Source organism: Pantoea sp. ANP04, assembly GCF_041982285.1.
Taxonomy (GTDB): domain Bacteria; phylum Pseudomonadota; class Gammaproteobacteria; order Enterobacterales; family Enterobacteriaceae; genus Pantoea; species Pantoea eucalypti.
In genome coordinates this window covers 1-56976 of sequence record NZ_JAUTYS010000002.1, presented here as the reverse complement: position 1 = coordinate 56976, position 56976 = coordinate 1, and the positions used below count along the sequence as shown (strand labels likewise).

Annotated in this window: 53 protein-coding genes and 1 riboswitch (1 of these 54 only partly in view); of the genes, 25 read left to right on the top strand and 28 right to left on the bottom strand. The window is 54.3% G+C overall.

All coding sequences use genetic code 11. The annotated features are described in order from the left end of the window. Positions 1-577 carry the 5' portion of an extracellular solute-binding protein gene (locus Q7C21_RS02630; protein WP_375150343.1) on the bottom strand. It extends 671 nt beyond the left edge of the window, so 577 of the gene's 1248 nt are visible here — the first part of the coding sequence; the start codon lies at positions 575-577; the stop codon falls past the left edge of the window. A 296-nt stretch (positions 578-873) separates the two neighbouring features. On the opposite strand from Q7C21_RS02630, the gene Q7C21_RS02625 reads away from it, so the two are divergent. Beyond that, the gene (locus Q7C21_RS02625; protein WP_033763325.1) at positions 874-2043 is read left to right on the top strand and encodes an ROK family transcriptional regulator; all 1170 of its coding nucleotides are present in this window, start codon (positions 874-876) and stop codon (positions 2041-2043) included. A 42-nt stretch (positions 2044-2085) separates the two neighbouring features. On the opposite strand, the gene Q7C21_RS02620 is transcribed toward Q7C21_RS02625, so the two are convergent. The 3 genes from Q7C21_RS02620 to Q7C21_RS02610 all read right to left on the bottom strand — a co-directional run bounded on the left by Q7C21_RS02620 (position 2086) and on the right by Q7C21_RS02610 (position 5108). Then, positions 2086-3360 carry a Glu/Leu/Phe/Val dehydrogenase gene (locus Q7C21_RS02620; protein WP_003855119.1) on the bottom strand — a complete coding sequence of 425 codons (1275 nt, stop codon included), beginning with the start codon at positions 3358-3360 and terminating at the stop codon, positions 2086-2088. Positions 3361-3826: 466 nt separating this feature from the next. Further along, positions 3827-4216, bottom strand: a complete 390-nt coding sequence (locus tag Q7C21_RS02615; protein WP_375150342.1) for a DUF1090 domain-containing protein — start codon at positions 4214-4216, stop codon at positions 3827-3829. A 121-nt stretch (positions 4217-4337) separates the two neighbouring features. After that, a complete protein-coding gene (locus Q7C21_RS02610; RefSeq protein ID WP_008924665.1) occupies positions 4338-5108 on the bottom strand; it encodes a transcriptional regulator in 771 nt (256 codons plus the stop codon). Positions 5109-5152: 44 nt separating this feature from the next. Between Q7C21_RS02610 and Q7C21_RS02605 the strand changes: the two genes are divergently transcribed. Together Q7C21_RS02605 and Q7C21_RS02600 are read left to right on the top strand one after the other, a co-directional pair. Then, entirely contained in the window at positions 5153-5380 is a 228-nt protein-coding gene (locus Q7C21_RS02605; RefSeq protein WP_146257622.1) for a hypothetical protein, read from the top strand. Positions 5381-5465: 85 nt separating this feature from the next. Further along, positions 5466-5861, top strand: a complete 396-nt coding sequence (locus tag Q7C21_RS02600; protein WP_003855127.1) for a hypothetical protein — start codon at positions 5466-5468, stop codon at positions 5859-5861. A 44-nt stretch (positions 5862-5905) separates the two neighbouring features. On the opposite strand, the gene Q7C21_RS02595 is transcribed toward Q7C21_RS02600, so the two are convergent. Both Q7C21_RS02595 and Q7C21_RS02590 read right to left on the bottom strand, forming a co-directional pair. Beyond that, a complete protein-coding gene (locus Q7C21_RS02595; protein WP_008924666.1) occupies positions 5906-6379 on the bottom strand; it encodes a nuclear transport factor 2 family protein in 474 nt (157 codons plus the stop codon). Positions 6380-6430: 51 nt separating this feature from the next. Beyond that, positions 6431-6865, bottom strand: coding sequence for a 6,7-dimethyl-8-ribityllumazine synthase (locus Q7C21_RS02590; protein WP_008924667.1), 435 nt, complete (start codon positions 6863-6865; stop codon positions 6431-6433). Positions 6866-7253: 388 nt separating this feature from the next. Between Q7C21_RS02590 and Q7C21_RS02585 the strand changes: the two genes are divergently transcribed. Further along, complete coding sequence (locus Q7C21_RS02585) at positions 7254-7961, top strand: phage antirepressor KilAC domain-containing protein (RefSeq protein WP_008924668.1); 708 nt, start codon at positions 7254-7256, stop codon at positions 7959-7961. Positions 7962-8101: 140 nt separating this feature from the next. On the opposite strand, the gene Q7C21_RS02580 is transcribed toward Q7C21_RS02585, so the two are convergent. Then, positions 8102-8899 carry a MetQ/NlpA family ABC transporter substrate-binding protein gene (locus Q7C21_RS02580; RefSeq protein WP_003855132.1) on the bottom strand — a complete coding sequence of 266 codons (798 nt, stop codon included), beginning with the start codon at positions 8897-8899 and terminating at the stop codon, positions 8102-8104. A 271-nt stretch (positions 8900-9170) separates the two neighbouring features. On the opposite strand from Q7C21_RS02580, the gene Q7C21_RS02575 reads away from it, so the two are divergent. Then, positions 9171-9554, top strand: coding sequence for a cupin domain-containing protein (locus Q7C21_RS02575; protein WP_375150341.1), 384 nt, complete (start codon positions 9171-9173; stop codon positions 9552-9554). A gap of 134 nt (positions 9555-9688) precedes the next feature. Here the strand turns inward: Q7C21_RS02575 and Q7C21_RS02570 are convergent, their stop codons facing one another. Beyond that, a complete protein-coding gene (locus tag Q7C21_RS02570) occupies positions 9689-10375 on the bottom strand; it encodes a molybdate ABC transporter substrate-binding protein (RefSeq protein ID WP_008924669.1) in 687 nt (228 codons plus the stop codon). Continuing rightward, on the bottom strand, positions 10375-11424 hold the full coding sequence (locus tag Q7C21_RS02565) for an ABC transporter substrate-binding protein (protein WP_375150340.1): 1050 nt from the start codon (positions 11422-11424) through the stop codon (positions 10375-10377). Before Q7C21_RS02565 ends, Q7C21_RS02570 begins: the two co-directional genes overlap by 1 nt. Positions 11425-11710: 286 nt before the next feature. After that, positions 11711-11809: riboswitch (guanidine-I (ykkC/yxkD leader) on the top strand. A 60-nt stretch (positions 11810-11869) separates the two neighbouring features. On the opposite strand from Q7C21_RS02565, the gene Q7C21_RS02560 reads away from it, so the two are divergent. The 6 genes from Q7C21_RS02560 to uca all read left to right on the top strand — a co-directional run bounded on the left by Q7C21_RS02560 (position 11870) and on the right by uca (position 19642). Then, positions 11870-12925 carry a putative urea ABC transporter substrate-binding protein gene (locus Q7C21_RS02560; protein ID WP_008924671.1) on the top strand — a complete coding sequence of 352 codons (1056 nt, stop codon included), beginning with the start codon at positions 11870-11872 and terminating at the stop codon, positions 12923-12925. A 24-nt stretch (positions 12926-12949) separates the two neighbouring features. After that, on the top strand, positions 12950-13765 hold the full coding sequence (locus Q7C21_RS02555) for an ABC transporter permease (RefSeq protein WP_003855145.1): 816 nt from the start codon (positions 12950-12952) through the stop codon (positions 13763-13765). Further along, positions 13762-14547 carry an ABC transporter ATP-binding protein gene (locus Q7C21_RS02550; RefSeq protein ID WP_375150339.1) on the top strand — a complete coding sequence of 262 codons (786 nt, stop codon included), beginning with the start codon at positions 13762-13764 and terminating at the stop codon, positions 14545-14547. Before Q7C21_RS02555 ends, Q7C21_RS02550 begins: the two co-directional genes overlap by 4 nt. Further along, positions 14544-15272, top strand: a complete 729-nt coding sequence (locus tag Q7C21_RS02545; RefSeq protein WP_140033881.1) for an urea amidolyase associated protein UAAP1 — start codon at positions 14544-14546, stop codon at positions 15270-15272. Before Q7C21_RS02550 ends, Q7C21_RS02545 begins: the two co-directional genes overlap by 4 nt. 10 nt (positions 15273-15282) lie before the next feature. Continuing rightward, complete coding sequence (locus Q7C21_RS02540; protein ID WP_039661427.1) at positions 15283-15918, top strand: urea amidolyase associated protein UAAP2; 636 nt, start codon at positions 15283-15285, stop codon at positions 15916-15918. 118 nt (positions 15919-16036) lie between these two features. Beyond that, complete coding sequence (gene uca, locus Q7C21_RS02535) at positions 16037-19642, top strand: urea carboxylase (protein WP_375150338.1); 3606 nt, start codon at positions 16037-16039, stop codon at positions 19640-19642. A 98-nt stretch (positions 19643-19740) separates the two neighbouring features. Here the strand turns inward: uca and Q7C21_RS02530 are convergent, their stop codons facing one another. Beyond that, on the bottom strand, positions 19741-20646 hold the full coding sequence (locus Q7C21_RS02530) for a LysR substrate-binding domain-containing protein (protein ID WP_110411965.1): 906 nt from the start codon (positions 20644-20646) through the stop codon (positions 19741-19743). A gap of 99 nt (positions 20647-20745) precedes the next feature. Here Q7C21_RS02530 and Q7C21_RS02525 point away from each other — a divergent pair, with 99 nt between their 5' ends. Next, on the top strand, positions 20746-21519 hold the full coding sequence (locus Q7C21_RS02525) for a 2OG-Fe(II) oxygenase family protein (RefSeq protein WP_192377888.1): 774 nt from the start codon (positions 20746-20748) through the stop codon (positions 21517-21519). On the opposite strand, the gene Q7C21_RS02520 is transcribed toward Q7C21_RS02525, so the two are convergent. Both Q7C21_RS02520 and Q7C21_RS02515 read right to left on the bottom strand, forming a co-directional pair. After that, positions 21504-22589: a DUF2817 domain-containing protein gene (locus Q7C21_RS02520; RefSeq protein ID WP_375150337.1), complete on the bottom strand. Its 1086-nt coding sequence runs from the start codon at positions 22587-22589 to the stop codon at positions 21504-21506. The genes Q7C21_RS02525 and Q7C21_RS02520 overlap by 16 nt on opposite strands. 36 nt (positions 22590-22625) lie before the next feature. Continuing rightward, entirely contained in the window at positions 22626-23396 is a 771-nt protein-coding gene (locus Q7C21_RS02515) for an ABC transporter substrate-binding protein (RefSeq protein WP_003855153.1), read from the bottom strand. A gap of 595 nt (positions 23397-23991) precedes the next feature. On the opposite strand from Q7C21_RS02515, the gene Q7C21_RS02510 reads away from it, so the two are divergent. After that, on the top strand, positions 23992-24987 hold the full coding sequence (locus Q7C21_RS02510; RefSeq protein ID WP_375150336.1) for a helix-turn-helix domain-containing protein: 996 nt from the start codon (positions 23992-23994) through the stop codon (positions 24985-24987). Here the strand turns inward: Q7C21_RS02510 and Q7C21_RS02505 are convergent. Beyond that, entirely contained in the window at positions 24971-26065 is a 1095-nt protein-coding gene (locus Q7C21_RS02505; RefSeq protein ID WP_375150335.1) for an alpha/beta hydrolase family protein, read from the bottom strand. The two genes, Q7C21_RS02510 and Q7C21_RS02505, sit on opposite strands and share 17 nt — an antisense overlap. Before the next feature lie 251 nt (positions 26066-26316). Next, positions 26317-27525, bottom strand: coding sequence for an aldose 1-epimerase family protein (locus Q7C21_RS02500; protein WP_039661422.1), 1209 nt, complete (start codon positions 27523-27525; stop codon positions 26317-26319). A 360-nt stretch (positions 27526-27885) separates the two neighbouring features. Here Q7C21_RS02500 and Q7C21_RS02495 point away from each other — a divergent pair, with 360 nt between their 5' ends. The 5 genes from Q7C21_RS02495 to Q7C21_RS02475 all read left to right on the top strand — a co-directional run bounded on the left by Q7C21_RS02495 (position 27886) and on the right by Q7C21_RS02475 (position 31182). Then, positions 27886-28449 carry a peroxiredoxin gene (locus tag Q7C21_RS02495; protein ID WP_003855159.1) on the top strand — a complete coding sequence of 188 codons (564 nt, stop codon included), beginning with the start codon at positions 27886-27888 and terminating at the stop codon, positions 28447-28449. Positions 28450-28473: 24 nt separating this feature from the next. After that, a complete protein-coding gene (locus Q7C21_RS02490; protein WP_008924683.1) occupies positions 28474-29715 on the top strand; it encodes a protein-disulfide reductase DsbD in 1242 nt (413 codons plus the stop codon). 71 nt (positions 29716-29786) lie between these two features. Then, the gene (locus Q7C21_RS02485; protein ID WP_008924684.1) at positions 29787-30341 is read left to right on the top strand and encodes a sigma-70 family RNA polymerase sigma factor; all 555 of its coding nucleotides are present in this window, start codon (positions 29787-29789) and stop codon (positions 30339-30341) included. After that, on the top strand, positions 30328-30969 hold the full coding sequence (locus Q7C21_RS02480; protein WP_110411971.1) for a DUF1109 domain-containing protein: 642 nt from the start codon (positions 30328-30330) through the stop codon (positions 30967-30969). The genes Q7C21_RS02485 and Q7C21_RS02480 overlap by 14 nt, the downstream gene beginning before the upstream one ends. Before the next feature lie 87 nt (positions 30970-31056). After that, the gene (locus Q7C21_RS02475; RefSeq protein ID WP_223296432.1) at positions 31057-31182 is read left to right on the top strand and encodes a DeoR family transcriptional regulator; all 126 of its coding nucleotides are present in this window, start codon (positions 31057-31059) and stop codon (positions 31180-31182) included. A gap of 177 nt (positions 31183-31359) precedes the next feature. Here the strand turns inward: Q7C21_RS02475 and Q7C21_RS02470 are convergent, their stop codons facing one another. Then, the gene (locus Q7C21_RS02470) at positions 31360-32220 is read right to left on the bottom strand and encodes an alpha/beta hydrolase (RefSeq protein ID WP_375150334.1); all 861 of its coding nucleotides are present in this window, start codon (positions 32218-32220) and stop codon (positions 31360-31362) included. Positions 32221-32421: 201 nt separating this feature from the next. Here Q7C21_RS02470 and Q7C21_RS02465 point away from each other — a divergent pair, with 201 nt between their 5' ends. Next, positions 32422-32832, top strand: coding sequence for a GFA family protein (locus Q7C21_RS02465; RefSeq protein WP_003855170.1), 411 nt, complete (start codon positions 32422-32424; stop codon positions 32830-32832). 16 nt (positions 32833-32848) lie between these two features. Here the strand turns inward: Q7C21_RS02465 and Q7C21_RS02460 are convergent, their stop codons facing one another. Continuing rightward, positions 32849-33334: a DUF1641 domain-containing protein gene (locus tag Q7C21_RS02460; protein WP_008924687.1), complete on the bottom strand. Its 486-nt coding sequence runs from the start codon at positions 33332-33334 to the stop codon at positions 32849-32851. Next, positions 33334-36306: a formate dehydrogenase subunit alpha gene (gene fdhF, locus Q7C21_RS02455; RefSeq protein WP_375150333.1), complete on the bottom strand. Its 2973-nt coding sequence runs from the start codon at positions 36304-36306 to the stop codon at positions 33334-33336. Before fdhF ends, Q7C21_RS02460 begins: the two co-directional genes overlap by 1 nt. An 833-nt stretch (positions 36307-37139) precedes the next feature. Between fdhF and Q7C21_RS02450 the strand changes: the two genes are divergently transcribed. Beyond that, positions 37140-37760, top strand: coding sequence for a response regulator transcription factor (locus Q7C21_RS02450; RefSeq protein ID WP_110411975.1), 621 nt, complete (start codon positions 37140-37142; stop codon positions 37758-37760). Positions 37761-37788: 28 nt separating this feature from the next. On the opposite strand, the gene Q7C21_RS02445 is transcribed toward Q7C21_RS02450, so the two are convergent. From Q7C21_RS02445 to Q7C21_RS02425, 5 genes are read right to left on the bottom strand one after another with little or no spacing between them, the layout of a single operon-like run. Next, the gene (locus tag Q7C21_RS02445; protein ID WP_375150332.1) at positions 37789-43329 is read right to left on the bottom strand and encodes an AAA family ATPase; all 5541 of its coding nucleotides are present in this window, start codon (positions 43327-43329) and stop codon (positions 37789-37791) included. Beyond that, positions 43329-43712: a response regulator transcription factor gene (locus Q7C21_RS02440; protein ID WP_003855179.1), complete on the bottom strand. Its 384-nt coding sequence runs from the start codon at positions 43710-43712 to the stop codon at positions 43329-43331. The genes Q7C21_RS02445 and Q7C21_RS02440 overlap by 1 nt, the downstream gene beginning before the upstream one ends. A 43-nt stretch (positions 43713-43755) precedes the next feature. Further along, entirely contained in the window at positions 43756-44010 is a 255-nt protein-coding gene (locus tag Q7C21_RS02435) for a XapX domain-containing protein (protein WP_105099722.1), read from the bottom strand. 2 nt (positions 44011-44012) lie between these two features. After that, a complete protein-coding gene (locus Q7C21_RS02430; protein ID WP_105099721.1) occupies positions 44013-44237 on the bottom strand; it encodes a XapX domain-containing protein in 225 nt (74 codons plus the stop codon). Between the two features lie 60 nt (positions 44238-44297). Continuing rightward, on the bottom strand, positions 44298-44990 hold the full coding sequence (locus tag Q7C21_RS02425) for a hydrolase (protein ID WP_033742913.1): 693 nt from the start codon (positions 44988-44990) through the stop codon (positions 44298-44300). A gap of 286 nt (positions 44991-45276) precedes the next feature. On the opposite strand from Q7C21_RS02425, the gene Q7C21_RS02420 reads away from it, so the two are divergent. From Q7C21_RS02420 to Q7C21_RS02405, 4 genes are read left to right on the top strand one after another with little or no spacing between them, the layout of a single operon-like run. Then, on the top strand, positions 45277-47154 hold the full coding sequence (locus tag Q7C21_RS02420) for an amidohydrolase (protein ID WP_375150331.1): 1878 nt from the start codon (positions 45277-45279) through the stop codon (positions 47152-47154). A 2-nt stretch (positions 47155-47156) separates the two neighbouring features. Then, positions 47157-47579, top strand: a complete 423-nt coding sequence (locus Q7C21_RS02415; RefSeq protein ID WP_039661414.1) for a DoxX family protein — start codon at positions 47157-47159, stop codon at positions 47577-47579. Continuing rightward, positions 47566-49194, top strand: coding sequence for an MFS transporter (locus Q7C21_RS02410; RefSeq protein WP_003855189.1), 1629 nt, complete (start codon positions 47566-47568; stop codon positions 49192-49194). Before Q7C21_RS02415 ends, Q7C21_RS02410 begins: the two co-directional genes overlap by 14 nt. Before the next feature lie 48 nt (positions 49195-49242). Next, the gene (locus tag Q7C21_RS02405) at positions 49243-50064 is read left to right on the top strand and encodes an alpha/beta fold hydrolase (RefSeq protein WP_003855192.1); all 822 of its coding nucleotides are present in this window, start codon (positions 49243-49245) and stop codon (positions 50062-50064) included. A gap of 39 nt (positions 50065-50103) precedes the next feature. On the opposite strand, the gene Q7C21_RS02400 is transcribed toward Q7C21_RS02405, so the two are convergent. The 5 genes from Q7C21_RS02400 to Q7C21_RS02380 all read right to left on the bottom strand — a co-directional run bounded on the left by Q7C21_RS02400 (position 50104) and on the right by Q7C21_RS02380 (position 55417). Next, positions 50104-50829 (bottom strand): pirin family protein, encoded by a 726-nt coding sequence (locus tag Q7C21_RS02400; protein ID WP_003855194.1) that lies wholly within the window; start codon positions 50827-50829, stop codon positions 50104-50106. Positions 50830-50992: 163 nt separating this feature from the next. After that, entirely contained in the window at positions 50993-51973 is a 981-nt protein-coding gene (locus Q7C21_RS02395) for a LacI family DNA-binding transcriptional regulator (protein ID WP_375150330.1), read from the bottom strand. A gap of 68 nt (positions 51974-52041) precedes the next feature. Further along, a complete protein-coding gene (locus Q7C21_RS02390; protein WP_375150469.1) occupies positions 52042-53103 on the bottom strand; it encodes a sugar phosphate isomerase/epimerase family protein in 1062 nt (353 codons plus the stop codon). A gap of 26 nt (positions 53104-53129) precedes the next feature. Then, positions 53130-54359, bottom strand: coding sequence for an MFS transporter (locus Q7C21_RS02385; protein ID WP_187961285.1), 1230 nt, complete (start codon positions 54357-54359; stop codon positions 53130-53132). A gap of 146 nt (positions 54360-54505) precedes the next feature. After that, complete coding sequence (locus Q7C21_RS02380; RefSeq protein WP_008924697.1) at positions 54506-55417, bottom strand: DMT family transporter; 912 nt, start codon at positions 55415-55417, stop codon at positions 54506-54508. Between the two features lie 231 nt (positions 55418-55648). Between Q7C21_RS02380 and Q7C21_RS02375 the strand changes: the two genes are divergently transcribed. Beyond that, on the top strand, positions 55649-56665 hold the full coding sequence (locus Q7C21_RS02375; protein ID WP_375150329.1) for a lipoate--protein ligase A: 1017 nt from the start codon (positions 55649-55651) through the stop codon (positions 56663-56665). A gap of 182 nt (positions 56666-56847) precedes the next feature. Here the strand turns inward: Q7C21_RS02375 and Q7C21_RS02370 are convergent. Next, the coding region (locus tag Q7C21_RS02370; protein WP_375150468.1) for a cold shock domain-containing protein at positions 56848-56976 on the bottom strand (129 nt) is incomplete at its 5' end.

Genomic DNA, 56976 nt, shown 5'->3' with positions numbered 1-56976 from the left:
CAGCCTGAGACCAGCTCCAGACCAGCGGATAGTTGACGATCTTCTTATCTTTGATGATCTTCGCGTCATCCAGCACCTGCTGCCAGGTCTGCGGCGGGGTGGTGATGCCCGCTTTAGCCAGCATCGCTTTGTTGTAGTAAAGGTATTTGGTATCCAGAATCCACGGCATACCCAGCGTCTTACCCTTGTAAATCACCGTGTTCATCGCGCCCGGAAAGACCTTCTCTTTTTCCTCTGGCGTAATGCGTGCGCTGACATCCTGCAGCAGGTCAAATCGGGCGAACTCTGCTGGCCAGATGGCATCAAAGAGCACCACATCATAGCCATTACCGCCTGCACCGCGCGCTGCCACGATTTTATCGTGCAGCGCTTCGTAAGGAACAAACTCCAGATTGACAGTGACATCCGGGTGCTGCTTCTGAAAATTTTGCGTCATGGCGCGGATATCGTTTTCGCTGTAAGCCGCCTGAGTCATAAACAGGGCATTGATCTGGCTGGCCGCCGCCGCGCTGCCTGCGCTTAACATCAGTAAGGCAGCAAAACCGGCTTTCAGTTTGGGGGTATAACGCTGTGACATGGTCTTCTCCACTATGCAGCAACAGGCTGTCGGTTAATTAAATCAATTTGATTGATTTAATCGGGGGCGTAATTTGGTCAGCATATAAACTGACCTATCAGGAGTTAAGCAAACGGCATGCCACAGTGCTGAAGATCTGTGCAACAAAGCCGTAACAACGCTAACACTCAGACTGCGCTTTTATGGCAAAATTGCCTATTCTGATGTGCAGAAATTGCGTGCAGCATCAAAGATATTGTTTGCCCGAATGACACTGGGGACCAATACTGTCAGGCCCCGCTGTAATGGAAAACAACATGAAAACCTCGGGTACCAACCTTGAACATGCGCGGGCGCACAACCGACGTGTGGTGATTGAAGCCATTCGACTTCACGGTGAGCTGACCCGCGCAGAACTGGCTCGCATGACAGCGCTGACGCCGCAGACTGTCTCGAATATCGTAGCGGAGCTTGAGCAGGCCGAGCTGCTGACCAGCCGACAGCCGCGCCGCAGCGGCCGTGGTCAGCCTTCGATTCCGGTCACGCTCAATCCCACCAGTGCGTGGTCAATCGGGATTCATCTCGATCATCAGACACTGTTACTGGTGCTGGTCGATCTTAGCGGCGAAGTGCATTTCCGCCGCCTCCTTATGGTGCAAAAGCCTCAGCCTGCTGCCACTCTGGCGTGCATTGCCAGCGTGCTGGAAGAGATGCGTGCCTTTCTTGGTACTCAGTGGCAGAAAGTGCTGGGTATTGGCGTGGTGATGCCGGGGCCTTTTGGCGTGGAGGGGATTTCATCAACAGGCCCCACGACACTGAACGGCTGGGAGCAGGTCGATATCGAGGCGGAGCTCGCCACTATCAGCGGATTACCGGTCACGCTGGAAAATGACGCTACGGTGGCCGCTATCGGCGAGCGCTTTCACGGCACGGCGCGGCATCTTAATTCCTTTATCTATCTCTACATCGGCACCGGTCTGGGTGCAGGCATCTTCACCGATGGCCATATCTATACCGGCCACGCTCAAAATGCGGGCGAGATCGGACACATCGTGGTGGAGCCGGGCGGTCGGGACTGTTACTGCGGCAATCAGGGCTGTCTGGAGCGGTATGTCTCATTGCAGGCAGCGTATGAATTCTGCGGCCTCGATCCGATGCGAGCGTTACCAGAAGATTTGTTGCAGATTGAACCCGCGCGCTTTACTGCCTGGATTGAGAGTGTAATGACGCCGTTGCGTCAGGCGATCAATATTCTGGAGTCGGTGTTTGATGCTGAAGCGGTAATAATTGGTGGGATGATGCCTGCGCCTTTGCTGGAGCAGATGATAAAACGATTGCCACCGCTTTATCAGTCGGTGCGAGGTCGTTATCTGTTTGATATGCGGCTAAAGATTGGTATGACCGGCAGCGATACCGCTGCGCTGGGTGCTGCAGCCTTGCCGATTTTCGATGAATTTAACCCGCAGTTTCAGGTGCTGATGAAGTAGGCAAGGAAATCGGCGCTGTTGCTGGCAACCGCGCCTCAGACATTAACCTGGATAGATACCGCGATCTTTACGCGCCATCAGAATGCGCTCACACGCCACGATATAGGCTGCGGTGCGGAGCGAGCAATCTTTCTCCTTCGACTTCTCCCAGACGTGAACCATCGCTTCCGTCATGATTTTATCTGAGCGACGATTGATCTCATCTTCGCTCCAGAAGAAGCTCGCCATGTCCTGCACCCATTCAAAGTAGCTGACCGTTACGCCACCCGCGTTACAGACCACATCCGGTACCACGATAATGCCGCGCGTTGCCAGCATGTCATCGGCATCCGGATAAGTTGGTCCGTTTGCCCCTTCCAGCACGATTTTGCAACTCAGGACTTCAGCACGCTCGCGGGTAATCTGTCCTTCCAGTGCGGCCGGAATCAGGATATCCATCCCGGTGGTCCAGAACGCCTCTTTATCAATGTTCTGAGCGCCCGGGAAGCCGGCAATCTGCTTATTGGCGATCTGCCATTCAGTCAGCGCGGCCATATTGATACCATCGGCGTTAAACAGCGTGGCGGTATGATCCTGAATCACGACCACGCGTGCGCCAGCCTCTTCAAACAGGCGTGCTGCTTCGCTACCCACGTTACCAAAGCCCTGAACCGCAACGCGCGCGCCTTCAATTTCGATACCGGCACGACGCGCCACTTCGCGTCCGGTAATGAATACGCCGCGACCGGTGGCTTTTTCACGTCCCAGTGAACCGCCCAGATGAATAGGTTTACCCGTGACGACGCCGGTGATCGTTGTACCGTGGTTCATGGAGTAGGTATCCATCATCCATGCCATCACTTTGCTGTTGGTGCCAACATCCGGTGCCGGAATATCTTTCTGCGGCCCGATGATAATGCCGATCTCGCTGGTATAACGGCGGGTCAGTCGTTCAAGTTCGCCATCGGACAGTTTGAAAGGATCAACGCGAATACCCCCTTTGGCACCACCATAGGGCAGGTTAACTGCCGCACACTTGATGGTCATCCAGGCGGAAAGGGCCATGACTTCATTAAGGTCGACGTCCGGATGGTAGCGAATACCGCCTTTACCTGGCCCGCGCGACAGGTTGTGCTGAACGCGATAGCCTTCGAAGTGGCGAATTGAGCCATCATCCATCTGGAGAGGAATATCAACAATCAACGCACGTTTTGGATGACGCAAAGTATCTATCCAACGTGAAAGATCGCCCAGATAAGGCGCAACCCGGTCGATTTGTTGCAGATAGGTGGACCAGGCAGATGTGCTACTTTCAGACGCATAAGATAACTTATCCATAAAAAACCTTTCTTAATGAAGTTATTTATTGTGTGGAGCCGTGGACGTTAAACGCAGTGTATTGCGCGGACATAATCTAACACTCCTGAAACAAATAAGATGCGGTGCCAGGCATGCTGACGTGCAGCGACGCCCTGTTTTGGGGCAACCCGAGTGCATAGATTAGTTATAGTTACTGGCTTAATGCGAATAATGATGCGGCTTAAGTGCGTATTTTCTGCATAGGGCGGGAAATATCGCTATCTTTCAATTCTTTGAGGGTGCTCAAAAAGTTAAATAATTGATCGCATCTGTGTTGACTTTGTTGCACCAATTAAGTGCATGAGAATAAGTAATCAAAGGATTACATAAAGTAATGAGTCATGCGCTAATAGCGCTGGCTAATCAGTGATTTAGAAAAGAGGGAGGGAGTCGTGCAGAAAAGACAAAAATAGCGGGCCAGTAAAAGGGCTGACCCAAAAGATGGTTAACGGCTCAGGGCCTGTTCAGCTTCATTCAGTTCCTGACGCGCTTCGGCCAGTTTATCTTCACGCTTCTGGATCTTGCTGGCGCTGCGTCCTTCTGCTTTTGCTTTTGCCAGTTCCTGTTCCCGTTCCTGTACTTCGCGCTTTTTCTCTGTCACTTTTTCGTGGCGTTCCTTTAACAGGCTGCTTTCGCTACAGTGCTGATCGACTTCGCGCAGCGCCTTTTCAAGGCCAGCAACCTGATAAGTATTATTGTGCTGGCGCGCATAAGAGAGCTGAGTTTCGATCGCCTGCTTTTTGGCGGCACACCCTGTCAGGGCCGTGGCCGCATGAGCCACAGTCAAACTAAGAGGTAACAGATAGAGGCAGAAGGTCAGTAAGGTCTTTTTCATTATCGTCTCGTCAATGAGTCAGAATCGTGGCACCAGTATACGGAGCCAGCTTATGAGATTCTTAACGAAAAAAAATTTACCGGCGGTGGAAGAAAAAAAGGGAAATGGAGGGCTGCCTTCTTCAGGCAGCTGATGATGCAGAAGAGTGGAAGTAATGCAGATTACGATCCGGGCCGCTGAGCATTACCGGGTGACCATTCTGATGCTGCTGTTCAAAGTAATCCTGCATTTCCTGAGAAATCCCGGCACCACACCACATGACATGATGCTGGTAAAGCTCGGTCTTAAGTGCAGGTTCTCCACTTGCATGTGAATCCACCTCCACATTAAAGCCCATGGCAGTAAGACGAATCGCTTCGAGCCAGATTTCAGTCTTATCCAGAACACTCACCGCTTCCAGAAATAAAGGGACTGATGATTTATTTCGCGATGAGAGGCGCATCACTTTATCCGCCTGCTGCTGCACAGATTGCTCAAAACGCGCCAGGCGTCGCGATGCACCCTGACGCTGATCGGCATGAAGCCAGACGCTCAGAGGTCGCAAAAGATTGATGATAAAATCATCACCACTGTAGTTGCTGGACATGTTGTGCATCTGACGGGCAAGCGACAAGGGTGTGCCAAATTCAAGCTGCCAGAGCATGTCGCCTTTACGCGCTGCCCAGCCATAGGTCGTGACCGTTGATGCGGCCAGCTGTCCCTCTCTGATCTCTTCAGGCGTCGCGCCAGTAGCAGTTAATCCCACTAAGGCATAGATTTCGCTGAGATGATCATCGTTCCAGATGTCGGGATTCTGCTGCGCCGTCAGTAAACCCTGTTTAATCCAGCGCTTAAGATTAGCCGGATGCGTACCCGTTAATGCGCAAATAGTATCGGTAGTAAAAGAATGCATATCGTGCCCTCTGTTGAGGGAAAGGCCGCCGTATTGAACCGGGGATGAGTAGCTACTATGAACCTTATAACAGCGAATTAACAGGGAAAAGCCGTGTAAAATCGGCGAGAAAGCCGCGTGACGCTTCGCTTATTCGTAATTATTCTGACGGTAAATTCATGATGATCAGAGAGTTAAAAGTGTCCATGACCGGTAAAAAAGAACTGTGTATTTATTCAGTAAAGATTCTTTACGCAAATATACCGGGAACGGATCTCCTGTTACCTTTTTAAGAGCATGCTGACTGCTTAACCCCTTACATCCACCCGGCAAATCGTTAAAATAGCGGGTTCTGATGATCAGGAGAAAGAGTGTCCCATGCGTTATCGTTTTACTCTCGCCGTGGTAACGGTTGCGGCTGTACTGACTGGTTGTGCGAAACATGCCGCCAGCGATGCGCCAGATGAATTTGCGGCTGGTCCGACGCAGATTGATGTCTCACACATCAAGACCCGTGCAGATGATGGATCCAGTGTGTTCCTGACCGTAGATGGCAAAGACGCCGGCAGATTACCTAATGGCGAAAGCATGCTGCTGCACGTTCCTGCCGGAAAGCACCAGATTGGCGGCTATGTGCCAACCCTGTTTGGTATGGGTCGAGTGACAATCGCACCTGTAGAAGTGACCACGTCACCTGAGGATGTCAAAAAAGTGGCTTACACGGTTACAAACAGCAAAGCCACCTTTGTCGAAAATAAGGGTGTGCAGGGCTGATTTGATGACGGCGGAGAGCCGCGCTCTCCGCTGGTACGTTCACACTATAAACCGAGCTCACTCAACGAGGGGTGGTCGTCCGGACGCCGCCCCTGTGGCCAGTGAAACAATCGCTGTTTTTCATCGATTTTAAGATCGTTGATGCTGGCAAAGCGCTGCATCATTAATCCCTGCTCGTCAAAGGCCCAGTTCTCGTTGCCATAGGAGCGATACCACTGACGCTGCTCGTCATGCCATTCATAAGCAAACCGAACCGCAATCCGGTTCTGGTCAAAACTCCACAGCTCCTTAATCAGCCGATATTCCTGCTCCCGCTGCCATTTTTGCTGAAGGAAAGCGACAATTTCTGCCCGGCCGGTCAGGAAGGTATCGCGATTACGCCATTGGCTATCCGCTGAATAGGCCAGAGAGACCCGCTCAGCATCACGGCTGTTCCAGCCATCCTCGGCCAGACGGACTTTTTCAATTGCCTGTTCAGGCCGGGTAAAGGGCGGTAGAGGCGGACGTGAATTTTCCAATGTTGTTTCCTTTTATCGCGCAGGCTGCAGCCCCATCATTATTCGGGATGATCAGAGTTCGAGAGCGTGAATCTGGCAGACAGCACGTGCCGCTTCCTGACCCTTTTTCACGAAGTGCTGTGTATAGAAGTCGATAAACTCGGCTGAAGGCTGGAAATTGTGTGGCGTCAGGGAAACGGAGAAAACCGGCACATTGGTTGCCAGCTGCGCCTGCATCAGACCACTGACCACGGCCTGGGCGACAAAATCATGACGATAGATGCCACCATCTACCACCAGTGCTGCACAGACAATGGCATCAAAATTGCCGGTCTGCGCAAGGCGTTGCGCCAGTAACGGCATTTCAAAAGCCCCTGGCACATCCCAGGTTTTCATTTCGTATGAGGTCCCACGGCTCTCCAGTTCCTGTTCAAATCCTGTCAGAACCTGCGAAACGATTTCGCTGTGCCAGTTGGCTTTAATAAAGGCGACTTTCAACGGCTGCATGACTTTCTCCATTTATAGGTAACATCCAGTGGTAACGAGCCAGCTTGCGCCCCTGCACCCCGAATCAAAATAGTGAGTCTGGCAGGCAACTAACCTGCTGACAATCATCACTATACTGTAATGTAAAGATTCTGTGTCCACCATTGTGATTATATGTAAATAACCAAAGGGAAAATTACCCTCATATGCTGCAGAAAAGGCGGATAACGCGCTGACAATCTCAACGCCATCGCACTTATCCGTTCAACACCCACCTCTTATTGCCTGATCTGCGTAACCGCTTCCAGTTACGGAATTGTTTAAATAAAATACTGGATATCCGAACAGGTATTTGTATAATAAATGGACTGCCCGCCGGGTATTGGAAGCGATAGTGAGGGGTGAATCCATGATGATATCGACTGAAAGCCTCAGGTCTCTGGAACAATCGGTCACAATGAGCAGTCGTGAGCTGGCTCAGATGACCGGTATCACACATGGAGAAGTGAAGCGTTTAATCAAAAGTCTGGAGACGGCCGCGCGTCTCTCCCAGCCACTTAGCGTGAATGAATATGAGCGGGAAGGGGAAGTGCGTCAGGAGTACCGTCTCAACAAGCGAGACTCGCTGCTGGCCGTGGCACGCCTGTCGCCAGGCTTCACAGCTGAGGTGCTGGATCGCTGGCAGGATCGCGAAAAAACCTCACATCTGCCTGACTTCACTAACCCGGCTGAAGCGGCTCGCGCCTGGGCCGAGCAATTCGAACAGCGTCAGGCGGCTGAGCAGCAACTGGCTCTCTCAGCACCCAAGGCAGCGTTCTTCGATAATTTCGTTGAGGTTGATGAGAGTCTTGGCTTTCGTCAGCTCTGCAAAATGTTAAAAGTGAAAGAACCGGCGTTCCGCCAGTTCCTGCTGGAGCGAAACATCATGTATCGTGCCAGGGGAACACTTACCCCGCAGCACTACCATCTTCAGGCGGGCTATTTTACGCTGCACTCCGGCACGGGCGAAAACCAGCACGCGTTCTCTCAGGCTCGCTTTACGTCGAAAGGGGTGAAATGGGTCGCCAGCCTTTGGGCAGGTCATCTTTCTGCTCAACTTAAAGGCGCAGCCGCATAACCGCGCCTTTGGTTTAGCAGGTGGAGCAGAGGGACAAATATATAAAATGTACCGATAACTGAAGCCTGGCTTGAAATACAGAGACAAAAAAGGCCGCGACAGAGTGCGGCCTTTTTCGACGTTATGGATTGCAGGATGAATTACCAGCCTTTAATCGCATCACCTTTATAAACTTCTTCTGCTTTTGCCGCGACTTCAGGTGACTGCAGCGCAGCCTTTAACTTCTGAATTTTATCGCTGTCTTTATTATCTTCACGAGATACCAGTGCATTCACGTAAGGCGATGAGGCACTCTCCATGAATAAGCCATCGCGGTGTGCTGATAATCCAGCCTGAGCCGAGAAGTTAGTATTGATAATCGACAGGCTTACATTGGGATCATCTAACGTGCGGGTCAGCTGGGGCGTGTCCACCTCAACCAGCTTCAGATTTTTTGGGTTTTCGACGATATCCAGCGAAGTCGGTAAATATCCCACTCCGTCTTTCAGTTTAATCAGGCCCTGCGCCTGCAGAAGCAGCAGGCTGCGTCCCAGCGTAGTGGCTTCATTAGAAATGGTGATCGTGGCGCCATTCTGTAGTTCACTGATGTTTTTGATTTTGTGCGAATAAGCCGCAATCGGGAAAACGAATGTCTTGCCGACTACAGCAAATTTATAGCCGCGCTCTTTAGACTGAGACTCAAGATACGGCAGGCTCTGGAACGCATTGGCATCGACTTCTTTGTTATTCAGCGCTTCATTTGGCAGCACATAATCATTGAAGTTAAGCACTTCAACATCAAGTTTGTATTTATCTTTAGCAACCTGCTGTACCACCTGCCAGATCGCTTCGTCCGGGCCGGTATTGATCGCGACTTTAACTTTGTTATCGTCATCTTTTGAGCAGGCGGACAATAATAAAACAGAACTGGCAAGTAATGCCGTAAACAGACCTTTCATTATCAGAAATCCCTCAGGTAGTAGATGGAATCAAAGATAATACAGAAATCACAGGTTGCGTACTGACGCCGGAATATATCTTATAACCACAACGCGTAATTCGAACATAAATTAACCAGCTTCTTACCTTTCAATAATGGGTTGCCTGGATTACTGATTTTGCTGGATGAAATCTTCTGTGTGCCCGCGTATTACGCAGCCATGTGATTTTCTTCTACGCTTAGTCATGGGTCGTTACTGGCATTTTATTGATTATTAACAGGGATTAACCATGTCAAAGCAAGATAGCGAGATTAACGCAGTTGAAGTGATGCGCAGCAGTCAGGCGTGGAACGGTGAAGTTATCGAAGCCTATCCTGCTGGCGAACCAGAACTGACCGTCATGCGGCTGTCACTGCCTGCCCACACGTCATTGCCGTGGCACACCCATCCCATGCCAAATGCGGCGTTTATTCTTTCCGGCACACTGATCGTGGAAGATAAAGAGAGCGGTGAGCAACGGACTTTCCATGCAGGTGAAGCCCTCAATGAGACGGTCAACAGCGCGCATCGGGGCTATACCCTGAATGAGCCAGCTGAACTGGTGATTACCTATGCGGGTGTAAAAGGGCAGGAGTTAACCGAGCCATTGCCGGGTGAGCCAGCGGAATTTTAAATCCTGAAGCAGCACGGCAACTTAAAACACTGCCATGCTGCCACTCTGCAGACCGAATCCATTTCGCCTTCGCGATTGCTTACACGCCTGAAGTGAAAGTGACAAGGCTCCAGGTTGCGAACAATAGGGGTCTTTCAATCACAACCAAACCCCGCTTCCCGAAGTACTGCTTTTGCCGGTTCCGATCTTAAAAATGCAGCCAGTTGTCCTGCCTCAGACGTGATTACGGCACAGGCATAACGCGCAACAGGGTTAAAAGCCTCGGGGATATCAATTACCCGCAGGCCGGCAATCTGGCTCAGGGCTTTTCGATAGCTGGCGTAGCCGATAAACAGATCCGCCTGATCACTCTGGATAATCCACTCCGCCGGCAGCTTGCCTGCGGGAATGGCTGCTGAGTCACGTCCGCCCACCACCGTTTGTGCGCGCTGGCGCACGGCCTCTCCAGCCGGGCCCATCCGGGCAAAAAGAACCTGAGCATAATCGCCTGAAGGATCGGCTAATGGCGTGGAAGTTGCGATTCGCAGCGAGTCACGGGTGAGCAGCTGATACCAGTCATCCCCCGCCTGAATGCAATCACTGCGCACAGTGAGGCAGAGCTTATTGGTCGCAAACGACATCAGCGCCAGTGCTCGTCCGGCAGCCAGAAGTCTCTGTGGATGCTCCTCACTGGCTGAAGCAAAGAGGTCACAGCGCTCACCCGCCTCGATCCGTTCGCGGAGCAAGCCGGCGGGACCAAAGTGGGTTTCGACAGGATGAGGGAAATGCGCCATCATTGCAGGCCAGACCGTTTTCAGGCTACCCGCCGCCAGTACGCGCATCACTCTGGTCCCTGATAAGTGGTGCGATAGAAACGTTGATACCACCTGTTAGCCAGCTTATTCATGTTTATATCTGTAAACTTCTGCGGATAGAGTTTTTTTGCCATCCACAATTCGCCGAGCCCCATCGCTTCAGGCATTGGGTAGCCCCAGGCTTTGGCGTAAACCGGCATTAAATAAACGCGATGATGTTTGACTGCGTCAATCGCCTGCCATTGCAGTGAACTGTTGATTTCATTAACGACGGAAGGATAACGATCCTGCACAAAAATCACCTGTGGATTCCAGGCGATCACCTGCTCCATAGACACGGTTTTAAAACCTTTTACGGTCGCCGCAGCGACGTTGACCGCACCAGCATGCAGCATCATCAGCCCGGTATACTTGCCGGAGCCGTAGGTGGTGAGATCCGGATTAGCCATATAAGCGCGAATACGTTTATCCACCGGAATATCCCGGAGGCGATCGCTGACGATTTTGCGGCCCTGATCGGTAGCCTCAATCAGTGCTTTCGCTTCTTCAGGTTTATTGATGATCTCGCCGATAAGCGTAATACCTTCCCGCAGCCCTTTGTCATAGGCTATCTCCTCATCGCTGAGGGTCGGATTCATTTTGGCCTTTTCTCCCGGCTGGTCATGACGCAGCGAGATAGCAACCACCGGAATGCCCAGTGCAGTAATGCTGTCGATCATCTCATGCGGCGCATAGTTGGTGACAAAAACCACCTGCGGATGCAGCGCCACCAGTTTTTCGGGATCGACATGCGTCAGATCGCCCAGCGTGGTTTTCTGGTTTAACTCGGGTGCCAGACGGGCATAGCTATCGCCAAGCTGCTGCTTCCAGTTCGCCATTACACCCACAATTTTATCCGTGGCGTTCATCTGCACCAGCAGATTCAGCGTCTGATGCTGAAGCACCACGACGCAATCAACATGGTCTGGAATCGTGACCTGACGGCCAATCTGATCGATTATCTGGCGTGACGCATGGGAAGAGAGTGGAAGGAGTATAAGTAAACTCAGTGTGCATGCCTGCCAGAAGCGCTTCATTAACTATCCTCGAAAATCGTTATACATAGAATTATATAGCGATACGTAGCAGACGTCACCGTCTGTGTTACACCTCATCTTTTGAAGGAATAATCAAAAGGGCGTACGTCAAAATTTTATTGTGCCTTTCACCTCAGCACTGATTATGTGCAACGCCCGTTACTGGCTCACCATCCCGGTGCCTCATGGATTTTTTCTCGTCTATTTTGCTGATATTTCAGTATTTAATTTCTGGCACGCCATTTGCCTGACTCTTAGCAGTAAGCAGCGTCAGACACAATTGATTGAAATAGCTGGCTAGGGTTCCGGTTCACGCAGGTGAATGGCTGGTCCGAGAGCTGGCGACCTCTGCGAGGTTACACGGCGGGACAAAAGCCCGGGAGACAGCGGCACCATCTGGTGTCTTGCGCTGCTCCCGTTTTTTTGTGCCAACCAGAGGTCAACCATGAAGAAATCACCACTCCTGACGCTTGTTATGTCTCTGGCGCTGCTGGTCAGCGCGCCGTCTTCCGCCGCAGTCAAAAAAGAGTTCAACATCTGCTGGACCATTTACGCAGGCTGGATGCCGTGGGGCACCATCAGCAATGAGAAGATCATTGATAAATGGGCCAGCAAATATGGCATAAAAATTCATATCACCCAGCTCAACGATTATATCGAGTCAATTAACCAGTACACCGCAGGACAGTTTGATGGTTGCACCATGACGAACATGGATGCGCTGACCATTCCTGCGGCAGGTGGCGTTGACTCGACGGCGCTGATCACCGGCAGCTATTCCGATGGCAACGACGGTGTGGTGCTGAAAGGGGAAAATAAGAAACTCAGCGATCTGAAAGGAATGTCAGTCTATCTTCCTGCGCTGTCGGTGTCGCATTACCTGCTGGTTCGCGGGCTGGAAAAAGCCGGACTGCAGGAGAAAGATGTCAAAGTTGTGAACACCTCTGATGCGGATATCGTCTCAGCTTTCGGCACCAGCAACGTCAAAGCCGCCGTGGCCTGGAACCCGCAGCTCTCGGTGATTAAGAAAACCCCGCAAACCACTGAAGTGTTCAGCTCCTCGGCCGTACCAGGCGAACTGATTGACATGATGGTGGTCAATACCGACACCCTGAAAGACAACCCCGCGCTAGGCAAGGCGCTGACCGGCGCTTGGTTTGAGATGATGGCGAAAATGCAGTCTGGAGATACACAGGCGCTGAGTGCCATGGCCGCCGATTCCGGTACTGACCTCGCCGGATACAAGGCGCAGCTGAAAACCACCCATCTGTTCTGGACGCCTGCCGAAACCGAGACATTTGTCTCATCTCCCGATCTGGCGAAAACCATGCAGCGCGTCGCCGCATTCTCCTTTGATAAGGGATTACTGGGCGAGGGCGCACAAAGTGCCGACTTCATCGGCATGAGCTTCCCCGGCAACATCACCGTCGGTGATACAGCAAACATCAAACTGCGCTTCGACGACAGCTATCTGAAGATGGCCGCCGCGGGCAAGCTGTAATCACCGATATCAGGAGTTTTTGCCATGCGCCACATCAACCGCTATCCCCGGCAGGGAATGCGCCTGACGCTGATGCTGTTACCTTTTGTATTGCTGATCGCCGTCTGGTTTATCAGTTCGGCGGTGCGTCTGGAAGCGAACCCTCAGGACAAACTGCTGCCCGGCCTGTCGCAGATGATCGCGGCCATTGACCGGATGGCGTTTACCCCGGACAAGCGCAGCGGGGAGTATCTGCTGTGGGTGGATACATGGATTAGTTTAAGTCGTTTACTGACAGGCCTGGCGATCTCGTCGCTCATTGGTCTCTGCATCGGGATTGCGGCGGGCGTTTTCCCGATGACCCGCGCGGCGCTGTCACCGTTTATGACCGTGGTGTCGATGATCCCGCCGCTGGCACTGCTGCCGATGTTGTTTATCGTCTTCGGGCTGGATGAGCTGTCAAAAGTAATGCTGATCGTTATCGGCATTACCCCCATGCTGGCGCGCGATCTGGAACATCGGGCCAGGGAAATCCCCGCGGAGCTGTTTATTAAAGCACAAACCCTGGGGGCGAACAGCTGGACGGTGGTGCTGCGGGTCGTGCTGCCGCAACTCTTATCACGGCTGATCACCTCACTGCGTCTGCTGCTGGGATCCGCGTGGCTCTTTTTGATCTCCGCTGAGGCCATTTCCGCGACCGCCGGGCTGGGATACCGCATTTTCCTGGTCCGCCGCTATATGGCGATGGATGTCATTATTCCGTATGTCATCTGGATCACGCTGCTGGCGTGGTTGATGGATCTCGCGCTGCGTCAGCTGCACAAAGCCTGTTTCCCCTGGGCGGAAGGAGGCCGGGAATGAGTTTTATCGATATCAAAAATATCTGGCAGGAGTATGGCGACCACGTGGTGCTGGAACGCATCAATCTGCAGGTGAAAGAGGGTGAGTTCTGCTCGCTGGTGGGCGCTTCCGGCTGCGGTAAGTCGACATTTTTACGCCTGCTGCTTGGTCAGGAACAACCAACGCGAGGGTCGATCACGCTGGATGGCGAGCAGCTTTCCGCGGAGCCCGATCGCAGCCGTGGCGTGGTGTTTCAACGCTATTCGGTTTTCCCCCATCTCAACGTGCTGGATAACGTCGCCATTGGCCTCGAACTTCCGGCTTCACCTTTTACTGGGCGGCTTTTTGGCGCAGGGAAACGTCAGGCCCGTGAACAGGCAAAACAGATGCTGGAGAAAGTCGGTCTGGGCCATTCACTGGATAAATATCCGGCTCAGCTTTCCGGCGGAATGCAGCAGCGACTGGCGATTGCTCAGGCATTTGTGATGCAGCCGCGCGTGCTGCTGCTGGATGAGCCGTTTGGCGCACTGGATCCCGGCATTCGCAAAGATATGCATGCACTGCTGCTGCAGCTCTGGAGCGAAACCCGAATGACGGTGTTTATGGTCACGCACGATCTGGCCGAAGGCTTCAATCTGGGTACCCGGCTGCTGGTGTTCGACAAAGTGCGAATCGATCCACAGGCCCCCAATGCATGGGGCGCGCGTATCACTTATGACATCCCGCTCAATGAAACGCGCCTCTCTCAGTTGGCCACCGGCAGCAAAAACAACATTTATCCCCTTAAGGAGATCGCTCAATGACAGAACTTTTTCATTCAGCCCCGAGCCTGCGCGAAGAGCTGCTGCCAGGCGGAGCGCATACCTCGCTGATTCTGCGTAAAGGGCAGATTCTGCGCCTGACCGACATCGAGGGCGGCGCGAACGTCAGCATGATGATGCTCAATCCGCACGAGAAAAGTGAACGGCTGAATCTGCCCGATACCCTGAAAGGTCAGCACACCGCGCACCTGACCACCGGTCACTGTTTCTATTCAGACATGGGACGTGTGATGGCCGCGATCGTCGCGGATAGCTGCGGCTGGCACGACCCGTTTGGCGGCGTACTTAACGCGGCGGAAACACAGGATAAGTATGGAGCAGGCCGCTACCAGGAATTACGCAACGGCTTCTATCGCAACGGTACAGATAATCTGCTGGTGGAAATGGGCAAATGGGATCTGGGCCTGGAAGACCTGCTGATGGTCGTCAACTTTTTCAGCAAGGTCACAGTGGATGAAGAGGGCCGCTTTCGGTTCAGCGCACGCAACAGCCATGCAGGCGACTTCGTCGAACTCTATGCGCCGATGGACGTGCTGATGGTGCTGACTGCGCTGCCACATCCGCAGGATCCCGCCACTGACTATCTTCCGCGCCCGGTCCAGCTGAGCTGGTATCAGGCGGACGATATACAGATTGTCAGCAAAGCAATGGTCACTCGCGGTGAAAACCAGCGCGCATTTCAAAATACCCAATTTTTTGCCCTGTAAGGAGGCTGCGATGACACTAATCCACTCTGATCGTCGTCCTGAAGATGCTGTCTATCGCCACGAGATCCCGGCAGGCGAGCCGTGGTTGTTTGAAGTGAAAAAAGGGCAAACGCTGCGCCTGCTCGATCTCGAAGGCAATCAGGCGATTGATACTCTTTTCTATAACACTGATAACCCGCGGGAACGCTACGATCCTCAGCGCACTCTGCGTCGTCAGGGAAAAGTCTATCTGACTACCGGCAGCGTACTCTATTCAAATCTGGGTAATCCGCTGCTGACGATCGTTGCTGATACCTGTGGTCGCCACGATACCCTCGGCGGTGCCTGCTCGCAGGAGAGCAACACTGTGCGCTATGCCCAGGATAAGCGCTATATGCACAGCTGTCGGGATAATTTCCTTTGCGCCTGCCTGCACGATGGTCGTCTGCATAAGCGCGATATCGGCGCCAACATCAACTTTTTTATGAACGTTCCGGTGACACCCGAAGGCGGCCTGACGTTTGAGGATGGGTTATCTGCGCCCGGCAAATACGTTGAACTGGTGGCGGCGTGTAACGTGATGGTGCTGATCTCCAACTGTCCGCAGCTGAACAACCCCTGCAACGGCTGGAACCCGACACCCGCCGAAGTGCTGGTCTGGAACTAAGCCAGCCTGCTGAGGCTGAGCATATTGCCGGCCGCACGTTTTGAGCCAGTCAGCCCCGGGGACGGCCCCAGGGAATATCGAATGTTGCGGGACGACCCGCATCCCTGAGAGTTCGCTTATGTTTGATACCTTACTGATTGCCAATCGCGGTGCTATCGCCTGTCGTATTCTGCGCACGCTGCGTGCCATGCAGGTGAAAGGCGTTGCTGTTTACTCCGAAGCTGACCTGAGCAGTTTACATATCCGCGAAGCCGATGTGGCGCTGAGCCTGGGCGAGGGGCCTGCCGCACAAACTTATCTGTTGACGGATAAAATTATCGCCGCTGCGAAGCAAAGCGGGGCCAAAGCGATTCATCCTGGCTACGGTTTCCTGTCAGAAAACGCCGCCTTCGCCGAAGCGTGTGAAGCTGCGGGACTGATTTTTGTCGGTCCTGCGCCTCAGCAGCTGCGGACGTTTGGCCTGAAGCACACCGCCCGCGCACTGGCGAGAGCAGAAGGCGTGCCGTTGCTGGAAGGCAGTGAATTACTGGCAGATGTCAGCGAAGCGCATCATGCCGCAGAGAGTGTTGGCTATCCGGTGATGCTCAAAAGCACAGCGGGCGGCGGCGGCATTGGTATGCGCGTCTGTCGTGATGCGCTGGCGCTGTCAGATGCGTTTGAAACCGTACAGCGGCTGGGCCAGAACAACTTCAGCGATGCCGGGGTGTTTCTCGAAAAATATATCGAACGTGCCCGGCATCTTGAAGTGCAGATATTTGGTGACGGCAAGGGCGAGGTCATCGCGCTGGGCGTCCGCGACTGCTCGATTCAGCGACGTAATCAGAAAGTGATTGAAGAGACGCCAGCCCCGAATCTGCCCGCAGGCATGGCTGAGGCCTTGTGTTCGGCGGCCATCGCCCTGGGAAAAGCGGTGAATTACCGCAGCGCCGGCACAGTGGAGTTTGTTTATGACAGCGCGGCGCAGCAATTCTATTTCCTCGAAGTGAATACGCGCCTGCAGGTTGAACATGGCGTGACAGAGCAGGTCTGGGGCGTTGATCTGGTGAAGTGGATGATTGAACTGGCCGCGGGCGATCTCCCCTCACTGACTGCTTTAGCCGCCACGCTGAATCCACAGGGCCATGCCGTTCAGGCACGAATCTATGCGGAAGATCCGGGCCGCCAGTTCCAGCCATCGCCTGGACTGTTAACCGAGGTCGCCTTTCCGGCGGCAGACGGTAAAAACCTGCGCATTGACCGCTGGGTGGAGGCGGGGTGCGAAGTTCCGCCATTCTTCGACCCGATGCTGGCAAAAGCCATCGCCTGGCGACCGACACGCGATGAAGCCATCGCGACCCTGGCACAGGCACTCTCGGAAACCCGTCTCTATGGCGTTGAAACCAACCGCCTCTATCTGTTACAGATTTTAGCTTTTTCTCCCTTCACAGCGGGGGAACCCTGGACCCGCTGCCTGGAGCAACTCAGCTATCAGGCGGCAACGGTTGAAGTGCTGAGTGCCGGAACCCAGACCAGTGTTCAGGATTATCCCGGACGTCTGGGATACTGGGCGGTCGGTGTGCCGCCGTCTGGACCGATGGATGATCGTGCTCTGCGTCTCGGCAACCGACTACTGGGCAATGCAGAGGGGGACGCCGCGCTGGAGATCACCCTCAACGGACCCACACTGAAATTTAATACAGAGATTCAGGCGGTGATTTGTGGCGCATCGCTGAGTGTTACGCTGGATGGTGTTGAACAGGCGATGGACTCTGTATTTACTATCCCGGCTGGCTCAACCCTGAAGCTGGGCGCGATGAGAGCCGCGGGCGTCAGAAGCTATCTCTGCCTGCGTGGTGGCATTCAGGTGCCTGACTATCTGGGCAGCAAAAGCACCTTTACTCTGGGCCAGTTTGGCGGACACGCAGGACGTGCGCTGCGTAGCGGCGACGTGCTGCATCTGGCTCCGCAAGCCGCAATCCCAGACGGCGCAGAACTGCCCGCTGCACTGCGCACAAATCTCGCCAAAGTACGCACACTGCGTGTCATTTATGGCCCTCACGGTGCACCGGAGTTCTTTGCGCCGGATTATATCGCGACCTTCTTTGCCACAGAATGGGAAGTGCACTTTAACTCAAGCCGCACCGGCGTGCGTCTGATTGGGCCAAAGCCGATCTGGACCCGCGACAGCGGCGGCGAGGCAGGGCTGCATCCCTCGAATATTCATGACAACCCTTACGCCATCGGCGCAGTCGATTTTACCGGCGATATGCCGGTAATCCTGGGGCCGGATGGCCCGAGTCTCGGTGGGTTTGTCTGTCCGGTGACGGTCATCGAAGCGGATCTGTGGCAACTGGGGCAGCTTAAAGCCGGTGACAAAGTGCAGTTTGTAGCCGTGGATATCCCGACCGCGCGGAGACTGGCCCAGAGCCGTCGCAGCGAGCTCGCAACGCTTAAGCCACACGAGACAGCGTGGCAGCCTGCGCCGCTGACGTCGCCCATCGTAATGACCTGCGGCGAAGCGGATAAACGTCTGGTGGCGCGTCTCTCTGGCGATACGCATCTGCTGCTGGAGGCCGGCGAGCCTGAGCTGGATCTGGTGCTGCGTTTTCGCATTCATGCATTAATGCAGGCGCTGGAAGCGCAGGGCCGTAACGGCATAATTGATATCACGCCGGGAATTCGCTCGCTACAAATCCACTTTCAGCCGGAAACGCTCACGCTTAGCGTACTGCTGACGTGGGTGCGGGGTGAGTGGGAGACGGTCTGCATGAGTGATGACCTGCAGGTGCCCACACGTGTGGTGCATCTGCCGCTCTCCTGGGACGACCCGGCCTGTCAGAAAGCCATCGAAAAATATATGACTACCGTGCGCCCGGACGCGCCATGGTGCCCGAGTAATCTTGAGTTTATCCGCCGGATAAACGATCTGCCGGATGAGCAGGCCGTCTGGAACACGGTGTTTGACGCCAGCTATCTGGTAATGGGGCTGGGTGATGTCTATCTGGGTGCGCCAGTCGCCACACCACTGGATCCTCGCCATCGCCTGGTGACGACGAAATATAATCCTGCCCGCACCTGGACGGCGGAAAACTCGGTTGGCATCGGCGGCGCGTACCTGTGTGTGTATGGCATGGAGGGACCAGGCGGTTATCAGTTTGTGGGGCGCACACTGCAGATGTGGAATCGCTATCATGAAGTCGCCGATTTCGGTGGCAAACCCTGGCTATTGCGCTTCTTTGATCAGATCCGTTTTTATCCGGTCTCTGCGGAGGAACTGTTGCAGATTCGCCGCGATTTTCCACTTGGTCGCTATCCGCTGCGTATTGAGCACAGCACGCTGCGGCTGGCGGAGTATCAGGACTTCCTCATACGTGAAGCGGAGAGTATCGGCGAGTTTCGCGATCATCAGCAAAACGCATTCAATGCTGAACGGGATCGCTGGATAGCCAGCGGCCAGGCGCATTTCGACAGTCAGGAAACGGTGGCGGATGAAGGCGGCGATGCACCGCTGCAGCCGGGTGAGCAGGGGGTTGAAAGCCCGGTATCCGGCAATTTATGGCAGGTACAGGCGACGGCGGGCAGCAGGGTTCGGGAAGGGGATATTCTGGTCGTGCTGGAGTCGATGAAGATGGAGATCCCGCTTCTGGCCCCGTGCGACGGTATTGTTCAGCAGGTCAGCGTACAGCCAGGCAGCGCAGTCCGTGCAGGGCAGCGCGTGGCAGTCATCACTGAGGACAATGCGTAACAATGCTTATAGCGTAGTGACATAAAGGTGTGACAATCCTATCCTGCGCCCGCCGGCGGTTACCTCTGGCGGGCGCAGGCATTTACGTTCACCGGCTATCAGCGACCTGCAGCCTGTTCGTTTAACCAGCCGATCAGTGCTTCACTGCCAGGCTGGCTCATCGTGCGTTGTGGCCAGGCGAGGAAATAGGGTTTGCTCAGTGGCAGGCAAAGATCATCCACTACCACCAAATCGCCACGCGCCAGTTCGGGCGCGATAAGGCGTCGTTGTCCCAGCAGCAATCCCATACCCGCAACAGCCGCATCAATCGCCAGTGAAGTCAGATTAAAACTAAAGGCGGGCTGCGGCAGCGGTTCGTCCATGCCTTTGGTCTGAAACCAACCCGGCCAGTCCGGCAGAAAACGGCCTTCATTTCCCCAGTCGAGATGGATCAGCGGTGCCTGACTCAGAACCGTTTCCGGCGCAAAGCGTTGCAGCAGCGCCGGACTTGCCACCGGCAGCACCTCATCATGAAACAGTTTCAGCTTATCCAGTTGCGGGTAACGATCTTCACCGAAACAGATCACGAAATCAGCGGGCATGGCGGTGAAATCGACCTGAGAATGCGTGCCATGTAATGAGAGATCAATATTCGGGCAATGATCGCGCCAGCTCGCCAGTTGAGGCAAAAGCCATTTGGATGCCAGCGCCGGTAATGCGTAAACCGTGAGTTTTGGTGCACTGGCCGCATGGCGAATATTTTGCTGGCCAAGATGCAGGATATCAAAGGCCTCGGTGACATAGCGCAGATACTCTTTTCCGGTTTCGGTCAGCATGACACCGCTCTGCGTGCGTAAAAACAGGGCGCTGCCGAGTTGCTCCTCCAGCTGGCGAATCTGCTGACTGACCGCCGCCGGCGTTAAGGCCAGCTGGGCGGCGGCTTTTGCCAGGCTTCCCAGCTCGGCGGCCACCTTGAATGACTGTATGACGCTGATTTTTGGCAACCTTGGCATTTGGGCAGGCATTAACGCTTCCTTATCAGGGCAGTAAATTTTTATCGTTACGCAGTGTGGCAGGCGACAGGTAGAGTAACATTACACCTGCCCATCGTGAGAAATGTTGCTATGTCTGGTTCCCTTGTTCGTCTCGATCTTCATCCGCTGGCCGACCACGGCTGGCGTCAACGCTGTCGTGAGCAATTAAACCAGTCTGGTGCGCTGGTACTGCGTCAGTTTTTAAAACCACAGGCTTTAGAGGCGATCATCGAAGAGGGCAATGCGCAACGTCACCTGGCCTATCATACCCGCAGCAAACACAATGTGTATCTGATGAAACCTGATGAGGCTTTCTCGGCCGTTCACCCGCGTAATCGAGATGTGCTCAGCACCAAAGGCTGTATTACTGATGATCTGATCGCTGCCGATTCGCCGCTGCGTCAGCTTTATAATGATGACCTGTTCCAGCATTTCCTGTGCGATGTGCTGGGTGAGGATGCGCTCTATCCCTACGCGGACCCGCTTTCCTCGATCAACCTGCACTATGCGCCTCACGGACAGGAGCTGGGCTGGCACTTCGACAACTCCTCCTTTGCTATCACCTTGCTGGTCCAAAAACCGCTGGCGGGCGGCATATTTCAATATGTGAAAGATCTACGGGATGCCGATGCCGGTGAGATGAACTTTGCAGGGGTTGAAGCCGTTCTGGATGAACGCCAGCCGGTTAATGAGCTGGAGATTGATGCCGGGGATTTGGTGCTGTTTCGTGGCCGTAATTCACTGCACCGCGTGACCCCAACTGAAGGCGAGGTCACCCGGATGCTGGCGGTACTGGCCTACAATACTCAGCCTGACATTGCTTTATCCGAAACTGCGCGTATGACCTTCTACGGCAAATTATAACCTCGGGGCGTGTCTGCAAGGGCACGCCAGCCACGCTGGAAAATCTGCTGCGTGCGAAACGCCACTAACGCACGCCAGTCCTCATCGGCGGGCCAGAATCCCTCTACCAGTTGTTGCTTCACTGCCTGACCTGCCGCACTGGCGGGTTCGCCATAGAGATGCAACCAGTGATCTTCACGCACCCGCTGATGCATATCCTGGCCCTCGTAAGTTCCACACTCCACGACCAGCGGCAATATTTGCGTCTCCGCCAGCGACGTCAGCAGATATTGCGACAGATATCCGGTCGCCGTTGCCGTCACGCCCGTTACGCTGTCACGTCCGGCACCGGTGAATAACAACGTCAGCCACTCCCCGTAAATGACTTTGCCCCAGTCGTGAGCAGCATAACGCTGCTCTGCAATTGAGAGCAGCATCGGATGGCCCCATGCGCCAGCGCCGGTATGAAGGTCGAAGCTGATAATGGTTTTCGCAACTGAGAGATGCTGTTCGATGATCGCCTTCATCGTAAGATGAGACCAGCCGGGCTGATGCCCGCCGAAGAAAAATCCATCTGCAAACGTATATTGTCCCGCTTCCACCACGCGTTTAACTGACTGCCAGCCCACGTTGTCCATCGCCTCAGCCAGTTGCCGGTCTGCGCTGACACGGTCGCCATGATAAATACCGTGCCACTGCGCATATTCCGGGTTATCAGGAACCGGTTGACTGAAGTTGATAAAGTTACGGTTGAGGTCGATGTTGTCTTCGTTCACGCGCCGTAAATGCGCCGCACCCCATGGATTGAGCAGATGAACAAGCAGCAATGCGGTGTCAGCAGGTATTTTATCCAGCGAATCGAGCCACGCTATCTGACAATCCGAACCATAATAGCCTTCAACGCCATGTGTGCCAGAGACGACCAGCATCAGACGCGATGCGCTGGCGGGTCCCAGTCGTGCCACATCCGTATATAGCGCTTCGCCCTGCGGACCCGGAAGAGGATGCCGATATGAGGTTATCGCAGCACCTTTGCGCTCCACTGCGGCCAGAAAGCGTTCACGCTGAACGCGGTAGTTGGGCAATGCCATAGTCTCTACCTTCCCGAATTCGTCACACAACAGTAATCAGGGATAAACCTTGAATTTAAAGTACTTTTTAGTGAGCTGATCATAAGTTCCGTTTTTATGAAGCTCAGCCAGTGCCGTGTTGATCATCTTCAGATTCGCTTCATCGCCTTTGCGTAACGCAATACCTACGCCATCACCAAAAATGACTTTATCCACCAGTGTTCCTTTAATGGCGTACGTCTTGCCTTCCGGTGAGGTAAGGAATCCCTGTTCAGCGGAGACCGCATTCGCCAGGCTGCCATCAAGACGTCCGGCGACCAAATCGGGATAGACTTCCATCTGATTAGGATATGAGACGATTTTGACGCCTTGTGACTCCCATTTAGTTTTGGCGTACGTTTCCTGGATGGTGCCCTGAGCCACACCGATGGTCTTACCGCGCAGAGAAGCAACGTCGGTCGTCAGCTTGCTGTCAGCCGGTGCCAGCAGGGCACTTGGCGTGTTATACAACATGTCGCTAAACGCCACCTGCTGACGGCGCTTATCGGTCATCGACATAGCTGACAGGATGGCATCAAATTTCTTCGCCTGGAGAGCAGGGATGCTGCTATCAAAACCCATTTGCACCCATTGGCACTTCACCTTTGCCTGAGCACAGATGGCATTACCAATATCGATATCAAAACCCTGTAATGACCCATCAGCCGCCTTAGATTCAAACGGCGGGAATGTAGGGTCCACACCAAAGCGCAGCGTTTGCTGTGCCCATGCACCCTGGGTGAACGCGGTAAGCGAAAACAGTAATGCGAGAGATAAGCTCTTTTTCATGTTTTATTTCCCGAAGGCTGGTGAATTTAAGCACGACACCTTAATCAAATAACATGCAGGTTCATTTCCCACCAGAGATAAGCAGCATTCATCCAGAGTAAAATCTTATAATATTAAGTGAGTTAGCGAATCTTTGTACGGCGTTAAATTTTGCTTAATGCTGATGGTAATTTCAGATATAAATCGGGATGAGGGTCTGGGCCTGCTCAGGTCAGGCAACAGCAAAAATCAAAGCTCTGATTCAGAATTCTGGTTTTAGAAGAGGTTTGTTTTGTCAGGCAGTAGCGGATTTATCAAAGCAGATAGATTACGCAGAAAGTAGGATTTAAAAACGAATCTTTTTCAGAGGGCATTCAGAGCTCATGTTCGGGGGTTATCAGCAGGTTGCCCAGGATGGCCAGGTCAGCTTTGCCTCTATACCATTGATGCGCACAATCTATCTTATGTTAAATTAAAGATGCCAGCTTAACTCCTGTTACCCTTCCATACCTGAATAGCTCAATGACGTTCATAACTGTCTAAGTCCGGTTTCTTCTGCGTCGGAACCTTACCTAACATCCGAGGCCAGACAATACAACTTGTGGTCGATTATGTAATGATTCAGGAAATTTACAGCTCTGGTTCTGTACCTATGCTCTCAGTGCCTTTTCCTGTCATTACCCTGCTTGCTTTATTTTTGCTGATGGCAACAGTCTTTTCTGGCAAACCATGCAACAACGGCGCACTGCGTTTCCTTTCGGCCTGCATCATCCTGGTTTCACTGAATACCATTCGCTGGGAATACGATTCTCACTTTCTGAGGGATTTGCAGTCTGTTATGGCCATGCTATTACCTGCGATTGCATGGCACAGTTTTGTCCCACTTAACGACAACAAACGCAAACATGACTTATTTGTCATGATTGTGCCAGTCCTCGTATCGCTGGCGATGAGATTGGTTTGGGCTCATGCGACTGACTTCATTCTCAGCCTGCTTTTTTTCAGCTACGGCGTTGGACTGCTCAAACAAGCTTTTGTGAATGAGCAAAAACTAAAATTCAATCGCCTGAATGAGATCCCTCAGCAAGCTAGCCTGACGTTCTTCGCAGGAAGCTTTCTCTGCCTGTCGGCACTGACAGATCTTCTCATCGCAATTGATTTTGATATCAGTGGCGGAAAGCATGCCGCTTTAATAATTCTCATCACTCAACTTTTGCTCTTACCGATTGTTGGTGTGATTGTTTACAACTTCATAAATTCGCATCAACAATTTGAGCCAGATATCAGGCAGGAAAAAGATACCACCGATGAAAAAGCGCCAGCAGCTGATATGACTGAGTTATATATTGTGCTGGAAAAAAAGATCCATGAATCTGAGCTCTATCTTGATCCCAATCTGACCCTGGCTCTTCTGGCAAGAAAAACCGGCGTACCCGCCCGCAATTTTTCTGCAGCGGTTAACTCTGTCAAACAATGCAACGTTTCTCAGTGGATCAATGGGTTCAGGGTTGAACGGGCAAAAGAACTCCTGCTTAGCACATCATTACCCGTTACCCATATCATGCTGGAGTCCGGATTTATGACTAAATCGAATTTTAATCGTGAGTTTTAGCGGCTTTCAGGACTTTCTCCGCGTTTATTTCGCCAGCAGGCGCTTGATAATTCAGTACAGAATTCAGAAAAACTGTAATTTCAGTCGTTATCGTCTGATGCAGCGCGGTTCTGTCCGCGTCCTTATCGTCATGGCAAACAATGCCATCGCCCGGAGATTCATCATCAATAAGTTTCTCTGCCCCGGGTTTACATATCTGCATAAAACTGAAGTGTGTTGCGCCTTTAATGAGGATGTATTTCCGCAATGATTCACGCATTTGATTAGCAAGATATTCAGATTCCTCAGGCGCTGGAAGTTCGCCCACCATACCGTTGCCTGCCGCCAGAATAAGTACGGGTATGTTAATTTTGCTAAGGCTTACGGGCGTAAAACCTGGTGCTAAACCAGCATCTAGTGACACGACGGCTTTAATTCTTTTATCTTGCCAGTCAGATAAAAAAACGTTGCGGGCTGAAGCGTCATCTATTCCAAGCCTGGTTGTCAGTTTACAGTCTCCGCGAAGTACGTGTCGCTGACAGTCATGCAGGAGGCGTAAAGGATCAAAACGTGCACCAGCCAGCGACATGACTGTCCATCCGCCAAGTGAATGACCTGCTGCAGCTATGCGCGCCGGGTCTGCTGTGCCAGTTAATTCTGAAGATTGACTGACGAAATCAATTACCCGTGAAATTTCACCAGGGCGCCGCCATAGTTTTCTGGCATCTTCGGGATTGTGGTTAAAAGTCGTCGTGCCGGGATGATCAGGTGCAGCCACAATATATCCCTGCGCGGCCATTGCTGAAGCAAGCCAGGAGAGATTCCTCCAGCTGCCATTAAACCCATTTGAAATGAGTAAAAGTGGATGTTTTCCAGATGCGGGTACAGCATCTCGGATAATGTCCGTGCCGACAAAGGCGGCGTTCCCTCCAACCGTTTCACTGACTCCTTTTTGCACCGCCGCCGGATACCAAACGGCAACGTTCAGGGGCACTCCCTGATCCCCTTTTAATGTCACCTGGCGGAAGCCTGGCGTTGCATGAGCCTGCAAAGAGATGATTAAAACCGATAATGCGATAAACGCTGCTCTGAACAACATGATGAATGCCCTGCTGTGATGAATGAGCCCTATTAATAACGGGCAGCAAGGCACCGATGCGTCCTTTTACACGATCCAGGTCTTTAAAAGTGCAAAAATGGCGGTTAATTATGCAGCCATCCAAACTTGATAGCGGCGACAATACACCATGGCGGGTCAGAATCTTCCAGCAGTAGTAATTATGAAGTTACAGAAATCATTGACCCTCTCCTGAAAAAAGCCCCGACACAATATGCCGGGGCGTTCTGCTATTACTCTTTCGCTATCGGCGTCTCACTCACATCAATCTTTGTCTCACCCTGAATAGTTTTAATGCGTTTCTCAACGTCATTCACCTGCTGGCTGTTATGCAACAAGGTATAAGTCAGATCAAACGAGGTGCTGGCACCGGGCTGCAATTGCTTAACGCGTTTCTGTTCGCGCTCAATCGTGACCGGATAAGCATAACTGGTGCCCGGCTCAATACCGGTCACGTAGCCCTGTTTTAAGGTGTCGGTATTTTTCCACAGCGTAAGCATTGGAAGCTGGCGGGTATCAAACTGAATGGATGCGCCGCTGTTTCCGGCTTTATTTATCACTGCAGCTACGGTCTGATGATTACTGTCAGAAAGGGGTTTGATGTTGAATACCATCTCATCGAAGTCTTTGGTCGGCCCTTTGTAAGTCTGCCAGTCTTTTAATCCGGCTTTTGCGTAATCATTAAACGGGCTGATGCCGGACATCGGTGCCAGGAAACGTGCACCCTCTTCAAGAATAGGCTTACCGAAGTTGCTGTGATAGATGATCTGGTAATCGTGCGGATAGTCAGCGTGATTAGTTAACACATCATGCAGGCTGAAGCTGTTACTGCCCGGCACGTAACGCAGTTCGGTCATCGTCTGCAAATCGGTTTTCTTGAAGGTGCTCTCTTTAATCAGGCCACGAATACGGATTTCATGGGGCGCTGCATCTGCCACTTCAACTTCCAGTTGTGAAACCGGCGTGTTACCTGCTTTACCGTGCAGGGTGTAGATGCGGCCCTGGTCAGTCACCGGATGACCGGTCCATTCGTAGCCGCAGCGCACCATCATCTCATTGAAACCGTCCAGCCAGCCCAGGCCGTTGCGGCTTTCCAGATTGATGTAAGCAGGATTGACCACCTCTTTGACCGGTGAATCCCACCCCATACGCGTACCAAAGCCTTCGACGCGCAGCAGGTTCATGCCACGGGTGGGACTGAGCGTGATAGTCAGGCCATCCTGACTGCGAATCGTCAGCGTTTTACTGCCTTCCTGTTTGCCGCCGTGCAGAACTTTTTGCTCGATGCTGAACGGCTTGCCCTGAAACTTCAGCTCACTACTGGAAATCTGCCAGTTTCCCTGATCTGTGCCCTGTTCAGCACTCGTCAGCACCCATGTTTTTGCGGCTGCAGAACCAGAAACCAGAACCGCTACTACTGTTAACGCCAGTTTAATTTTCATTATTTACCTCATTTGCTGAATCGTTTTTTCATACGTTAAGCGGAATTTACTGGTTGAGGCTCACCAGAAACGTGACGACGCTCACCTGCCGGTAAATCGGCAGCGTCCAGAGGAATAAATGCGGGTTAAATCACATAAATAAGCAGCCAAAAAGGAATAATCGCGACCAATTTAATGTTAAATCCGGACTTAGCTGTATTCGATTCAGCTTTTTGAGCATTTCCCTGACCCTTTCAGCCAGACCACCTAAATCGAATAAATCGTAAAAAAATTTCAAAACCCCGCAACTTTTTCCATTTTTGAACGAACCTTTTATCAGAGACGTCAGGCAACCCCGTCTGTTCGTCAATGGAGAGAGAAATGCCAATGAAAAACACCCTGAAAACCCTGGCCGTCGCTACACTGCTGGCACTGAGTGTTCCGGCAACATCTGCCTTTGCGGCGTTACAGGTCGGTGAAAAAGCGCCAGACTTCAAACTTGACGCCGCACTGGCGGGTAAATCGACCACCTTCTCTTTGCAGCAGGCCCTGAAGAAAGGCCCGGTTGTACTCTACTTCTTCCCGGCGGCGTTCAGCGCTGGCTGCACGCTTGAAGCGCATGATTTTGCCGAAGCGTCCGATGAATTTAAAAAACAGGGGGCGACCGTGATTGGTGTCACTGCCGGCAATACCGATCAGATTGCTAAATTCTCTCAGCTGGAATGCCGTGACAAATTCACCGTGGCAGCCGATCCTGGCGCTAAAGTGGCGGCTGAATACAAGAGCACCATGGAGATGAAAGGTCAGAAACTGTCCGACCGCACCTCTTATGTGATCGCGCCGGATGGCAAGATTCTGCTGAGCTTCACCGACAAAAATCCTGATACGCATATTCAGAAAGCGATGGATGCTGTTAAAAAATATCGTCAGGCCAATCCGGCATAACTTCATCTTCTGAGCAGGTATATCATGCTGACTGCGATTGCAGCTGCCTTTCTGGGTGGCATTATTCTGAACCTCATGCCCTGCGTGTTTCCGGTAATCTCGCTGAAAGCACTGAGCCTGATCCGCCATCACGAATCGCCCTCTCACGCCCGCGCAGAGGGCCTGGCATTTCTGCTGGGCGTGGTCCTGACGATGGTCGCCCTGGCAGCACTATTACTGCTGGCCAGAGCGGGTGGTGCGTCCGTTGGTTGGGGATTTCAGCTGCAATCGCCGCTGGTCATCGCCGCGTTAATTCTGGTGATGCTCGGTTCAGCACTGAATCTGCTCGGTCTGTTTGAAGTCGGCTTGTCGGTTCAACGCGTGGGCGAAGTGGGCGGCAATCGTGCAGGGTTAATGGGTTCAGCCCTGACCGGTGCACTGGCCATCATCGTCGCGACGCCCTGCAGTGCGCCATTCATGGCCAGCGCGGTGGGTTATGCCCTCACCCAGCCTCCGCTGATTAGTCTCATTATCTTTATTTCGCTGGCGCTGGGCTTTGCTGCGCCTTTTACCCTGATATCGTTCTTCCCGGTGCTGGCGCGCATATTGCCAAAACCGGGTGCCTGGATGATCACGCTGAAACAGGGCCTGGCGTTTCCTATGCTGGGCGCGGTGGGCTGGCTGATTTGGGTTCTGGAACGTCAGGCAGGCTCGGCAGCGCTGGCGGCAATTCTGGTCTGTTGTTTACTGTTTAGTTTTGCCGCCTGGCTGTATGGCATGGCACAGAAACGCCGTATGATGGGACAGCGCCATGTTGTACTGCATGTTGCAACTGTGTTCTTCCTGGCTCTCGTCGTCGTGCCATTGCTGAACCTGAACCGTTTTGCCAGCGCGCCTGCTGAAACGGAAACCGCTTCACAGGCTGCAGCGACTGTCTCCTGGTCGCCGCAGAATGTCGACGCGATTAAAGGTCAGGGCAAGCCTATCCTGGTGAATTTTACGGCGTCATGGTGTATTACCTGCCAGGTAAACGATCGCACTTCACTTTCGACGCAGGCGGTCAAGGCCGCAATGGCGCGGACGAATACCATTTACATGGTTGCAGACTCCACCAAATATAACCCTGATGTTGAACAGGCGCTGAGTGATTTCGGACGCGGCGGATTGCCGCTCTACGTGGTCTACCCGGCTGACGGAGGAAAACCGGTAGTACTACCGCAGGTCCTGACGCCGGGCATTGTCATTTCAGCGCTCGATCAGGCAACGGAAAAAGGAAAGAAAACCTGAGACGATTGACTAAGCGATTTCCTGGGACGTTTCCAGGCCACTGTCACTGTGTGCTGAACTGCTGATGACGAATGTCAGAGACTGATCCACGCGCTCAGCAGTGGCCTGCCCTGATGGCACGGGCGCAGGCGGGCGACAGAGCAGCCTATAACCAGTTACTGAAAGCGATGGTTCCGGCCATCCGTGCATTAGTGTGCAAAAAAATCCGTGACGAAGTGCTAGTCGAAGATGTGATTCAGGAGACGCTGCTGGCGATCCATCGGGTTCGCCACACCTACGATCCGCAGCGCCCGATACTGCCCTGGGTTGCAGCAATTGCTTCTGCACGGACCATTGATACGTTGCGTCAGCATGGTCGACGTCAGGAAGTACAGGATGAGGAAGCGCTGCAAAAACGCCCGGCTGAAAGCAGTGAACTCCAGTCTGATAACGATATCCTCTCCGGTTATCTGGATATCCTTCCGCTACGCCAGCGGGAGATTGTCGAATCCGTACATCTGCGTGAGCAGAGTCTGGCGCAGGCAGCTGCTGAAACCCATCAGTCTCTCTCAGCGGTTAAATCCCTGTTGCATCGCGCAATGGTCAATCTTAGAAAATATGGACGGGGTGTGCATGAGAAATCATGACCAGTTAATTGATCAGCTCAGCGCCTCTGCGCAGCCGGTGCAGCGCGTCTGGCCTGTGGCCTGGCGCGTCGCGGGCTGGATCGCGCTTGCCCTCCCTTGTGGCGCGTTAACCAGTTGGGCGTTTCACAGCCGGTTTACTGACTGGTCGCAGCCCGGCGCGTTTTTCGCGCTGGTTGCCGTACTGCTGTCTCTCATCATCGCGGGAAGCACACTTGCGGCAGCTTTTACATTGAGCATTGCAGGCAGGAAACCGATCAGTTCGCGCTGGCCGCTACTGCTGGCTGTTTTGTGGCTGGGGCTAAATCTGATCAATATGTCACCTGAAGCCCCGCCAGCAGGTGCTGGTCGGTTTGGTGAAGGGATACACTGCTATCTGTTTATGCTGTCTGCCAGCGTGCCGATGATGTTGATGTCGGTGATCGCCCTGAAACGCACCCGTTCACTTTATCCCGCGCGCAGTCTCGCGCTGAGCGGCTGTGGCTGCGCGTTTACCTCATCAATGCTGCTATCGCTGTGTCATGACACTCATCTGCATATTGTTGATTTCTCAATGCATCTTGCCGCAGGCATTACTATTGTGGCGCTGACGGTGCTGGCCGGACGCCGCTGGATTCAGCTGGGAAAGTAATGACTTTGTTTATTACTCTGCAACCAACTCAATCAGGTTTCCGTCAGGATTATGCCGGGCGGGCAGAGACAGAAGATCACGGACGCCGTGGCCGGACAAACCGCGATCGACCAGATCCCGGGAATTCTGTCTGATCAGGCATTTATTAGCGGCTGTGCCATGAATCCGGAGGCCGGGCTGACCGGTTTTAACGGCGCGATTTATCGTGGCTAAATGGCATGAAATCGCAACGCGGGTCGTGGAATAAAAGCGTGATAAAGAACGGCATGAGGTGTTTGAGGCTGAAGAGAGGGGTGTGAACCTGCGCAATGTTCAGCACGGAATCAACTCGCTCCTGCCGGCGCGCGACAGAGGTCTGCGAACACCACGCAAAAGCGAGCCTGCTTCAGGTTACAAATGCGCCGCGAACCACGACGTCTGCACCTTAATCACTGACGCGAAGTGCTGACCGCTGTAAATATCGTAGTGACGGGCCTCTTCGGCTACAAAGAGCTGCTTATTGGTTGCGGCTACCGCATCAAACAGCGCACGCCCTTGTTCCGGCGGATTCACGCTATCCTGACCGGCGACCACGACCAGTGTCGGACAGGTGACCTTCGCGGCATTGATCGCGGGTTTGTAGTGCAGCGTTTCCCGTACGGTTAAAAACGGGATTTTGATGTCCATTTTCGGATGCTTATGCCGGTTCTCCTCAAAGAACGCTTTTGACTCTTCATCGTTCAGCACGCGAGTAATGGCCACAAACATCTCTTTGCCGCTGTTCTGCCGCTTTTGATCCATCTTCTCCAGCGTAGCAATAAAGCCCGCCTTCTCCGTCGCGTCCAGTTGCCCGGTGACAATCTCTTCCCCATCCGCAAAGGCGAGCTGGCTGACAACACATTTCACATCCGGGTTATTCGCTGCCGCGCCAAAGATGTGACATCCGCCAAAAGACGTGCCCCATAAACCTATTCTGCTCGGGTCCAGCGCCGGTTGCTGTTTTGCCCATGCGATGACCGAGAGAATATCAGCGATCTGCATCGCAGGCACCAGACGACCCCGCTCGCCTTCGCTGTCACCAAATCCACGGTAGTCAAATGTCAGTGTCGCGAAACCTGCCTGGGTAAACGCCTCTGCGAACGCAGGCAGTAAAATCTCACGGATTCCGCAAAAGCCGTGACACAGAATAATCACCGGAGATTTAGTGGTCGCTGTGGGCTGACGCAGCGTCAGCACAATGCCTTCCGGAAGAGTGTGGGTAGATAATTCCATCGTGAGTCATGCTCCTTGCTGAGGTTAAAGGTCAGAAAATTCAGCTAGCACGCTTTCACATCCGCACCGTTTTTACTTAGATCCAGATCAGCCTGCTGACACCTTTTGTCTGAAATGCGGACAAATCCGCCTCCGATGCTGCTAAAACCCGGGCTTTGGCGTAGGCTGAAAGCTGGGTGTTTCATTACACAGGAGATCATGATGCAGAATGAAATGACAGCGCAATGCCACTGTGGTGCCGTTGCCTATAAGGTGACGCTAAAGGATGGCTTTAACACGGTGCGCCGATGCAACTGCTCGTTTTGCCGGATGCGCGGCGCGGTAGTGGTGTTTGCAACCAACGTTGAGCTGACGCAGGGTGAAGCGCACCTCACAGAATATCGCTTCAACAGCAAAGAGGTGGGCCACTACTTCTGCTCCGTCTGCGGCATTTATACTTTTCATCAGAGCCGCTCACAGCCCGATCAGTTTGGGGTTAATGTCGCCTGTCTTGAGGGCGTTTCACCGTTTGATTTCACGGATGTGCCGGTCTCTGATGGTATCAACCACCCTAAAGATGGCGGCGCGGGCGGTGTAGCCGGTCATCTGGTCTATACCCCCACGCAATCCTGAACCACCGCTGCCTTTACTACTCCCGGCTGGGCTTGCCGCTAAAGCGTGTGATTGGCTTCTCCTCTTCACGGTCAATCTGCTGAGAGAAAACCTCGAGTGCCGCGAAGAGTGGCCGCAGTCCACGCCACAGATCCTCATCATTAAGTAAGCGGATGATGCCACGGATGCCCGGCGCGGCTTTTTCCTGCCGCGCCTCATCCCGAGCCGGCTTAACGGCCATTGCAGCATCACGCACCGCCAGCAGCAAGTGATTAAAACGCTCTGGCGGCACGCTGCCCAGCGTCATCATCAACAGTGACAGGTTTTGCAGCGCATTTTGGGTGCCGGGCTGATTGAGACCTGAGACCAGAATTTTCCCCACGTCGTTATTTGATTTAACGAGATCGTTCGCCAGCCGCAGAAAACCGTGCTGGTGGAGATTTTCAAGCAACTCGTCCATTGCCTCCCGGGCAGTTGGCTCGGTGCGTGTGGGCGGGACCTGATACTTCATCCGTTCTGCCATTAAAATTTCTCCGGTTTTTCAACGTGTTCAGGCGGTTCACGATAACCTGCCTGCTGCCATTTTTGCTCAATCGGCAGGTGATCCAGGGGTGTTCGGCTACCATGACGGAAATTGTGTAGCGGCACCGGATTAGGCTGCGGGCGTCGATCGACGCGCGTCATGTTGACAGCGATCTCTTTGTAAGCGGGCGTGTTGACGTCAGGATCGTGATGTTCACCAGTCAGTGCATTAACGCCATCAGTACCATGATGAATTGGCATGAACAGCACGTTACCCGCCACACGGTCTGTAATAACCACTGGCACATCCAGCGATCCCCGACGCGAGGTAATCCGTACCCACTCACCTTCGATGAGCGCGCGCGAGGCTGCAAGTTCCGGTGAGATCTCAACAAAGGCATTAGGCGACAATGACATCATGCGGCCACCCTGCCCGGTCTGATTCATTGACTGGAAATGCTCCAGCATTCGGCCATTGTTCAGCAGCAGATTGTATTCGGCATCCTCCTGCTCAGCGGGCGGCTGCCAGCTCAGCGGATAGAGGCGCGCTTTACCATCCGGGAAATTGAACCGTTCTGTATAGAGACGGGGTGTGCTTTCACCTTCAGCGTTGACCGGCCAGAGTTGCGACTGCCAGCCTGCCAGTTGCTCATAACTCACACCCGCGAAAATCTCTGCAATGCCCGCCACTTCGGCCATAATCGCGCCGGGATTCGGGTAATGCCATGGATGTCCAAGACGCGCCGCGAGATCGGTAAAGATTTGCCAGTCAGGACGACAATCACCCAGTGGCTTCATGGCAGGAGTAAAATGCTGAATGCGCCGCTCGGTATTCACAAAGGTGCCCTCTTTCTCCACGCTGGGCGCACCGGGCAGCACGACATCGGCAAATTCGGCGGTACGCGACATAAAGATGTCCTGAACCACCATAAATTCCAGCTTGCTGAAGGCGGCATGCACCGATGTGGCGTCGGCATCCGCAAACGCTGTCTCTTCCCCGGTGATGTACATTGCACGGATTTTACCTTCACCGGCCTGCTGCACCATTTTGAAGTTATCGGCGCCAGCCTTATCGGAAAGCGCATCAGGAGAAACGCCCCACGCGCGCGCCCATTTTTCCCGGATCGACGCGTCGGTGACTTTTTCATAGCCCGGATAGCGATTGCTGAGGCAGCCGAAATCACTGGCGCCCTGCACATTGTTGTGACCGCGCATCGGATAGCCGCCCGTGCCAGGCCGCCCATAGTTGCCGGTGACCAGCAGTAAATTCGATAGCGCGGTACTGGTGTCTGCTCCGTGGCTATGCTGAGTGATCCCCATCGCCCACAATATGCAGGCGCTGCCCGCGTGTCCGATCATCTCCGCCGACTCTTTGAGTTCGGCTTTACTCAGACCGCAAATCTCGCTGGCATAGTCGAGCGTAAAGGTATCAAGCGAGGTGCGATACTCTTCTACCTGATTAACCCGCTGTGCCAGAAACGCATCATCGGCATAACCGTGGTCGAACATATATTTCGCCATCGCCGAGGCCCAGACCAGGTCCGTGCCAGGTCGGATGCGCAGATAGCAGTCCGCCCGTTCCGCCATTTCATGACGACGCGGATCGACAACCAGCAGTTTCTGACCGCGATGTTTGTGGCTCTGTTTGATGTGGGACGCAATCACCGGATGGTTCTCGGCCAGATTACTGCCGACCAGCACAATCAGTTCGCTCTCCTGCAGATCCTTTATCGTTCCCGCATCACCGCCGTAGCCCACGGTGCGAAACAGCCCTTCTGTCGCCGGGTTCTGACAATAGCGCGAGGAGTTGTCGACATTGTTAGTGCCAAAGATTAAGCGGGCGATTTTCTGAGTAAGATAGGCTTCTTCGTTGCTGGCTTTGCTGGAGCCAATAAAGCCAATCGCATCGCCACCATAATTCTGCGCGATGCCCTGCAATCCTTCAGCTACCCGCTGCAACGCCTCATCCCAGCTGGCGGGCCGGAACCGGCCATTTTCGCGGATCAAGGGCGTCGTCAGACGCGCTGGGCTATTAACAAAATCCCAGCCGAACTTACCCTTAACACAAGTAGAGATGCCATTAGCGGGCGCGTCCGCCACCGGCTGAATTTTCAGGATGTGACGATCGCGGGTCCAGATCTCAAAGCTGCAGCCCACGCCGCAATAGGTGCAGACCGTTTTAGTGCGTTTAATCTCCGACTGCCTCAGCGCCACATCGATGCTGGAGACGCCAGTAATCGGCCCCATGCCAATACTGTTTTCCATCGTTTTGACAAAATCAATCAGCGGGCGCTTCAACCCCTCATCCATTGCAGTGAACGGACCCGCATCAGGCTGCATGGTCTTTTCCAGTAATGCATTACACGGACACACTGTGACGCAGTGTCCACAGCTGACGCAGCTGGAACCGGCGATTTCTGTGCCGCCATCCCAGAGCACGCGGGGATGTGCCTGGGTGTAGTCAATAGAGAGTGTCTCATTGACCTCCACATTCTGGCACGCCTCGACGCAGCGACCGCATAAAATGCACTGGTCAGGATCGTAGGTATAAAACGGGTTAGAGTGATCTTTGGCGTAGGGTTTGGGCTGATGAGGATAGTACTGAATCGGAATGTGCATATCAGCCACGGTATTATGCAGCGTGCAGTCACCGGTGTTGTGTTCACAGACGGTGCAGTAAAGCTCGTGACGGTTGAGCAGTCTATCCATTCCCTCCTGTTGCGCGGCCCTCAGCGCAGTACCTTCACTCTGTACCGAGAGCCCCTCTTCAGTGCGAAGCGTGCAGCCGCGAACCCGCTCGCCATTGGCATCCACCCAACAGACATCACAGCTTTGCAGCGGCGGCAACGCCGGGTGGTAACAGACATGAGGTAGTTTTTTCCCGTGAGCATCCAGAAAGTCGATTAGCGGTTGATTAGCTAACCCTTTTAACCGTTCACCATTAAAGAGAATGGTGCAGTAATTTTCACTCATATAAGCCTCATGGCGTCATTGCGAATAGCGTCCTGCTGGAAAAATATCCCTGAATTTAGAGGGTTGCTTCACAAGCTTAGTGAGGATTAGCAGCCGCGCCATGAATACCGCTACGCTTATCAGGGTTACTTACTGACTGTTAAGGGTTTTTTAAATGTAATGACTTCTTACCACGTGAACCACGTCATGTTTTCCCTTACGGCAGGACGGCAGGAATCACCGTTATCGGCATTTTTGTATTGCTAAGCGATAAGCACCCGATGGCTGATGATAAGGTTAACTATGAAATGATTTGTATGTTGTAACTATATGGTGAGCAGTTTGATATTCCTTTCTGACCCCGTACAAACATCAGCATTAACCTGGTTCTCTCTCATTAAACCTGTCGATTAATCCACTATCGAATCCCTCTGGAATTTGTACCAGTTAATATCTGAATCCATTCAGTGCCGTCCCCATTGAATTGGGTATTAAGGCATGCTGAAACGGTTTAACCCGTTTGAACAGCTTATGGATTAATTACGCACCTGACCTGCACAGTTTTCCTTGTCATTATCCGATCATGAATACATTGCAATGATATGGCGTTTCAATAAAAACGTATGCGTTCTCTAGCCAGAAAGCCCTGAGCCACGCCACGGTAATTAGTGTATATTTTAGCCATTTCAATCAGTGAGTTATCCGAATTTTAACAAGCTGTTAATTATAAGATGATAATGATTTTCGTTATGGTAATATCCTCTTAACCCCGCCCGATGCCCTTTTATCCGGGTCTCTTTGCGCGTCATGCTTAATTCCGTGACCATTAAAACGCTGGCTGAAATGAGGTCTTTATGAATTCCATCGTATATATCGTTGATGACGACGCCGCGGTGACTTCTGCACTCACTAATCTCCTCATCGCCGACGATTACACGGTTATCTCTTTCTCTTCAGCTGATGATTTCCTGTCTCACGCGTTAACGCCCCTTCCCTGTTGCCTGATTCTGGATATTAATCTGCCTGGCGCAGATGGGTTTGATGTCGCCCAGGCGTTGATCGATCGTGGCTATGCTATTCCCACGATTTTCCTGACCGGCTTCGGGACCATTCCGGTCACCGTGCGGGCGATGAAAACTGGCGCTTATGAGTTCCTGACTAAGCCCGTCGAACCTGAGCGTATTTTGCAGGCGGTCGCGGAAGCCTTAAAGATTGCAGAGCAGAATCTGGCCTCTTCTCAGGAACGGCGGGAAATTGTGCAGCGGCATCAGACCCTGACGCCGCGTGAATCCGAGGTGATGCTGCTGGCGATTAGCGGTCTGTTGAATAAACAGATTGCTGCAGAGATGGGCGTCAGTGAAATTACGGCTAAAGTCCACAAGCGACGGGTAATGGAAAAAATGAATGCGCGTTCGCTCACCGATCTGGTGCGGGCGGCAGAGCGGCTCAATATTGAACATAGCCGACGCCGCTGAAACCCGGCAGTCGACCTGTTCCTCTCGCTCAACCCAATGGCAGAGTAAACCAGAAACGGCTGCCACCTTCCGGCCGGTTTTCTGCGCCTAACTCACCAGAATGCTTTTTGATGATCCCTTTGCTGATCGTTAATCCCATGCCCATACCGCTTTTTTTGGTGGTATAGAATGACTCAAAAAGCCGTTCCCGCACGTCATCACTTAATCCGCAGCCGCTATCCAGCACCTCAAACCGCAGCGTATCTGGGGTGGGATTCTCTGACGTCAGGCGCAATAGCGCCGCGCGCGGCAGATCGTCGGACATAGCATCGATCGCATTGATCACCAGATTCAGCAGCACCTGCTGGATCTGAACGCGGTCGCAGAAAATCTCTGCTTTAGCAGCCCTGAATTTAAGTTCCAGCGAGACACCCCGCCGTTCCAGCTCTACACGGGAAAGCGCCAGAATGTCACGGGCGATCAGATGGAGGTTTTCCAAAGCAAAGCACGATTCATGATTACGGGTCAGCGCCTGCAGGCCGCGAATAATCTCCCCGGCACGTTTGCCCTCTTTAATAATCTCATCTAAACCGCTGCTGGCGTTTTCCAGCATCAGCGGCTCACGCTTCAACCAGCGCAGGCTGGCACCCGCATTGGCCACGATAGACATCAGCGGCTGGCTGATTTCGTGAGCGATGGAGGCTGTCAATTGCCCGACGGTAGTGGCGCGCGTAACACGCGCCAGGTCTGCCTGCGCCATGCGCGCACTGTCTTCCGCCATACGCTGCGAGGTGATATCTGAAATGGTGCCAAAGTACTCTTTCACCTCAGGGAAATTGTTTACCGGCTCCCCAATACCTTTGATATAGCGACATTCACCGTCTGACCTGATTACCCGAAACTCTGCCTGCATGCTGCGTCCCTGACTGACGCTGTGCGTCACCAGTTCGCTGATAGATTCATAATCATCAGGATGAACGCGGGTCAGGAAGTCTGCCATCGACAGTCCATGTTGTTCGGCTGGCAGCCCCAGTATCCGGGCATATTCTTCAGAGACTATCATCATGTCCTCGGCTACTTCCCAGCGCCAGGTGCCGGTATGACTGATTTTCTCGCCCAGCATCAGCGAAGTCTTGCTGGCACGCAGCTGTTTCTCAACCCGACGCCGATGGTTGTTCTCCTCCAGCAGTTCCGCATAGAGTCGCGCCGTCTCCAGGGAAACAGCCGCCTGCGCGCTCAGGGTTTTTACAATGTGGGAATGCTCAGCGGTGAACGCATCGGGCATCAGGCGATTTTCCAGATAGAGCACCCCGACCATGTTGGCCTGCCTGAACATCGGCACACAAAGCACCGCCGCGCCTGAAGCCACCAGATAGGGGTCCTGACTGAACGGACTGAATACCTCCGGTTTACTGGTGCGAATCTCCTGACCCGTGCGGATCACTGCTGACAGCACCGATAGCGGCAGGTCATTTGCGTCAGGCCGCTCTTTGACAATCTGAACCCGCACGCCATCAGCCGTGCTTTCTGCCCAGGCCTGTGTCTCTGGCAGGTTGCCATCCAGAATCCGGATGAGGCGACAGCGCTGGGCACCTGCCCGCTCCAGCAGCATCCGCATCAGGGTGTGAATCAACCGATCAAGATTGATCTCTTCCGTCAGGGCGCGCACGGCGGTCAGCACGCTTTCCAGATCGTAGAAAGCGGCATCCTGCGTAAACGGAATCGTCGCCAGCGCACTGTTTTGCACCGGTGCGGCCAGGTGCGGATAGTGCTGCTCCATCTGGCGCACCATCGCCTGCGCTCCCCAGTTGTCCCAGCCTGTCATTGCTACTTTGATGTAGGCATCTGCCGCGGTATCGAGTTGCAAGGCTTTGCAGTAGCGGCCCGCCAGCTGATTGGCCAGCGCATGAATGTGCAGATATCCAGACTGCCGGGAAAGACGGATTGCATTTTCATACTGCTTCAGCGCCTCACCCGTGTCGCCCTCAAGCCGGGCGCACTCTGCCCTCAGCAAGGCATATTTGTCTGCAAACAAACCGGGATTAAGCTCCGTCCAGCCAGCAAACTTGTCGAGATGAATGCGCAGCGCGCTGCTATCAGTGGTTTCAGACAGCTGACTCAGGGAGAGTGCAGTATAAAAATGCATATCCATCATATAGATATAAGCAGGCACCGCGCTGATCAATGGCTGGATTTCTTCCAGACAGCGCAGCGCATCACGATATTCACCGGCATAGTAATGGGCCATTCCCCGATACAGGCCCGCCCAGAACTGCACCATCGCCTTATGGCCGGAGATCGGACCTGGCTCACTGCCGGCCACCAGCGGCAAAGCCTGGTCGCGCTCGCCTGCTCTGAACCCACTGCTGTTACGCAGTTGCATCACCAGCTGCTTTTGCATCAGCAGCACGTTCTCAACGTCGGGATAACCCGTTTTACGCGTAAAGGCGAGTCCGCGCTCAAGTGAGGTCATCACGGACTCCAGGTGATCGCCGCGTGTCAGCGTGTTCATGATTTGATGACGCAACGAAAGACAGGCAAAAGAGCGATCGCCATACTTCACCGCGACGCGAAAACTTTCTCGGGCACATTCAATGGCGACGTCCAGCGGCTGTGTCCAGATCCCCACCTGATCCAGCGGCAGCAGAGTACGGGCTTTATAACGGGTAAAGTCATACCGCTCCACCAGCTCGCGGGCCACCCGACCGCAGGCATAACTAAAATGCCAGGTCTGATACCGTTCTCCTGTCAGCACGCTGAACCAGGCCAGACCAAACGCAGAGGCACCGGTTATGCCGTGGTCCAGCGTCATCTGCAGCATCTGACAGACCAGGATTAAATGGAGCTTTGGGCAGTCATAGGCGGAGACAAATATGGTGCTGGCCATCAGGTTTAGCACCGACTCAACATCAGGATCGCTGTTAAGCGGCAGCCGGTTCAACGTATCCTGCGGTGAATCGCCGATTCGCGCCCGAATCGCCAGGCAGGCGGCGTCGATCTCCACGTCATCCGGATCCCTTTTGAGATGCACACCAAACACTGCCAGCCAGGCAAGCGCGGTTTCCAGCGCCAGATGGTTGTCAGACTGGCGCATATGGATTTCAGCAGAAAGACAGGCTGCCTTTGATTTTTCACCGAGCGTGCCTGGCTCACGTAGCAGCCGGGTACAGAGCGTTTGCGCTGACGTGAGATTACCGTTAAGAAACTCGCACTCCGCTTCATCAAAGCCCAGCATAAAGTCATTACCGGTCACCATTCGCAGGCTGAGTCGCTGGGCGGTGCGCAGATAGCGCAGCGCTGAGAGGTAATCTCCGGCGCGTTTCGACGCCTGCGCGGCTCGCAGACAAAGAGGATAATAACGTTCACGATCTGTCACAGTCAGTGGCAGCTCAGCAATCATCCCAATGTGATAAACCGCGCGGAACAGCGTCTCACTGTTATCCCCGCTTGCGACCGCTGCGGATAGCCAGACCGCTGCCTGCTGGTGAAGATGCTGTTGCTGCCGCAGGTCAGGCAATAATAACGCCGCGTTGTGCACGCGATCGTGCGTAAACGCGTAGTGCCCACCGGTCAGGGTGACAAAACGACCGCTGACAGCCGGTTCAAGTTGCTGCTGAATCAGCGTCACAGGCATCGCACTCAGCTGACCTAACAGCGAGAGCTCGCCACTGGCCCCCAAACAGGCCAGCGAACCCATGAGCTGCCGCGTGGTCTCTGGCATCCGTGCCAGCTGGCTTAACACCAGCGTGGCCACATTGTCGGTGTAACGACGCGCCATGAGCGCCTGACTGTCGTAATGCCATTTCGGCGGATTTTGACGAAAGTTAATCACCCCATCCTCTACCGCCTGCCGGAAGAACTCCTGCATCGAAAGGGGATTGCCGCCGGTTTTCTCGAAAAGGATCTGCGCCAGCTCGCGATTACCGCCAGGACGGGTATGCAGCATTTGCGCCAGCCAGCGGCCGATGCGTTTCACACTCAACGGCTGCGGCGTCAGCGCCACTACCCGCGGTGCGGCGGCCCTGATGCGCAGCAGAAATCCGGCAATCATCGGACAGGGCATTGATTCACCCTCCCTAAAGGCGAGCACCAGCATAAAGGGCAAATGCTCATTTCGGGTTATCAGGTTTTCCAGCAGTTGCAGCGTGGCAGGGTCTGCCCAATGTACGTCATCAATCAGCATAACCAGCGGACGGCCCGGCGTGGCGAAAGCCTGAACAAGCGCAGAGGCCATCTGCGTGAACTGCTCGCGGGCGTCCAGTGCATGGCGCACCACTGGCTGTAAATTCCCAATATTGAGCAGCTGTTTTAATTCAGGCACCAGCTCAATGGCTAAATCGACATAGCCGCCCAGCAGACGCAGCAACCGGCCCCGCCATTTTCTGACCTCTGGCGCTGACAACCCCAGCAGATAAAGCGTGACCGTGCGAAACGCGGAAGCCACAGCGGCAAAGGGTGCGGTCGGCGAATGTTGATCGGCCTTGCTGGCGGCCAGTAAAATCTGTCGGTGCTGCAGGGTTTTCAGGGCGCTCGCGATAATCGCGGACTTACCCGAACCAGGCACACCGCTGAGCATCACCAGGCTCTGTGTTCCAGTGCGGATGACCGTATCCAGCGTCGTCAGCAATACGCGAGCCTGCGGATGCTGACTGAACAGAGTCTCAGGCCGGAAACTGGTGTTAAAACGCTCCTGCAGTCCGGGCGTAAACGGCGCAATGGTGTTTTCACCTGTCAATGTGGCCTGACAGCGGCGAAGGTCGGCCATCAGCCCCTGCACGCTCTGATAACCGTCAGCGGGTGACTTTGCCAGCAGGCGTAGCAGAATCACCGAGAGCATCGGCGGCACATCGTCTCTGACCTGTTCAGCTGGCCGGGGCGCGCTGGCGATGTGATGATGAATCCACTCTGCTTCACCTGCGTCAGGTGAGCCAAAGGGTAGCTTGCCGGTCAGATACTCATATAACACCACGCCCAGACTGTAGAGATCGCTGAGGCTACTGACCGGATGTGGCGTGCGACCGGTGTGCTCAGGGGACATATAGGCCAGCGTGCCGCCTGAGGCACGCAGGCTGTTTTTCTCAGCCGACTGCGCCGCCAGGGAGGCGAGTCCAAACCCGCCCAGCCGGAACCGTCCATCGTCAGTAATAAAAAAATGGCCTGGCTTGATATCCCCGTGCACGATGCCCTGATGATGTGCCTGACCCAGCGTGTAGCAAAGCTGCAATGCCACCTGCAGGAAATCGGCGATTTTTTCGGGAGGCGTAGCAAGATTGTTAGCCAGGGTGCGAAATGGGAAGGTGGGATAAATCAGCGCATAACGATCAAGATAACGGGTCGTGCCGGTGGCGGTGATGGCCCAGCGTGGAGACAGATACGCAGCCAGAGCACGCTCATTTTTGAGCCGCTGGGTGGCCTGAAAAGTGACATTGTCACTTTTACCCGTGGCGATGATCAGTGACTCACCCGACTGGCGGCGCGCCAGCATCCAGAGAAGACATCCCTCCTGTGCCAGCGGCATCAGGATGTCAAAATTTTCAATCGCGATCCCTGCGTCATCACTCTCCAGGGAAGTAACTGAAAGAAGGCTCATCAGCGCACATCTCCCTGAGATAACTCGCATCGGATCAGTGTCAGCAGCGTATCAACATCAATGGGCTTTCGCAAAAAAGTCATGGCCCCGAGCCCAATGGCATACCACAGCGTGGTTTCTTCCACATCTGCCGAGATAAAAATTACCGGCGGCAGATCAGCCCGCGCCTTGAGAAGGGTAAAAAGCTCAAACCCGGACATGCCCTTAAGGCCAACATCAATAATAAGCATACCCGCCTCAACCAGCGCATCGTCATCGGCCAGTAATGCCTCACCGGATTCAAATGATCGGGTTACGTAGCCGTCCGAATGCAACAGATTGCTCAGTCCACTGCGGACCGCGCGTTCATCATCGACGATGACAATACGCTGGGGAAACGTCATGCAGGTATCCTCTGGAACGCCTCACCGCGTGGCATGCGAGGACTTAAGGCGTGTTATCACCCTCGGGTGGCGGTGTCCCACTGATTTTTGGCATGCATTCATGGCGGAACCACTTCAGCGTCACCGGCTGTCGCCTGAACAGACGTTTACCCAGCGGTATTAACTGTTCACCCACCAGCATGCCAAACAGCCCTGCCAAAGCAATGACGGGCGGCGCCGGAGAGTTGACGTTGATCAGGGCATAGATTACCCCGGCGAGCAGGCCCACCGCGAGAGAAATAACGCAGGATTTCAACATGTTCAGCTTATCCGCGATAAGGATGAAACGGGATGAACATCAGGCTGAAGCAAGGCAATTGCAGGCTTTTGTGCGGGAGATACCGCATGCACCAGCGCCCCACCCAACAGCATCCCCAGCAGACCCAGCAGCGCAATCGCGGGCGGTGCCGGTGACCGCACCTTTAGCAGGCCATATAGCAGGCCAATAAGCACCCCGGCAGCCAGGGAAACAAGTAGAGGATTCATGACCAGCTCCTGTTATGCCACTCAGCTGATCGGCGATTTTCCGCCGATCAGCTGGATGCCTTAGCGTATCGGTGCGTGAACCGGTGCCAGGGTACGGTGTTCACTTTTCTGACGTGATGGTGCTTTATGCACCATGGTGTAGGCGTAATCGACACCAATGCCGTAAGCACCTGAATGTTCTTTGGCGATGTTCATCACCGCATCATAAGTGTCACGATTGGCCCAGTCACGCTGCCATTCCAGCATCACCTGCTGCCAGGTTACCGGCACCACACCCGCCTGAATCATGCGCTGCATCGCGTAGTCGTGTGCCTCTTTAGTCGTGCCGCCAGACGCGTCTGCCACCATGTAGATTTCGTAGCCGCCTTCCAGCATCGCGCAGAGCGCAAAACTGTTGTTGCACACTTCGGTCCAGAGGCCAGAAACCACGACTTTTTTCTTCCCGTTTGCGGCCAGCGCATCACGCACTTTCTGATCATCCCAGGAGTTCATTGAGCTGCGTTCCAGAATATCCAGCCCTGGAAACACATCCAGTAACTCCGGATAGGTGTGACCCGAGAAGCTTTCGGTTTCTACCGTGGTGATGATGGTGGGGATACTGAAGACTTTCGCCGCCTTCGCCAGCGCAACGGTGTTGTTTTTCAGCACCTGGCGATCGATGGATTGCACCCCAAAGGCCATCTGCGGCTGCTGGTCAATGAAGATGATCTGGCTGTTATGTGGCGTGAGGACTTCAAGCTTAGCGTTGGACATGCGTTCACCCATAGAGGTTATGTAACGAAATTTCCGCCAACCGGCGTGTGCAAAATGACGGTCAGTGCAGGTTTATCGCCCTGCTGCTGGCTGTCTGGTCGCAGTGTAGAGCGACCTGCAACAGCAAACTATTATCTCTGCGTATAACTATACGAAGGTATAGGTATCCCTCTGTATAACTAGACGCCCCGTTAGCCTGCTCACCATAATCCGGCTTATTCGTGCCCTGTTATCTGCGGCACTTCCTGTCCCGCACTAAGCCGGACACCCCCGATGAGGAGCATCTATGGTTACGCTCGGTAAAGCAGAACTGATACTGACCCATGGCAAATTTCATACCGTTGACCGCAGTAATCCAGTGGCAGAAGCGGTTGCGATTCGCGATGGCAAGTTCGTGGCGGTCGGCACGCTGGCAGAGGCGATGGAATTTCACTGCGACGGCACCAAAGTGGTCGATCTTAAGGGCCACACGGCCGTGCCCGGCCTGAACGATTCACACCTGCATCTGATTCGCGGGGGGCTGAATTACAACCTTGAACTGCGCTGGGAAGGCGTGCCATCGGTTGCGGATGCGCTGCGGATGCTGAAAGAGCAGGCGCTGCGTACCCCTTCGCCGCAGTGGGTTCGCGTAGTAGGAGGCTGGACTGAATTCCAGTTTGCCGAGCGCCGGATGCCGACGCTGGATGAGATCAACGAAGCAGCACCGGACACGCCGGTTTTCGTGCTGCACCTCTATGACCGCGCCCTGCTCAATCGCGCCGCTCTGAAAGTGGTGGGCTACACCAAAGAGACGCCAAACCCGCCGGGTGGCGAAATCCAGCGCGACAGCAACGGCAATCCCACCGGTCTGCTGATCGCCCGTCCCAACGCGATGATCCTCTACGCTACCCTGGCGAAAGGACCGAAACTGCCGCTGGAACAGCAGGTCAACTCCACCCGCCAGTTTATGCGTGAGCTGAACCGTCTGGGTCTGACCAGCGCCATTGATGCGGGCGGCGGCTTCCAGAACTATCCCGAAGATTACGAAGTGATTGCTGAGCTGCATCAGAAAAAGCAGATGACGCTGCGTATCGCCTACAACCTCTTCACGCAGCGTCCGGGCCATGAGCTGGAAGATTTTGAAAAGTGGACGGACATGCTGACGCCAGGTCAGGGCAGCGACTATTTCCGTCACAACGGCGCAGGGGAAATGCTGGTCTTCTCGGCAGCTGACTTCGAAGATTTCCTGGAGCCTCGTCCGGATTTAGCCCCTGGCATGGAAGACGAGCTGGAGCGCGTGGTGCGTCATCTGGTTGAGCATCGCTGGCCTTTCCGTCTGCATGCGACCTATGACGAGTCGATCAGCCGGATGCTGGATGTGTTCGAAAAAGTGAATCGTGATATTCCGTTCAATGGCCTGCACTGGTTCTTTGACCATGCGGAAACCATTACTCAGCGTAATATCGATCGCATTAAAGAGCTGGGCGGTGGCATTGCCGTGCAGCATCGCATGGCGTTCCAGGGTGAATACTTTGCTGAGCGCTACGGCATAGAAGCCACCCGCCATACCCCGCCGGTTCAGAAAATGCTGGAGACCGGCGTGCCGGTCGGGCTGGGCACCGATGCGACCCGCGTTGCCAGCTACAACCCCTGGACCGCGCTCTACTGGCTGGTTTCTGGCCGCACCGTGGGCGGCATGCAGATGTATGATGTCAGTGCCCGCCTTGATCGTGAAACGGCGCTGATGCTCTGGACGCAGGGCAGCGCCTGGTTCTCCAGCGAGCAAGGCAAAAAAGGCCAGCTTAAGATTGGACAACTGGCGGACCTGACGGTGCTGAGTAAAGACTTTTTCAGCGTCCCGGAAGAGGAGATCAAAGGCATTGAGTCAGTGCTGACCGTGGTGGATGGCAATATCGTCTATGCCGCCGGATCGTTCAGCGCAGATGCGCCGCCTGCGATTCCGATCCTGCCGGAGTGGTCACCGGTGGTAAATGTGCCGGGTCACTATCGCAGTGCTCCGCCGGTTGCGCAGAGCCGTGCAGGCATGATGCCCGCCGTCCACCACTGCAGCGGCCCGTGCGGTGTTCATCGCCACTCGCATGAGATCGCCCGTGGTTCCAGCGTACCCGTTGCCGAAGATAACGCCTTCTGGGGCGCGCTCGGCTGCAGCTGCTTCGCGTTTTAATCATGAACTATGCTATCGCTCTTTCGCCCCGCATCAACGCGGGGCTGTTCTTCCTGCGCCTGACCGGCAGCCTGCTGTTGTTACAGGTACATGGGCTGCCGAAAATTCTGCATTTCAGCGAAGAACTGACGCGCATCGAAGATCCCTTCGGGCTGGGACCGATGATGAGCCTGCTGCCCGCTATCGTGGCGGAAGTCATCTGCCCGATTTTTATCATTCTCGGCTGGGGAACCCGGATTGCCTGCCTGCCGATCATCGCGGTGCTGCTGGTTGCGATGCTGGTAGTCCACCCTGGCTGGTCACTGGCGGAAGGCCAGTTCGGCTGGCTGCTGCTGATTATCTTTACCACGCTGGCGCTGACCGGGCCAGGCGGCTGGCGCATCGGCGCAGCGAAACCTAAGGGGAGGCGTTATGGCACAGGTTAATGATATTCATCAGGTTGAGCAGGAACAGCCTGATGTGCGGCCCACTAATGAGGTTTCGCCGTTACAGCCACTGCGTCAGCCGGTGTTCCGTATGTTATGGATCGCCACTGTGGTTTCAAATATCGGATCATGGATGAATGATGTCGGCGTGAACTGGACCATGCTGACGCTGAGTGCCGATCCTCTGGCCGTGGCGCTGGTGCAGGCAGCCAGCAGCCTGCCGATGTTTCTCTTTGCACTGCCCTCCGGGGTGATGGCGGACATCGTTGACCGCCGTAAATATTTGCTGTTTTCCCAACTGTGGACGTTTACCGCCGCCGCCGGGCTGACTGTACTGGCGTGGACCGGTCATGTGACACCCGGCGTGCTGCTGGCCGCTGCCTTTTTGCTGAGCGCGGGTGCCGCCATGAGTTCGCCGCCGTTCCAGGCGATCGTGCCGGATCTGGTGACCAAACCGGAGCTCGGGCCTGCCATTGCCCTTAACTCCCTGGGCATTAATATCAGTCGCGCTATCGGACCGGCACTGGGTGGCCTGATCCTGTCGTTCGCCGGCCCCTGGATGGTTTTCCTGCTTAATGCGCTGTCAGTGCTGGGTGTAACCTGGGTGCTCTGGCGCTGGAAAGCGGATCCGAGCGTGCAGCGCCTTCCGCCAGAACACTTCTTCCCGGCGGTACGGGCCGGTCTTCGCTACGTTCATGCGGCACCGGTCTTGCGTAACGTACTGGTGCGAACCTTCTCGTTTTTCCTGTTTGGCAGCGCGGGCTGGGCATTGCTGCCGCTGGTGGCACGTCGTGAACTGGGCCTCGGCCCTGGCGGCTACGGCATCATGCTGGCCTGCATCGGTGTCGGCGCGATTACCGGCGCGGTGCTGCTGCCGCGTTTGCGTCGTCACTTAAGCTCCGATCGCCTGATGGTGCTCGCCAGTCTTCTCTTCGCCCTGACCATGCTGGCGCTGGCCTTTGTGCGGCACTTCTGGCTACTCAATGCCTTTGAGTTCTTCACCGGCTTTGCCTGGATCGCGGTGCTGTCGACGCTGAATCTTGGCGCACAGCGGAGCGCCGCGAAATGGGTGAAAGCGCGTGCGCTGGCGGTCTATCTGACAGTGTTCTTTGGATCGATGACCGCAGGCAGCGCCCTCTGGGGACAGCTCGCCTCGCACTTCGGCATTCCGCTGTCGCTCTGCGTCGCCGCGCTGGGGATGGTGCTCGCCAGCAGCACCGTCTGGCGCTGGCGTCTCGATCAGGATCCCGATCTCAATCTCGATATGGTTGGCGATGGCGTTAATGCGCCTGCACTGGATATCCGTCATGAACGAGGGCCAGTGATGGTAAATTACGAATACCGGATTACTATTGATGATGCACATGCCTTTACCGTCTGCATGCAGGATATGCGGCGGGTCAGACGTCGTGGTGGCGCCATCAACTGGTCACTTTATGAAGATATCCTGCAGCCCGGTATTTTCGTCGAGACGTTTGTGGTCGGCTCCTGGGTCGAGCATCTGCGTCAGAAAGAGCGCTACACCATCAACGACAAAAAGATAGAGCGGCGGGTTTTCGCTTTTCATCAGGGTGAAAATCTCCCCGAGGTTCGCTATCTGGTGGCGCCAGTGTGACTGGCTACACCTTCTCATCATTCATCACGTCATACAGAGGGCAATACCATGAGCACCTTTAAAACGACCGACGGTACACAGATCTACTTTAAAGACTGGGGAACCGGTAAGCCTGTTTTGTTCAGCCACGGCTGGCCGCTGGATGCCGACATGTGGGACAGCCAGATGAACTTTCTGGCCGACCATGGCTATCGGGTGATTGCATTTGACCGCCGTGGCTTTGGCCGCTCAGATCAGCCCTGGAACGGCAATAACTACGATACCTTTGCGTCGGACATCAACGACCTGATCACCCATCTTGACCTGCAGAACGTGACGCTGGTGGGCTTCTCTATGGGTGGCGGTGACGTCACGCGTTATATCGGCAGCTATGGCAGCGATCGCGTCGGGGCGCTGGTGCTGCTCGGTGCCGTTACACCTATCTTTGGCAAAACGGCAGACTATCCGCAGGGTGTCGATATGTCGGTGTTCGAAGGCATTCGTGATGGCCTGCTCAAGGATCGCGCGCAGTTTATCAAAGAGTTCGCGACGCCGTTCTACGGCACTAATGCCGGACAGACCGTCTCCGATGGTGTCATGACGCAGACGCTGAACATCGCGCTGCTGGCCTCACTCAAAAGTACCGTGGATTGCGTGACCGCCTTCGCGGAGACCGATTTCCGTGCCGACGTGGCGAAAGTGAATGTGCCGACACTGGTCATTCATGGCAGCAACGACCAGGTCGTGCCGTTTGAAACCACCGGCAAGGTTGCGGCGGAGATGATTGAGGGTGCTGAACTCAGGATTTACGACAACGCGCCACATGGTTTCGCCGTGACGCATCAGGATCAGCTGAATCAGGATCTGCTGGCGTTCCTTAACGCGCAGTGATGCAAAAAACTGCGCGACTTTCGCCGCGCAGTTTTCGTTTTATCGGGTTGGATGATTCACTTCATTCGGACGCAGGTCGAATAACAGCACCTCTGCGCCTTCACCATGACTGAACGACAGCGTTTTCTCGTCGCGAACCCGCGCACCATCTCCGGCATTAAACTGCAGGCCATTGACTCTGACACTGCCACGCGCCACATGAATATAGGCGTAGCGATCGTCCGGGAGTGTAATAGTCTGCTGCTCATCGCCCTGGAACAGTCCTGCATAGATGCGAATATCCTGGCGTACCCGTAATGCCCCATTTTCACCGTCCGGCGAAATAATCAGCCGCAGATTACCGCGCTTATCTGCTTCGCTGACGGAGATCTGCTGATAACCTGGCGGAGTGTTTTTCTCTGCGGGTACCACCCAGATTTGCAGGAAATGCACACCCTCGGTGCCGGAGTGGTTGAACTCGCTGTGGGTCACACCGCTACCGGCACTCATCAGTTGCACATCGCCAGGGACAATCACCGAACCGGTTCCCATTGAGTCTTTGTGCTCCAGCGCCCCTTCCAGCACATAAGAGATAATCTCCATGTTGCTGTGCGGATGGGCACCAAAACCCCGTCCTTTGGCAACCCGGTCATCATTAATCACCAGCAGATCGGAGAAGCCCGCCTGTTTCGGATCCCAGTAGTTTGCAAAAGAGAAGGTGTGACGTGAATTCAGCCAGCCGTGATCGCCCACACCGCGTTGCTCTGACAATCTTTGCTCAATCATATTCTGCCCCTTCGTTGATTCGGGAAGTGCGAATGCCCTTCGATGGAAACAGCATATAAGTAAACCTGAGTGCCACACAATGACCTAATCTGGCAATCACTGTCTCATTTAGGTGGACAATATGAGCGACAATATCCCGATGAAGGGTATGCGGGTGAGGCGTTCAGCTGCTGGCTCGCACCAACAGCTCACCCTGCATAATCACAGATTGCGGCGGCGCGTCGGGCCAGGCAATTTTCTGCAACACCAGCTCACAGGCGCGACGACCTATCTCCTTTGAGGGCTGAGCCAGCGTGGTCAGCGGCGGTGAGACCATGCTGGCCAGTTCGCTGCCGTCAAACCCCACCACGGCGATATCCTGAGGGATCCGCAGTCCCGCCTGCTGAATCGCCGCCATCGCACCGCCGGCCAGCGTATCGCAAACCGCAAACACCGCATCAGGCTGGCTTTCAGCAGCCAGCAGTTGATTCATTGCTGCTTTACCTGCACTGAAACTCAGCGCACTGGCATACGCGATGGCCTGCCAGCTCAGTTGCTGTTCATCAAGCTCTGTGGTGTAGCCCTGCTGACGCAGGCGGGCATAACGGTAGCTCAGGTCGTGATTGATCAGCGCGATGCGCTTTCGTCCCTGCCTGGCAAGATAGTGCACCACGGACTGCGCAGCGGCTTCATCATCAATGCCGACGCAGGAGATCTGGCCGTTATCATCATGTTCGGCGCACTGAACCCAGGGTGCCGAACCTATCAGCTGACTCAGTTCCGGGAGTTTGCTGAAGGCATCCATGGTGATGATGCCATCCACCATCTTGCCGGAGAGCAGTTGCAGACTGGACCGTGAACGGGCGATGTCCGCGCCGGAGTTACACAACAGGATGCGATAGCCGTTTTTCTCCGCCTGCTCCTCAATACCTTTGACAACCTCAGCGCAAAACGGGTTGGAGATATCTGAAACCAGCACAAGGATCATTGAACTGCGCGCTGTACGCAACTGACGTGCCAGCAGATTGGGCTGGTAGTTGCTCTCTTCAATTGCCGCGAGGACTTTCTGGCGATTAGCCGGTTTCACGCTGTCGCTGTTATTCAGCACTCTTGAAACGGTAGCGACCGAGACGCCCGCCATCCGGGCGATTCTCTGTATAGACATAGCGCTCCTTCTGTTTGAATCCGTGCAGATCGCCCACATAACACAGCCGCTGAATCTGCAAAATGGCCTCAGGTGTCACGATCCAGGCCCAACTGATGGCGTACTGATGGGCCGTTCTCTGCCAGAGCAAAATCATCAAAAGCGCGATCAGACACCGGAATGATATGCCGGCGGATAAACTCCGCGCCTTCACGCGCACCCGTCTCGCTATCCTTCAGGCAACACTCCCACTCCAGTACTGCCCATCCGTCATAGCCATACTGCGCCAGCTTGCTGAAGATACGGCTGAAGTCGATCTGACCATCGCCAGGCGATCGAAACCGTCCGGCGCGGGCCAGCCAGGGCTGATAGCCGCCGTAAACGCCGCTGCGCCCGTTAAGCTGATACTCAGCATCCTTAACGTGAAAGGCTTTGATGCGCGAATGATAAAGGTCGATGAATTGCAGATAATCGATGTGTTGCAGCAGGAGATGGCTGGGATCGAACAGGATATTGCAGCGCGGGTGGTGATTAACCTCCGCCAGAAAACGCTCAAACGTGACACCGTCATGCAGGTCTTCGCCGGGATGAATTTCATAACAGAGGTCAATGCCGTGATGGTCAAACATATCCAGCACCGGCAGCCAGCGGCGCGCCAGCTCAGCAAACGCCTCATCAAACAGCGCGTCATGCTGCGGTGGCCACGGGTAAAACCAGGGCCAGGCGAGCGAGCCGGAGAACGTGGCATGCGCACGCAGGGCGAGCTTCTCTGAGGCAGCCGCAGCCCTCTTCAGTGTGGCAATAGCCCACTCAGTGCGCCGGGCCGGATCGCCACGTAATGCCGCCGGGGCAAAATTATCAAATGCCAGCTCGTAGGCCGGATTAACCGCTACCAGTTGACCTTCAAGATGGGTAGAAAGCTCGCTGATCTCCAGTCCGAAACCGGCCAGCACCCCTCGCACCTCGTCACAGTACGTCTGACTCTCCGCCGCCTTTTTAAGATCGAAAATGGCAGGCTGATGACAGGGGATCTGCAGTGCCTGATATCCCAGCCCGGCGGCCCACTTCCCCAGCCCCTCCAGCGAGTTAAACGGCGGCTGCGGGGTGATGAACTGTGCCAGGAAGATGCCCGGCCCCTTAATTGTTCTCATCATTAACTCCTGTGTCCTGCTATCGCCTAATCACGGTATTTGAACGAGAAGAAGAAGATAATCGCAATCAGCGCTGCAGCAATCGCGGGGATCCACCAGAATAACGCCCAGCTCTGGGCTGTGGCATTGCCCGCCACCAGATGGTTGTACAGAGAACCGGAGATTTGGGATCCCAGCAGCATGCCAATGCCGTAGGTGAACATCACCACCATGCTCTGCGCCTGACCTTTCACCTTTTCACCGGCAATCCGATCGGTGTAGATAAATCCCACCACGAAGAAAAAGTCGTAACAGACACCATGCAACAGGATGCCGAGGTAGATCAGCGTGCGCGTCTCATCGCTCATGCCCAGCGCGAACAGGGCGTAGCGAACAAACCACGCCATCATCCCAATCAGCAGCATGGTTTTGACGCCGAGGCGACGAAACAGCAGCGGGATGATCAGCATGAAGAGAATTTCAGACATCTGTCCCAGTGACATCAGCGTGCTGACGTCCCGGATACCGGCATCCGCCAGCCACGAGGCGGTGAAGGCGTAATAGGTGCCCAGCGGAATCGAAATCAGCGTGGCGCACAGAGCAAAGACCATGAAATGACGCTGTCGCAGCAGTGCGAAGGCGTCCGCACAGAAGAGATCGCGGACTTTCAACGGCAAACCTTTTGCTGGTGCCGGCGTATGCGGCAGCGTCAGGCTGTAAATCGCCAGCAGTATCGAGCAGAGCGCCGCCAGCTGAAACACCGCCACGCTGTCAGCAATGCCTGTCACGCCGATAAAGATCCCCGCCACGATCCAGCCGATGGTGCCGAAGACTCTGACGATGGGGAAACTCCGCTCACTGCTGGCGAGACTGTGAAAGGCGATGTTATTTGAGAGTGCCAGCGTCGGCATAAAGCAGAGCGTATAGCCAAATAACAGTGCGATTAGCAGCACGCCGTTCTCCGCAATCAGCGCCTGTGGCACAAACCAGAGGATGGCTGCGCCCGCCAGGTTCATCACGGCCATGACTTTTTGCGAAGGGAAAAAGCGATCCACCAGCATGCCGAGCACAAACGGCGAGAGAATTGAGGCGATAGGTCCAGCTGAAAACGCATCTCCAATCAGCAACGGCATATTGTGTCGGGTCATCACCAGCCCCAGCGTGACCGACCAGCTGCCCCAGATAAAAAACTGCATGAACATCATGAGAGAGAGTCGCGGCACCAGCAGCTTATGCTGCACCCGCTGGCCTGCGCGCGCCTGCACCGTTGCAATCATGGAAACCTCGTGAATAAGTAATCGATTACTTTTTGATGGTGTGAAAGTAATCGATTACCGTAACAGGTTCTCCTGCCCCGATCACAAATTATTCACGCAGCGTTACCATCCGGGTATCAACGATGCCAGACGACGGTGTCGGGAGGTCAACCAGTGGCATCAACCACCCGCGCTTTCCGGAAGCGATATCGCTCATACAACACCGAATAGAGACCGCCAATCACCACCAGAATTGCACCGATAACGGTGGTGGAAGTCGGCAGATTACCCAAAAGCAGATAGCCCACCGCCACCGACCAGATCAACGTCGTGTAATCAAACGGCGCCAGCAGTGAGGCTTCGGCGTACCGCAGGCTCAGGGTCATCAGGATCTGCGTGATACCGCCCAGCAGTCCACATCCCACCAGTAATGCCAGCTGGTTACCCTGAGGGACTTTCCAGCCGCCCGGAAGCGTAACCAGCGACGTTAGCGCCGTGGTGACAGCAAACCAGAATGCGATAGCACCGGGCTTCTCTTTCCCGTTAAGAAACCGAATCTGAACCAGCGCACAGGCAGTACATAAGGCTGCCATTAACGCCAGCAGAATGCCCACTGAGGATGAGAGCGAGAATGTTGCCTGACTCGTCAGGGTGAGATGCCCGGAGAACATGACCAGGATGCCGCTAAAACCGGTAAAAACCGCCACCCAGCGATGGTGCCGGACTTTTTCACGCAGAAACAATGCCGCCAGTAGCACGGTAAAAAGCGGCGCAGCATAGTTAATTGCGGTGGCATCGGTCAGGGAAATGTAGAGCAGCGACAGATAACTGAAATAGAGGCCGCCGGTTCCGGCCAGTCCTCGCACAAAATGTCCGCGAATATTCCGCGTGCGAATGCCATCCAGTATGCTGCCCTGAAAACTCAGCCAGATTAACAGTGGGACCAATGCCAGCACTGAACGGAAAAATATCACTTCACCGACCGGGATTGCGCCATCCAGTCCTTTAACACAAGCCAGCATCAGCGTTGAACTTAACGCAGCTGTGATCTTCATCGCTATGCCAGCGGAAGCGTTCATAGGGTTTTTGATCTCATCATGGGGAAAATTAGCAGGAGAATCAGCACTCTCACCCACCATACTGGCACAATGCGATACTGTGATCTGCCGTGATTGCGTTACAGACGGCATTTTATATTTTTTTGCCGTCGCGTCACGGCATGAACTGGCATGTGGATCAGCGTCCCTGCTGATACACTCAGCCTTCTGCCCTGCTCTATGGGCCGCTTCTCTAAGGAACAGGAGTCTCCGATGTCCACGCTGCGTTTACTGCTATCTGAATCTAACGACCCCTGGTTTAATCTGGCGGTAGAAGAGTGCATTTTCCGGCAGATGCCCGCCACCCAGCGCGTGCTATTTTTGTGGCGTAATGCGGAAACGGTGGTAATCGGACGGGCGCAAAATCCGTGGAAAGAGTGCAACACGCGACGTATGGAAGAAGATAGTATCCGGCTGGCGCGTCGCAGCAGCGGCGGTGGCGCGGTATTTCACGACCTCGGCAACTGCTGTTTTACCTTCATGGCTGGCAAGCCGGAGTATGATAAAAGCGTCTCGACCGCCATTATCCTGCGTGCACTTAACGCGCTGGATGTCCCGGCGGAAGCGTCCGGACGTAACGATTTAGTGGTCAACACCGCTGAGGGACTGCGTAAAATCTCCGGTTCCGCCTACCGCGAAACACCGGACCGGGGTTTTCATCACGGCACTATCCTGATGGATGCCGATCTAAGCAGGCTGGCGGACTACCTTAATCCTGATGTGAAAAAATTGCAGGCCAAAGGGATTACGTCGGTCCGCGCAAGGGTAACCAATCTGGCAGAATTAGCACCGGGTATCAGCTATCAGACGATCTGCTCAGCAGTGACTGACGCCTTTTTCGATCATTACGGAGAACGTTGTGAACCAGAGATGATTTCGCCTGAAGCCTTGCCCGACCTGCCGGGTTTCACAGAACAGTTCGCGCGGCAGAGTAGCTGGGCGTGGAATTTCGGTCAGGCACCTGACTTCTCGCATCTGCTTGACCAGCGTTTTGCCTGGGGCGGTGTGGAAATCCACTTCGATGTTGAACGTGGCGTGATCACTCGTTGTCAGATTTTCAGCGACAGTCTCAATCCTGCGCCGCTTGAAGCACTGGCGCAACGGATGCAAAACGTCACTTACCGCCCAGACGCCCTTGAACCGGTACTGAGTCAGCTGGTGGCGGATTTCCCGTTGCAACAGGCAGAGCTGACAGAATTGCAGCACTGGCTGGTCGCCAGCCTACGCTGAACAGTTGTTTTCATTTGCCCGTTTAGAAATCTGTCGCGGGCCATCTTCTCCTTAACAGCATTCCGTAAAAGACAAACGCAAAAAACCCGCACAAGGCGGGTTTTTATTAATTATCAATTTCAGGCTTATCTGCTCAGGCTGTTGCCGTCATCGCTACTGTAAGCGTTATTGATAACTAAGGCTTACATAGGGACTACGTTTGCCGCTGAAGGACCTTTAGCGCCGTTTTCAATCGTGAATTCGACCTGCTGGCCTTCGTCCAGAGTTTTATAATCGTTGCTCTGGATTGCAGAGAAATGTACGAATACATC

Coding starts and splice junctions, on each gene's coding strand:
- Q7C21_RS02625 (WP_033763325.1), top strand. CDS start 874: ATGAAAACCTCGGGTACCAACCTTGAACATGCGCGGGCGCACAACCGA.
- Q7C21_RS02620 (WP_003855119.1), bottom strand. CDS start 3,360: ATGGATAAGTTATCTTATGCGTCTGAAAGTAGCACATCTGCCTGGTCC.
- Q7C21_RS02615 (WP_375150342.1), bottom strand. CDS start 4,216: ATGAAAAAGACCTTACTGACCTTCTGCCTCTATCTGTTACCTCTTAGT.
- Q7C21_RS02610 (WP_008924665.1), bottom strand. CDS start 5,108: ATGCATTCTTTTACTACCGATACTATTTGCGCATTAACGGGTACGCAT.
- Q7C21_RS02605 (WP_146257622.1), top strand. CDS start 5,153: ATGAGTAGCTACTATGAACCTTATAACAGCGAATTAACAGGGAAAAGC.
- Q7C21_RS02600 (WP_003855127.1), top strand. CDS start 5,466: ATGCGTTATCGTTTTACTCTCGCCGTGGTAACGGTTGCGGCTGTACTG.
- Q7C21_RS02590 (WP_008924667.1), bottom strand. CDS start 6,865: ATGCAGCCGTTGAAAGTCGCCTTTATTAAAGCCAACTGGCACAGCGAA.
- Q7C21_RS02585 (WP_008924668.1), top strand. CDS start 7,254: ATGATGATATCGACTGAAAGCCTCAGGTCTCTGGAACAATCGGTCACA.
- Q7C21_RS02580 (WP_003855132.1), bottom strand. CDS start 8,899: ATGAAAGGTCTGTTTACGGCATTACTTGCCAGTTCTGTTTTATTATTG.
- Q7C21_RS02575 (WP_375150341.1), top strand. CDS start 9,171: ATGTCAAAGCAAGATAGCGAGATTAACGCAGTTGAAGTGATGCGCAGC.
- Q7C21_RS02570 (WP_008924669.1), bottom strand. CDS start 10,375: ATGCGCGTACTGGCGGCGGGTAGCCTGAAAACGGTCTGGCCTGCAATG.
- Q7C21_RS02565 (WP_375150340.1), bottom strand. CDS start 11,424: ATGAAGCGCTTCTGGCAGGCATGCACACTGAGTTTACTTATACTCCTT.
- Q7C21_RS02560 (WP_008924671.1), top strand. CDS start 11,870: ATGAAGAAATCACCACTCCTGACGCTTGTTATGTCTCTGGCGCTGCTG.
- Q7C21_RS02555 (WP_003855145.1), top strand. CDS start 12,950: ATGCGCCACATCAACCGCTATCCCCGGCAGGGAATGCGCCTGACGCTG.
- Q7C21_RS02550 (WP_375150339.1), top strand. CDS start 13,762: ATGAGTTTTATCGATATCAAAAATATCTGGCAGGAGTATGGCGACCAC.
- Q7C21_RS02545 (WP_140033881.1), top strand. CDS start 14,544: ATGACAGAACTTTTTCATTCAGCCCCGAGCCTGCGCGAAGAGCTGCTG.
- Q7C21_RS02540 (WP_039661427.1), top strand. CDS start 15,283: ATGACACTAATCCACTCTGATCGTCGTCCTGAAGATGCTGTCTATCGC.
- uca (WP_375150338.1), top strand. CDS start 16,037: ATGTTTGATACCTTACTGATTGCCAATCGCGGTGCTATCGCCTGTCGT.
- Q7C21_RS02530 (WP_110411965.1), bottom strand. CDS start 20,646: ATGCCTGCCCAAATGCCAAGGTTGCCAAAAATCAGCGTCATACAGTCA.
- Q7C21_RS02525 (WP_192377888.1), top strand. CDS start 20,746: ATGTCTGGTTCCCTTGTTCGTCTCGATCTTCATCCGCTGGCCGACCAC.
- Q7C21_RS02520 (WP_375150337.1), bottom strand. CDS start 22,589: ATGGCATTGCCCAACTACCGCGTTCAGCGTGAACGCTTTCTGGCCGCA.
- Q7C21_RS02515 (WP_003855153.1), bottom strand. CDS start 23,396: ATGAAAAAGAGCTTATCTCTCGCATTACTGTTTTCGCTTACCGCGTTC.
- Q7C21_RS02510 (WP_375150336.1), top strand. CDS start 23,992: ATGATTCAGGAAATTTACAGCTCTGGTTCTGTACCTATGCTCTCAGTG.
- Q7C21_RS02505 (WP_375150335.1), bottom strand. CDS start 26,065: ATGTTGTTCAGAGCAGCGTTTATCGCATTATCGGTTTTAATCATCTCT.
- Q7C21_RS02500 (WP_039661422.1), bottom strand. CDS start 27,525: ATGAAAATTAAACTGGCGTTAACAGTAGTAGCGGTTCTGGTTTCTGGT.
- Q7C21_RS02495 (WP_003855159.1), top strand. CDS start 27,886: ATGCCAATGAAAAACACCCTGAAAACCCTGGCCGTCGCTACACTGCTG.
- Q7C21_RS02490 (WP_008924683.1), top strand. CDS start 28,474: ATGCTGACTGCGATTGCAGCTGCCTTTCTGGGTGGCATTATTCTGAAC.
- Q7C21_RS02485 (WP_008924684.1), top strand. CDS start 29,787: ATGTCAGAGACTGATCCACGCGCTCAGCAGTGGCCTGCCCTGATGGCA.
- Q7C21_RS02480 (WP_110411971.1), top strand. CDS start 30,328: ATGAGAAATCATGACCAGTTAATTGATCAGCTCAGCGCCTCTGCGCAG.
- Q7C21_RS02470 (WP_375150334.1), bottom strand. CDS start 32,220: ATGGAATTATCTACCCACACTCTTCCGGAAGGCATTGTGCTGACGCTG.
- Q7C21_RS02465 (WP_003855170.1), top strand. CDS start 32,422: ATGCAGAATGAAATGACAGCGCAATGCCACTGTGGTGCCGTTGCCTAT.
- Q7C21_RS02460 (WP_008924687.1), bottom strand. CDS start 33,334: ATGGCAGAACGGATGAAGTATCAGGTCCCGCCCACACGCACCGAGCCA.
- fdhF (WP_375150333.1), bottom strand. CDS start 36,306: ATGAGTGAAAATTACTGCACCATTCTCTTTAATGGTGAACGGTTAAAA.
- Q7C21_RS02450 (WP_110411975.1), top strand. CDS start 37,140: ATGAATTCCATCGTATATATCGTTGATGACGACGCCGCGGTGACTTCT.
- Q7C21_RS02445 (WP_375150332.1), bottom strand. CDS start 43,329: ATGAGCCTTCTTTCAGTTACTTCCCTGGAGAGTGATGACGCAGGGATC.
- Q7C21_RS02440 (WP_003855179.1), bottom strand. CDS start 43,712: ATGACGTTTCCCCAGCGTATTGTCATCGTCGATGATGAACGCGCGGTC.
- Q7C21_RS02435 (WP_105099722.1), bottom strand. CDS start 44,010: ATGTTGAAATCCTGCGTTATTTCTCTCGCGGTGGGCCTGCTCGCCGGG.
- Q7C21_RS02430 (WP_105099721.1), bottom strand. CDS start 44,237: ATGAATCCTCTACTTGTTTCCCTGGCTGCCGGGGTGCTTATTGGCCTG.
- Q7C21_RS02425 (WP_033742913.1), bottom strand. CDS start 44,990: ATGTCCAACGCTAAGCTTGAAGTCCTCACGCCACATAACAGCCAGATC.
- Q7C21_RS02420 (WP_375150331.1), top strand. CDS start 45,277: ATGGTTACGCTCGGTAAAGCAGAACTGATACTGACCCATGGCAAATTT.
- Q7C21_RS02415 (WP_039661414.1), top strand. CDS start 47,157: ATGAACTATGCTATCGCTCTTTCGCCCCGCATCAACGCGGGGCTGTTC.
- Q7C21_RS02410 (WP_003855189.1), top strand. CDS start 47,566: ATGGCACAGGTTAATGATATTCATCAGGTTGAGCAGGAACAGCCTGAT.
- Q7C21_RS02405 (WP_003855192.1), top strand. CDS start 49,243: ATGAGCACCTTTAAAACGACCGACGGTACACAGATCTACTTTAAAGAC.
- Q7C21_RS02400 (WP_003855194.1), bottom strand. CDS start 50,829: ATGATTGAGCAAAGATTGTCAGAGCAACGCGGTGTGGGCGATCACGGC.
- Q7C21_RS02395 (WP_375150330.1), bottom strand. CDS start 51,973: ATGTCTATACAGAGAATCGCCCGGATGGCGGGCGTCTCGGTCGCTACC.
- Q7C21_RS02390 (WP_375150469.1), bottom strand. CDS start 53,103: ATGAGAACAATTAAGGGGCCGGGCATCTTCCTGGCACAGTTCATCACC.
- Q7C21_RS02385 (WP_187961285.1), bottom strand. CDS start 54,359: ATGATTGCAACGGTGCAGGCGCGCGCAGGCCAGCGGGTGCAGCATAAG.
- Q7C21_RS02380 (WP_008924697.1), bottom strand. CDS start 55,417: ATGAACGCTTCCGCTGGCATAGCGATGAAGATCACAGCTGCGTTAAGT.
- Q7C21_RS02375 (WP_375150329.1), top strand. CDS start 55,649: ATGTCCACGCTGCGTTTACTGCTATCTGAATCTAACGACCCCTGGTTT.